Below are 57,671 nucleotides of genomic sequence, written 5' to 3'. Positions count from 1 at the left end.
CGCCCGAGGGCACGCCGGACCGTCCCTGGCAGCCGCGGCGACCCGTCGGCGGCGGGGACGACTCCGCCCCGGACGAGAACCGCCCCCCGCAGCGCCCCGCCCCCTGGGGCGGTCAGTGGAGCGACCAGCAGCCCGGCCGCTCCCCCGGCGGCTTCGGTGAGCGCCCCGGCGCCGGTCCCGAGGGTCCGGGCGGCGGTGCCCCCGGCCCCGCCATGCGGTGGGACCCGACGGACCCCGCCCAGCGCCGCGCGCGCTACGCGCTGCTGTGCGGCATGTGGGCCTTCTTCTTCGCCCTCTTCAGCTGGGCGTACGTGGCGCTGCTGCTGGGTGCGCTGGCCCTGTACTGGGGCATCAGCGCGCTGCGCGCCAAGCCGCGCACCCCGGACCCGGACCGCCCGGCGCCCGTGCAGACCGGCCGCCCGCAGACCACGGCGGCGATCAGCGGTCTGGTCACCGCGCTGCTGGCGCTCGCGGTGGTAGCCGCGACCTTCACGGCGCAGCTGGCCTACCGCGACTACTACACCTGTGTGAACGACGCCCTCACCAACGAGGCCAGACAGTCCTGCAACCACCTGCTCCCGCAGGAGCTGCGCAGCCTGCTGGGCACGAACAGCTGACCGCGGAGCGGCCGGACCACCGCTGAACCCGTCAGGTCCCGCTCACCGAACCGTCCCCAGCCGGTCGACCCATCCGGGAGCCGGTCGGGCCGACCCGGGCCCTTTGGCTCCTTCGGGTTCCTTCGGCTCCTTCGGATCCCCCTTCGGCTCCTTCGGGTGCGTCCGGTTCCGTCGGAGGCCGAGGGGCCGTTCGCGGTGCTCGCGGTCCTTGCTGCCTTCGCGGTTCTCACGGTTCTCCGCGGTGCTCGCTGTCTCCTCGATCCTCGCGGGTTTGGCGGGTTTCGCGGCTTTTCCCGACTCTCTCTCACGGGCCGTCCGGCGGTGCGGCGTCGCGCAGTGCCGCCCAGCGGGCCTCCCGGGAAGCCTCGTCAAGCCGGGTCGGCACGCCCTGCTCATGGCCCGCATCGGCCATACCACCCGCACTGGCCATATCGGCCGCACCGGCCACATCGGCCGCACTGGCCACATCAGCAGCATCGGCCACAGCGACGACCGCATCGATCACGTCGGCCACTTCAGCCGCATAGGTCGCACGAGGCGCGACCGCGGGCAGAAAGTCGTACGCCTCGGCGCCCACCGCCCCGCCGGACCGAGCCCCGCCGGAGCGCGCGGCGCCGACCGCCCCGCCGCCCCGGCCCGCGGGCTGTGCCGCCCGGACCGCCTCCGGCTTGACCGTGCCCGCACCGGTACCCCGCGTAGTCCGTTCCCGTCGCCGCCACCCGAGCAGCCGCCAGGTCCGCAACCGCCACGCCCGTACCAGCAGCGCCACCGGGATTCCCACCCCCGCGATCCAGATCCCCGCCGCGCCGCCCGACTGCCACCACACCGGCCCGAACCGGGCGAGCGCCGCGCTGCCGAGCGGGCCACCGGCCGTCTCGGCGAGCAGCGCGAACACCGCCCCGCACAACCCGCCCGCCAACGCCACCACGCCCGCGGTCCGCGCGGCCGACCACGCGGACCGTGCCGCCCGCGGTGTCCGGCCCGAAACCGCACCCGAAACCACAGCCACAGCCACAGCCGCAGCCGCACCCGCACCCGAAACGGCACCCGCGCCCGCAGCGGTGTCTCCGTGTACGGACCGTCGTCGCACGGCCGATCCCGCCGTGAACCAGGCCACCGTCAGCCCCGCCATCACGGGAACCGCCCCGGCCGCCCAGTTCAGCGGGCCGCCTGCCCCCGCGTCCGGAACCGCCGCCAGCAGGGGGAACGGCGGCAGCAGCGGCGCGGGATCGGAGGACAGCAGGGACACCAGGTGCCCCGTGCCAAGGACGAACCCGGGGCCGAGCCCGTAGGCGGCCGCCCAGACCGCCGCGTTCGGCACCAGCCCCACGCACAGCAGCAGCACCGCGCACCGCCCGGACCAGCCCTCCGTGAGCTGGAGAAATGCGCCGCGCGCCGCCCCGCCGTGCGTCACCAGGGACACCGTGAGCAGCAGCGCCCCGCCGCCCAGGAGCACCGCGGTCCCGGCCCCGGCGGCGCGCGCGGCCGTACCGAGGCCGCTGCGCGCGCCCGGCCCGGGAGCCGGTCGGCGCAGCCGCCCCGGCCACAGCGCCGACGCACCGGAGAGCCGCCCGAGCGGACGGCCGTACGCCGTCCACACCCCCACGCCCGCAGCCCCCGCCGCGACCAGCGGCAGAGACAGCGCGGCCCAGACCCAGTCGGGCCGCAGTGCACCACCGGAGGCGTACAGCGTGGCGAGGACGCCGACGATGAGGTAGCCGAGGACGACACCGGCCCACGCCGTGCGCGCGGCGACCGGCGGCCCGTTGGAGTCCTCGGGCGCGTCCACCGCGTCGCGCGCCGCCCGGTACAGCAGCCACACCGGCGGCAGGAGCAGCAGCAGCGGGGTGATGCCCATGGGGGCGGGTGTGTCTGACAGAGTGTCGGTACGGATCAGTTCGACGCCGTGCGCGAGCAGCCACAGCGATGCGGCGACGTGCAGCGCGCCATCCGGACCGCTGTCGGGATACGGCGAGCTGATCCACAGCGCCGTCACCAGCGCGGCGGCCGCGCCGAGTCCGAGACCCGCGGCGATCACACCGCCCACGAGACTCGCGCCCCACCCGGGCGCGCGGTCGCGCAGCCGGGTCAGCAGGGACGACAACGACGGTCGGCGAGCGGTCATCTGCGTCACGCCCGCCATGCTCCCAACGACACGCGCTTTCCCGCTGTAACAGGCGAACCCCCGAAGTGTCGCTCAATATATGTTTATGTTCTTTTTCGCACGAAAGGGCGTACGGTGATGCGGAGTCCTGCGAGCCCACCACCACGGTCCGACGAGGAACAGACGACGGTCCGTCACCACATTGCGGGACCGCAAGAAGTGACGGCCCCCCAGCCCGGCCTGGCACCCCTGGCGAACGAGGACGCGACGCCGCCCGGCCTGACGCCCGCTCAGGCGTTCGACGCGCTGTACGCGTTCTGTGCCCCCGCCCTCGTACGGCAGACGTACCTGCTCAGCGGGCGGCCCGAACTCGCGCGCGAATCCGTGGAGCGGGCCTTTCAACTGGCCTGGCAGAGCTGGCCGGAGGTGGCCCTGGACCGGGACCCGGCGGGCTGGGTACGGGCGGCGGCGTACGAGTACGCCCTCTCCCCCTGGCACCGTTTCCGCCCCCGATACCGGCATCCCGATCCCCCGCCCGCCGACCCGGGCGACCGCGCGCTGCTCAACGCCCTTCTCGGGCTTCCCCCCTCCTACCGTCGCGCGCTCGTGCTGTACGACGGCGTCGGGCTCGGCCTGCCCGAGACCGCGGCGGAGACGGAGGCCAGCACCCCGGCGACGGCGAGCCGTCTGACCCGCGCCCGCGCGGAGGTGGCCGCGCGGGTCCCCGAGGTGTCGGACCCCGCGGTGCTGCACCGGCGGCTGGCGGAGCTGGCCGCCGCGGAGCGGCTGCGGCCGGCGAAGCCTGAGCCGGTGCGGACCCACGGCGAGCGCCGGAACCGCTTCTGGACCCAGGCCGCCATCGCCTTCACGATCACCATCATCGGTTCGACGGCTCTCACGCTGCGCACCGCGCCGACGCACTACGAGCCCCCGCTCGCACCGGCCCAGGCGATCCGGGGCGTTCCGGCCAAGGCGGCGCTGGGTCCGTTGTCGCACGCGGAACAGCAGCTGAGGACCAAGCTGCGGACGGCGACCACGAACGGACCGGAGCGGCTGGTTCCGGTGAGCCGGTGAGCCCATGGGCCGGTGAGCCGGTGAGCCGGTGAGCCGGTGAGCCCATGGGCCGGTGAGCCGGGTGAGCCGGTGGGCCAGTGAGCCAGTGAGAAGAGGGCAGACGGAAGGGGTCCGCATCCGGATGGGATGCGGACCCCTTCGCCGACGCGCCGGTCGGCGCCGTGTGCCGTCGGCGTCATGCGCCGGCGGGCCTCATGTGCCCGCTCGGCGTGGGCGCGGGTGCGCCCGGTGGGTTCAGCTGCCGAGGATGCCGCGGGCGAGCTTGGCGGTCTCGGTCGGCGTCTTGCCGACCTTGACGCCCGCGGCCTCCAGGGCCTCCTTCTTCGCCTGCGCGGTGCCGGACGAACCGGAGACGATGGCACCGGCGTGGCCCATGGTCTTGCCCTCGGGGGCGGTGAAGCCCGCGACATAGCCGACGACCGGCTTGGTCACGTTCTCCTTGATGAAGGCCGCGGCCCGCTCCTCGGCGTCGCCGCCGATCTCACCGATCATGACGATCAGGTCGGTGTCGGGGTCGTCCTGGAAGGCGGCCAGGGCGTCGATGTGGGTGGTGCCGATGATCGGGTCGCCACCGATGCCGACGGCCGTCGAGAAGCCGATGTCCCGCAGCTCGTACATCATCTGGTAGGTCAGCGTGCCGGACTTGGAGACCAGGCCGATGCGGCCCGGCTTGGTGATGTCGCCCGGGATGATGCCGACGTTCGACTGGCCCGGGGTGATGATGCCGGGGCAGTTCGGGCCGATGATGCGGGTCTTGTTGCCCTTCTTGCCGGCGTACGCCCAGAAGGAGGCCGAGTCGTGCACGGCGATACCCTCGGTGATCACGACGGCCAGCGGGATCTCGGCCTCGATGGCCTCGACGACCGCGTCCTTGGTGAACTTCTCCGGTACGAAGATGACGGAGACGTCGGCGCCGGTCTTCTCGATGGCCTCCTTGACGGTGCCGAAGACGGGTACCTCGGTGCCGTCGAAGTCCACGGTCTGACCCGCCTTGCGCGGGTTCACGCCGCCCACGACGTTGGTGCCGTCGCCGAGCATGAGCTTGGTGTGCTTCATGCCGGTGGCGCCGGTCATGCCCTGGACGATGACCTTGCTGTCCTTGTTGAGCCAGATAGCCATGGTGTCTTGATGTCCTCGTCCTAGGTGCTTACTTGGCGGCGGCCAGCTCGGCGGCCTTGTCGGCCGCGCCGTCCATGGTGTCGACGCGCTGCACCAGCGGGTGGGCGGCGTCGGAGAGGATCTTGCGGCCCAGCTCGGCGTTGTTGCCGTCGAGGCGGACGACGAGCGGCTTGGTGACGTCCTCGCCCTTGTCCTCCAGGAGCTTCAGGGCCTGCACGATGCCGTTGGCGACCTCGTCACAGGCGGTGATGCCACCGAAGACGTTGACGAACACGGACTTGACGTCCGGGTCGCCGAGGATGATCTCCAGGCCGTTCGCCATGACCTGGGCGGAGGCACCGCCACCGATGTCGAGGAAGTTGGCGGGCTTGACGCCGCCGTGCTTCTCACCGGCGTACGCGACGACGTCCAGGGTCGACATGACCAGGCCGGCGCCGTTGCCGATGATGCCGACCTCGCCGTCGAGCTTGACGTAGTTGAGGTTCTTCTCCTTGGCGGCGGCCTCCAGCGGGTTGGCCGCGGCCTTGTCGTGGAGCTCCTCGAAGTCGGGGTGCCGGAACTCGGCGTTGTCGTCCAGGGACACCTTGCCGTCGAGGGCGATGACCTCACCGGAGGCGACCTTGGCCAGCGGGTTCACCTCGACCAGGAGGGCGTCCTCCTTGATGAAGGTGTCCCACAGCTTGACCAGGACGTTCGCGACCTTGTCGGCGACCTCGGCGGGGAACTTCGCCGCCTCGACGATCTCGCGGGCCTTCTCCGGGGTCACACCGTCGATCGCGTCGATCGGGGTCTTGGCGACCGCCTCGGGGCGGGTGGCCGCCACCTCCTCGATCTCCATGCCGCCCTCGACCGAGGCGATGGAGAGGAACGTGCGGTTGGCGCGGTCGAGGAGGAAGGAGACGTAGTACTCCTCGACGATCTCCGGGGCGGTCTCGGCGATCATGACCTTGTGGACCGTGTGGCCCTTGATGTCCATGCCGAGGATGTCCGTCGCCCGAGCGACGGCCTCGTCCGCGGAGGCGGCCAGCTTGACACCGCCGGCCTTGCCACGACCACCGACCTTCACCTGCGCCTTGACGACGGACTTGCCGCCCAGCCGCTCGGTGATCCCGCGCGCCGCCTCAGGCGTGTCGATGACTTCACCGGCCAGCACCGGTACATCGTGCTTGGCGAAGAGGTCCCTCGCCTGGTACTCGAACAGGTCCACGCGCTTCCGTCCCTATCAGTGATCTCGCGGTTCGTTGGATGCGTGGGCGTGCCGCGAAGGGCAACGTGACGTCCGCATGTGTCACTAGGGAGGCGCACACGGTGTCCGAGCGCGCGGCATGTCCGCCTCGCAGGTTATCGCTGGTTCAGGGGGGCCTCTAAATCGCGGGTCACACCTGAGCGGTGATACCTGTCACATGATGCCGAGTTTGCTGGCACGGCGTGCCAGAGCGGGCCGACGGCGCGAGGCCCCACCGGGCTGGGGTTGACCCGGTGGGGCCCCTGGTAGGGCCCGAAAGGGGGCCCGGGGCGGCTGATCCCCACCCCAATGAGGACCGACCCGCCCGCCCGCGGGATACGGACCGGACGCACCGACGGCATTCGACCGCCCGGCTCCGACCACCACGGAGTCGACGGGGGCGGCCGGCTCAGCGACCGTGGGCCCCCTCAGCGGTGGTGCCGGTGGTGCCGGTGCCAACGATTCCCGTGGGGCCGGTGATTCCCGTGCCGCCGGTGGTGCCGGTGGTGAGCCGGTGGTCGCCTCTGCCACACCCGTCACACTCATCACGCTCATCAGCCCCCTCGCGGTTGTCAGGTCACAGCTGTCGGCCTCGTCACTCTTGTCAGAGCCGTCAGCCTCGTCAGTGAGGGCGCCTGTGCCCGTCCGGACACGGGCGTCGGACCGGACCCGTCGGACCGGGCACAGACGTCAGACCCGGCACAGCCGTCGGACCGGTCCCGAGTGCCCACGTGGATCACACGGTTCACGCAGGTCATGGCGGGTCACGTGCGTCACGTGACCCGGTGCGTCACACAACCCACTCCCGTCGAGGCGGGCAGACGGGGACCCGCACGGGGGCTCTGAACGACTGCGCCGCGAGCCGCGCCGCGCCGCGCCGTAAGCGCAACGCCGCACGCCGGGATCGGTAATCACCCCCCTGGCCTCGACCTCACCCGCCGTCCGGTATCGGCAGCGGGCGCCTCTCGATCGCCGCCGCCATGATGTCGGGGAACAGGTCGGGCGTGCACGCGAAGGCCGGTGCGCCCAACGCGGCCAGCGCGGCGGCGTGTTCATGGTCGTATGCGGGCGCCCCCTCGTCCGACAGCGCGAGCAGAGTCACGAACTGCACTCCCGACGCCTTCATCGCCGCGACCCGCTTGAGCATCTCGTTCCGTATGCCGCCCTCGTACAGGTCGCTGATGAGGACGACCACCGTCTCCGTCGGCCGGGTGATCTGCGACTGGCAGTAGGCGAGCGCCCGGTTGATGTCCGTGCCACCGCCGAGTTGCGTACCGAACAGGACGTCGACCGGGTCGTCCAGTTGGTCGGTGAGGTCGACGACGGCCGTGTCGAAGACGACGAGCCGGGTGTCGATGGACCGCATGGACGCCAGCACCGCCCCGAACACGGAGGCGTAGACGACGGACGCCGCCATCGATCCCGACTGGTCGATACAGAGGACGACTTCCTTCTTCACGGACCGCGAGGCGCGCCCGTAGCCGATGAGCCGCTCCGGCACGATCGTGCGGTACTCGGGCAGGTAGTGCTTGAGGTTGGCCGCGATCGTACGGTTCCAGTCGATGTCCTGGTGGCGCGGCCGGTTGATGCGGGCGCTGCGGTCGAGGGCGCCGGTGAGCGTGGCCCGGGTACGGGTGGCGAGCCGCTTCTCCAGGTCCTCGACGACCTTGCGCACGACAGCCCTCGCGGTCTCCTTCGTGGTCTCCGGCATCGCCTTGTTGAGCGAGAGCAGTGTGCCGACGAGGTGCACATCGGCCTCCACCGCCTCCAGCATCTCCGGTTCCAGCAGCAGGGAGTCCAGTCCGAGCCGGTCGATGGCGTCGCGCTGCATGACCTGGACGACGGAGGAGGGGAAGTAGGTCCGGATGTCGCCGAGCCAGCGGGCCACGGAGGGTGCGGACGCCCCGAGCCCCGCCGTACGGTCCCGTCCCGACTGAGGTCTGTCCCCCTTCCCGTAGAGCGCGGTCAGCGCCCCGTCCATGGCCGCGTCCTGTCCGCGCAGGGTGCATCCGGTCCCGTCGGCGGACTCGCCGCCGAGCACCAGGCGCCAGCGCCGCAGCCGCTCCTGGGCGGCCTCGCCGAGGTCAGCGGGAGGCGCCGGCTCGACCGCGGCCGTCGTGGTCTCGACCGTCCCCGCCGCCGGGAACTCGGCTGAGGCCGTCTCGGCCTCGGTGACCGTCTCGGCCTCGGTAGCCGTCTCGGGCTCCGCGCCCGTCTCGGGCTCCGCGCCCGTCCCGGACGCCGCCGATGTCCCCGGCTCCTCGATCCTCCCCGCCTCCTCGATCCTCCCCGCCTCCTCGATCCTCCCCGCCTCCTCGATCCTCCCCGCCTCCTCGATCCTCCCGGGCTCCGCGGCCGTCTCGGGCTCCGCGGCCCTCTCGGGCTCCGCGGCCCTCTCGGGCACTGTGGTCTCCACGGTTTCCACGGTCTCCGTCGTCTCCGTGGCCGTCTTGGTCTCCGTGGTCGTCATGTGCCTGCCCCCACCAGGTCGTCGCCGTGGACGCCGGTGGCGTCCGCCGGGCTCTCGCCGTCGGCCCCCGTCTCCCGGGCTCCCGAAGTCCCCGGGACCCCACCGCCGTCGGTGTCCAGGCCGAGCAGCAGCCGTACCAGCGGCACTACGGCGTCCGCGCGCTCGGAGTCCGGTTCCGGCGCGAAACCGGTCGTGCCCGGCGCCCGGCCTGCGCTCGCGTCGCCCGTTGTCCCAGGGCCGCGCCGTACCAGTTCGCCGAGGGTGCGCCGCACACCCGGTTCGTACGACGAGAACGTCCGCCGCAACAGCGGCAGTACGTCGGTGAACGCCTCCGCCGGCACCCCGGTCAGCCATGCGTCGATCAGCCCCAGCAGCCGCTCGTCGTGCACGAGCAGCATGCCTCCGCCGCCGCCCACGAAGCCTTCGATCCACGCGGCGGCGTCCGGCGGCGGTGTGCCCGGGGAGAGCACGAGCCCCATCAGCCGGGCCGCCTCGTCCTGGCCGACCTCCCCCTCGTCCAGCAGGAGCCGCACGGCCCGGCCGCGGATGGTTCCGGGCACGCTGTCCCTGCCGGACAGCGACCGCAGTACGGAGCGCCAGCGGCCGCGCAGGTCGCCGTGGCCGGCGGGGGAACTCTCGGCGAGGAGCCCCACCGCGCCGTGCACCGCGTCCACCTGGCCGCGCATGTGCTCGGCAGCGTCCGCGTCGAGTGCGGTGCAGGCGGGCGGCAGTCCGACGAAGATCCGCTCGGCGAGCCCCGCCGCGACCTCGGCGAGCGACTGGGTGTCCGTGCCGCGCACGTCGCCGTAGCGCAGCGAACGGACCAGGGCGGGAAGGGCCTGCGCCAGGTGACCGACGTCGGCGTCGAGTGCCGCCCGGTCGGCGAGGACCCGCATCACCACCGGGAGCGCGTCGCGCAGTCCGGCCAGCAGGCAGTGCTCGGCCAGCGCGGTCACCTCGGCGAGTGCCTGGGCGCCCGTGGCGTCCGCCTCGGCCTTGGCGGTCGCGGCGGCGGCGACGGTCGTGCCCCACACCCCGGCCTCCGCGACCCGGACGGACAGTTCCGGTTCCCAGCGCAGCCGCCAGGTCTCCCGGAACGTACCCGTACTGCCGCGTGACGAGACCGGCTCGCCCCAGTGGATGCCCAGCAGCCGCAGCCGGTGCAGCAGCCGGCTGCGCCCGCCGTCGGTCTCCTTGCGCAGGTCCAGCTCCGCCTCCCGGTCCAGTGCCTCGGGCTTGAGCCGCAACCGTCGTTGGAGCAGGGTCAGGTCCCGCTGCAACGGCACGGCGGGCGCCGTGTCCGGCACCTCCCCGAGGACGTCGCCGACCACCAGCCGGTCGTGCACGAGCGCCAGTGGCACGTCGGAGCCGTCGCACATCACGGCGCGCACCGCGTCGGTCGTCTCGGTCAGTCCCGGCAGCGGGCGTCCGCGCATCGCGGCGAGCGTCCCGGCCAGCCGGACCGCCTCGATGACGTGCGCGGACGACACGATCCGGTCCTCCTCGCGCAGCAGCTCCGCCACCTTGGTCAGCCACCGCTCGACGGGCCGGTCCCGCGCGCCGAACAGGTGTCCGTACCAACCGGGGGAGTCGATGCCCGCGCCGTAGCCGCTGCTCCGGGACAGCCTGCGGTGCGTCCACGGCACCCAGGTCATGTCCGCCTTGACCTTGGGAAGGCCCTTCAACAGCGCCCGGTCGGCGGTGACGGCGTGCCTCCGGCGCAGCGCCGGCACGTGCCAGGCCCCGCACACGACCGCCACGCCGTCACCGAACTCACGCCGCGCTGCCCGTAGTTGCAGGCGCATATGGGCCTCCCGCACCAGGTCCCGGTCGTGGCCACCGGAGCCGTACGTCTCCCGCAGCGCCCCCATCGCCTCCTCCAGGGCGACGAACGGTGCGAGCGCGGCCTCCCGCCCCGCCGCCCCCTCCCCCGGGTCCGCGGCCCCCCGGTGCTCGACGACGTCCTCCCACCAGCGCTCGGGGTCGTCGTAACCGGCGGTCTCGGCGAGCACCGCCAGCGGGTCGAGCCGCAGGGCGTGATCGACGGGAGGGACGGAAGGAACAGCGGGGGCGGACGGGGTGGAGGAGGTGGAAGAGGAGGTGGAGGAGGTGGAAGGGGCGGGCGGGTCGGCGGGCGAGGAGGGCGAGGAGGGCGAAGGCGACTCTTCGGGGCCGCCCGCGGGCGGCGGCTGTTCTTCCTCTTCCTTCCGCCACGCCAGGGTGTGCGTGGCGGGCAGGTCGATGAAACGGGCCGGCACGTCGTGTTCCAAGGCCCATCGGAGGGCCACCCACTCCGGGGAGAACTCGGCCAGCGGCCAGAACGCCGAGTGGCCGGGCTCGTCCACGGCGTGGGCGAGGAGCGCGACCGGGGGCCGCATGTCCGGGTCGGCGGCCAGCGGGACGAGGGCGTCGGCCTCGGGCGGCCCCTCGATCAGCACGGCTCGGGGCGCGGCGGCGTCCAGCGCGGCCCGCACGGCCCGCGCCGAGCCCGGCCCGTGGTGCCGCACGCCGAGCAGCAGAGGTCCGGCGTCACTCACGCGCTCACCTCCCGGCAGGCGCGGTAGAAGTCCTTCCAGCCGTCCCGCTCGCGGACGACGGTCTCCAGGTACTCCTGCCAGACGACGCGGTCGGCCGCCGGGTCACGGACGACGGCGCCCAGGATGCCCGCGGCGACGTCGCCCGCCCGCAGCACACCGTCGCCGAAGTGGGCGGCCAGGGCGAGCCCGCTGGTGACGACGGAGATGGCCTCGGCGGTGGACAGGGTGCCGCTGGGCGACTTGAGCTTCGTACGGCCGTCGGCGGTGATGCCGTCGCGCAGTTCGCGGAAGACGGTCACGACGCGGCGGATCTCGTCGATGCCGTCGGGCGCCGTGGGCAGGTCGAGGGAGCGGCCGATCTGGTCGACACGGCGCGAGACGATGTCGACCTCGGCGTCGGTGTCGGCCGGCAGCGGCAGCACCACCGTGTTGAAGCGGCGGCGCAGGGCGCTGGAGAGGTCGTTGACCCCGCGGTCGCGGTCGTTGGCCGTGGCGATCAGGTTGAAGCCGCGGACCGCCTGCACCTCCTGGCCCAGCTCCGGTATCGGCAGCGTCTTCTCGGACAGGATGGTGATCAGCGTGTCCTGCACATCGGCCGGGATCCGGGTCAGCTCCTCCACCCGGGCGGTCATGCCCTCCGCCATGGCCCGCATCACCGGGCTGGGCACGAGGGCGTCCCGGCTCGGGCCGTGGGCGAGCAGCCGCGCGTAGTTCCAGCCGTAGCGGATGGCCTCCTCGGGGGTGCCCGCCGTGCCCTGCACCAGCAGCGTCGAGTCGCCGCTGACCGCGGCGGCCAGGTGTTCGGACACCCAGGTCTTCGCGGTGCCGGGCACGCCGAGCAGGAGCAGGGCGCGGTCGGTGGCGAGCGTGGTGACGGCCACCTCGACGATGCGGCGCGGACCCACGTACTTCGGTGTGATCACCGTGCCGTCGGGGAGTGTGCCGCCGAGCAGGTAGGTGGCGACCGCCCACGGCGACAGCTTCCAGCGGGCCGGGCGCGGGCGGTCGTCCTGCGCGGCGAGCGCCGCGAGTTCGGCGGCGAAGGCGTCCTCGGCGTGCGGGCGCAGCTCCTGCCCCGCGTTCGCGGGCGCGGAGTGGTTCTGGCTCGGTTCGACGGACGTAGGTTCCACGGACACAGACATGGCTGAGGCCCCCTCCAGCTCGGCCGGTTCGGATCTGGTGTCCACCGTGCACCACACCACTGACAATCCGTCCTGACCTGCGAAAACGCTTCGGCCGGTCCGATTGTCAGTGGTGGGATCTACCTTCGATGGCATGACTCAGCAGGGGGTGCGCTGGACCGCGGACCAGGTGCTGGCACTGGCGCCTGACGCGGCATCACGCAAAGCGGGAAGCAAACTCGGCACGGCCGGGCCGTGGACCGAGGCGGGGAGTTCCGGCGAGGGGACGGTGTGGGGACTGTGCAAGGGCACTGGCAGCAAGCCGTATCAGACGGTGGTGGACGTCGCGGACGCGTCCGGCCCCGCGTACAAGTGCAGTTGTCCGAGCCGCAAGTTCCCGTGCAAGCACGCGCTCGGACTGCTGCTGCTGTGGGCGGGCGGGGCCGCCGCGGTGCCGACGGGGCAGGCGCCGGACTGGGCGGAGCAGTGGACAACGGGGCGGAAACAGCGCGCGCAGGAGAAACGGCAGTCGGTCGCGGCCGGGTCCGCCGCCGGATCCGGTGATCCCGAGGCCGCGCGGCGCCGGGCGGAGCGCCGGGCCGAGCGGGTCACGGCGGGCGCGACGGAGCTGGAGCAGCGCCTGACCGACCTGCTGCGCGGCGGGCTGGCCTCAGCGGAGCAGGCGGGGTACGGGCTGTGGGAGGAGACCGCGGCCCGCATGGTCGACGCGCAGGCCCCCGGACTGGCCGCGCGGGTGCGGGAGTTGGGCGCCCTGCCCGGTTCCGGGCCGGGCTGGCCGGTGCGGCTGCTGGAGGAGTGCGCGCTGCTGCACCTCCTCGACCAGGGCTGGCTGCGCCGGGACCGGCTGCCGGACGGCCTCGCGGCGACGGTCCGTTCCCGGATCGGCCTGCCCGCCACGGCGGACGGCCCGGCGGTACGGGACCGCTGGCTGGTCCTCGCCCAGTACGACACGGCGGACGCGAAGCTGACGACGCGCCGGATCTGGCTGTACGGCGAAGAGTCGGCCCGCGTCTGTCTGCTCCTCTCCTACGGCGCGGCGGGCCGGGCCCCCGAGCAGGCCCTGCCGATCGGGCTGGCACTGGAGGCGGAGGTGTCCGTCCACCCCGGCGCCGGCCAGTCGCGCGCCACGCTGGGGGAGCAGTTCGCGCCACCCGCACCCGCCGCGACCCGGCCACCGGGCGAGACGACTGCGCGGGCGATCGCCCGGTACGGCGAAGCACTGAGGGACGACCCGTGGCTGGACGCGGTGCCGGTGACGTTGGACCGGGTCGTCCCCACGCCGGACGGCGGCACCTGGCAGCTGGCGGACGCCGACGGGGCGGGTGCGCTGCCGCTGACGCCGGCCGCGCGCTCCCGCTCCGGGTTGTGGCGACTGGTCGCCCTCTCCGGCGGCGCCCCGGTCAAAGTGTTCGGCGAGTGCGGCCACGGGGGCTTCACTCCGCTGACGGCCTGGCCGGAGGGCGAGGGGAAGGCGGTGGCGCTGTGCTGAACCGACCGGAGCCCGCGGGATCCCCGACCAGAAGGAGTCGTATGAACGGCGCCACCGTCCAGGAGTCCGGCACCGCCGCCCAAGATGCCGGTGCCACCGCTCAGGAGACCGGTGTCGCCGACCAGACGTCCGATGCCGCCGACCAGGAGACCGGGATCACTGCCCAGACATCCGATGCCGCCACCCAGGAGTCCGGCACCGCCGCTCCGGCAGGCGCCACGAACAGCGCGAACGCCACGAACGCCATGAACACCACGAACGCCGTGACCGCCACCACCTCCTCCACCTCCACCTCCACCGCCACCGTCACCGCCACCGCCACCAACACCGTCGGCGCCTGGGAGGATCTCGTCACCACGGCGCTGCTCGGCACCGACCGGCGTCCGCCCAGAGGCGGGGGGCAGGGCCGCGAGGCACCCGTGGCGCTGCTGGACGCGGCGGCCCTGGCGACCGTACGGCGACGGGCGGGCCTGCGCCCGGCTGCGGCGGCGCGGCGCCCGGAGCCGGCCGCCGAGGACCCGCGTCCCGCCCTGCCCGCCGCCGCGGCGAATCGGCTCGCCCTGCTGCTGGCCGACCGTCCCGGCACCGGCGGCGGTCGCCGCGGCGCCGCGCCCGACCTGATGGAGCTGCTGCCGCAGTGGCTGGCGACGGCGAACGCGCACGGCTATGCCGCGCCTCCGGAGGCCCTGCCCACGCTGCTGGACGCGGCCCGGGGGCGCACGGACCTGCGCCCCGCGGCGCTCGCGTTCGCCGGGCCGCGGGGGCTGTGGCTGGCCCGGCTCAACCCGGACTGGCGGTTCGCCCTGCGCGCGGCACCGGGCGGCGGTGCGGCGCTGCCGGACCTCGACGACGCCGCCGAGGTGCAACGGCTGTGGGAGGAGGGCCTGTTCGCCGAGCGAGTGGCCCTGCTCGCGGCGATCCGCGCGTCCAGACCCGTGATGGGCCGCGAGTTGCTGACATCGACGTGGTCGGCGGAGCGCGCCGAGGACCGGCTGATGTTCCTCGACTCACTGCGCGCGGGTCTGGACGCCCCTGACGAGCCGTTCCTGGAGCGGGCGTTGGCCGACCGCAGCCGGAATGTGCGGGCGATGGCCGCGGAGTTGCTGTCCGCGCTGCCCGATTCGGCGCTGGCGGCGCGGATGGCGGTCCGGGCCGGGGCCTGTGTCGCCATCGACCACACGCGCGGCGATCCGACGATCGCGGTCGAGGCGCCGCCCGAGTGCGACGCGGCGATGGAGCGGGACGGCGTGGTGGCCAAACCTCCCACAGGGCGAGGCGAACGGTCCTGGTGGTTGGGCCAGCTGCTGGAGGCGGCACCGCTCGGTACGTGGTCACGGCGGCTCGGCGGGCGTACGCCGCGGGAGATCGTGGCGCTGCCGGTGGCGGACGGCTGGCAGGCCGAGCTGCACGCGGCCTGGTGCCGGGCGGCGGCGCGGCAGCGGGACACGGAGTGGTCCCGGGCGCTGCTCGGGACGCCCGGCGCGCCCGAGGCGGGCGGGCCGGGCGCCGTGTCCCTCGCCGAGCGGGCGAAGCTGCTGGGCGCGCTCGGTGCCGGCGAAAGGGCCGACTGGGTGGCCGGCTTCATCGCGATGCACGGCCTGTCCGAGGCGTTCCAGCTGCTCGGGGTGTGTGCCGTGCCCTGGACGGAACCGCTCGGCCGGGCGGTGGTGGACGCGCTCGACATCGCCCGGGACGCGGGGAGCTATCCCTGGAGTTTCAGCGGGGTGATGGGGCTCGCCGAGCGGTGTCTTGATCCCGCGGAGGCGTCACGGCTGGACGGGCTGCTGGCCGTGCCGGAGGAGGGGGAGGACGCGTCACCGGGCGCCGGCGGGTACTGGGCGGAAGCGTTCCAGCGGCTCGTGACGACCTTGCGGTTGCGGGCGGACATGGCCCGTGAGCTGGGCGGTCCGCTGGGGGAGCCGGGGTAGGCCGTTGCTCGGCCGCGGGCAGGTGGTGGCTGAGCGCACCGTACCCAGCGCCCCTACGCGGACGCCCGGCCCCCACCGGGCCCGCCGCCCCAGCCGGGCCGCCCCACCCGGGAAGGAGCGGAAAACGTCGTCGCTCGCCTACGGGCAGATCGTGGCTGAGGGCGCCGTTCCCCACGGCCCTACGGGGGTACGGAGGGGTGGGTCAGCCTCCGGAAGCGGCTGGCTGCCGTACGTTCGCCCGTACCCACTCCACGATCGACGCCGTGGTCGCGCCCGGGGTGAAGATCTCCGCGACGCCCTTCTCCTTGAGCGGTGCGATGTCCGCCTCAGGGATGATCCCGCCGCCGAAGACCAGGATGTCCGCGGCGTCGCGTTCCTTGAGGAGTTCGATGACGGCCGCGAAGAGGGTGTTGTGCGCGCCGGAGAGGATGGACAGGCCGATCGCGTCGGCGTCCTCCTGGATCGCCGTGGCGACGATCTGCTCCGGTGTCTGGTGGAGCCCGGTGTAGATGACCTCCATACCGGCGTCGCGCAGCGCTCGCGCGATGACCTTGGCACCGCGGTCATGACCGTCGAGCCCCGGCTTGGCCACCACCACGCGGATCGGACCGGCTGTCACGCCCATCACTGCCTCCATGAAGCGATCGGATCCACGACAGGATCCATCCGTAACCCATCCGTACCGACAAGTACCGCACCATCCGTGTGCTCCGCCACCGGCCCGGAAGTGAACGAACGTTATCCCCAGCATCCCGCAACCGGCGGTTTTACGGTGGCGGCCGAGGGGGAAATCACACGGTGGGACATGTTCGGGAGCCGCAGCGTGGTCCACGGGAACACGAAAGGCATGCGGCGTGCACGACACGCACCTCGGTGACCCTGCGTACGGCTTCCCACAAGGGCACACGGGGACAGAGACGTCCTCCTGTGCCGACAGGAGGTCGGCCATGATGGTCACCAGGGCAGTGCAGCCGCTTCGTCCGCTCTACCAGCTCCTCCTGCCGGGCAAACTGGCGGGACTCTCCGTGACGCTGCTCAAGGCGACCGCCCTTGAGGTCACGATCCTCGCGGGACACCTCCTCCTCTATCCGACCGGCATCATCCAGGAACGCCGCTCCCAGCCCCCGTCCCCCGCGGACGGCACACCACGGCTGCCGGCCCGGCCCGAACTGCCGGTCGTCCTGCTGCACGGCTTCATCGACAACCGATCGGCCTTCGTCCTGCTCCGCCGCAATCTCGCCCAGCACGGCAGGCACCGGGTGGAGTCGCTCAACTACTCCCCGCTGACCTGCGACATTCGCATCGCCGCCGAACTACTCGGCAGGCACATCGAGGAAATCTGCCGGCGGACCGAAAGCCCGCAGGTGGACATCGTGGGGCACAGCCTCGGCGGACTGATCGCGCGCTACTACGTACAGCGCCTGGGCGGCGACCACCGGATCCGCACGCTGGTGACGCTCGGTACACCGCACTCCGGCACCCGGGCCGTCCCGCTGGCGAACGCCCACCCGATCGTGCGCCAGATGCGGCCCGGCTCGGCGGTGATCGAGGAGCTGGCCATGCCCGCACCCGGCTGCCGCACCCGGTTCGTCAGCTTCTGGAGCGACCTCGATTCGGTGATGGATCCGCTGGACACCGCCAGCCTCGACCATCCGGACCTGCTGGTGGAGAACGTGCCGGTCACCGGGATCGGACACCTCGCCCTGCCCGTGCACCCCGCGGTCGCGGCCCGGATACGTCAGGCGCTCGGCGCCGAGCCCGCGGAGGCGGCAACGGAGACGGGAGCCGAAACGGGAGCCGTCCCGGGCCAGGCCGGGCTGACCGTGGCCTGAGAACCATGGCCTGAGCGGAGGCCGAACAGAACCGGAGCCGAGGCCGAGGCCGGGCTGATCATCCTCGTGAAGGCCGAACGGAACCCGAGCTGGGCCGATCATCCGCACGGAAGCCGAATGGAAGCCGCACGGAACCGAGCCGGAACCGAGCCGGAGCCGAGGCAGATCATCTGCACGGAGGCAAGGCTGATCACCTGTGCGGAGACGGGGGGATCACCCGAATGGCCGTACCGGACGAACGGCACGGGGCCCCGGGCGGACGGCCGACCGGTACGAGACCGGTTCACCCGATCGCCACGGCGCCCGTTCGTCCCGCCCGACGGACGGGACACGAGCCCGGTCGTCGGCCTGCCCCTGCCCCGACCGTCGAACACCCTTCGAACACAAAGCCAAACCCGCGCCCACGCTCCCCGAAACACGGCCGAATGCCCGTTTCCTGCGGACGCGAAACCAGCCGAAGATTGTCGCGCCCGCATACCGCCGGGTACAGTCGCCGCACTGCTCTGGCAGCCCCTGTTGTCGAGGCGAAAGAGAAGTTGGTGAACGACCGTCACCCGTCGGGGACTCTGACCACCCCGGCTCCGGCTTCCGAAGCCACCTCGGCGCACTACGCGTCGTACGGCGGACAGGAAGCCCAGTACGGCGACTTCACCACGCACGGAGGCTACGACGTCGGCGGCGCACCGCAGGGCGCGCACACCGCCGCCTTCGAGGCCGACCCTCTCTTCGGCAGTCTCCCGGGCGATTCCGGGGCCACCGGTGCGTACGACACCACGCACTGGTCGACCGGCACGCACCACACCCTGAACTACGACCCGTACGCGGCGCAGCACCATGCCGCCTACGACAGCGGCGCCTACGACGTCACGGCGTGGTCGATGCCGCAGCAGCAGGGCTCGGGGACCGACACGAGCGGCCAGTGGGACGCCGGTGCCTGGTTGCAGACCGATCAACTCGGCGGTGCCGACCCGACCCAGCAGTGGGAGTGGGGCACCCAGGCATTCGACACCGGCGCGTACGACGCCACGCAGTGGAACTCCGACGGCGCCCGGTCCGAGCATCCGGCCGAGCCCTTCGAGCACCAGCCGACCGGCGCGTTCGAGCAGCCCTCGTACGAAGCGGCCGCTTACGGGGAGAGCCCATACGCCCCCTCCTACGGGGACTCCGCCTACGAGGACTCCACCTACGCGGCTGTCGTGGCTGAGGAACCCGCCCCCGGCGGGGGCGAGTTGACGGCCACGGGTGAGCTGCCCGCGGTGGCGTCGCTGCTCGACGGCCAGGAAGAGGTCGCGCCGGTACCCGTCCCGCGCGCGGGTTCGCGGTCCGCGTCCCGCTCGCGGCGCCGTCCGCCCGCCAAGCGCTCCGCGCTGCTGACCATCGCCGTGCCCTCGGCCTGCGTGATGGGGGTTGCCGGGATCGCCGCCGCGTCCGTGGGCGGCCTGACCGACGACGGTACGGACACGACCGCCTCCGCCCCGGACCCGCAGGCGGTGAAACCATCCGCCGCCAACAACAAGCTGGACACCCAGCTCGAAAGCCTCTCCGCGGGCGCCGACGACTTCGCGGACCGGGCCAGCCGCACCCAGGAACGCATCGATCTCAAGGCCGAGCAGGACGCCGAGAAGAAGAAGGCGTTGGCCGAGGCGGCGCTCAAGGAACGGCTGCGGCCCAAGTTCGCGCTCCCGGTCGCCCAGCACGGGCTCAGCGCCTATTTCGGCCAGGCCGGTGTGAACTGGATGTCCGTGCACACCGGGATCGACTTCCCCGTTTCGTACGGCACGACGGTGATGGCCGCGACCGACGGCACCGTCCGCACGGAGTGGAACAGCGCCTACGGCAACATGATGATCGTGACGGCGAAGGACGGCACGGAGACCTGGTACTGCCATCTCTCCAGCTACCAGGTCGTCTCCGGTACGAGCGTCAAGGCCGGGCAGCCGATCGCCTACTCCGGGAACTCGGGCAACTCCACCGGCCCGCATCTGCACTTCGAGGTGCGCCCGGCGGGCGGTTCGGCCATAGACCCGCTGCCGTGGCTGCGCAGCCACGGACTCGACCCGACGTAAGGGCCCCGCCCACGGGCGTGAGGTCCGCCCCACAGGAGTAGGGCCAGCCCTGCGGGCGTGAGGCCCGTCCTGGGGGCATGAAGGGCGGCCCGCGCTACGGACGTACGGCTCCCGTCCCACGGACCTACCGCTCCCGCCCCGCAAACGACACGACGCGCGGCGGGGCGGGCTCCGTCTCAAGGAGCTACGGCTTCTGCACGGCGCTACAGCTTCTCCACCGGCGCGTACCGCAGCAGCAGTCGCTTGGGCTTCGCGTCGCCGAAGTCGATCGTCGCCTGGGCCTTGTCCCCCGTGCCGGCCACCGCGACGACCGTGCCGAGACCGAACTGGTCGTGGGTGACCCGGTCGCCGACGGCAAGGGACACCACCCGTTTCTCCGACGCCCTGCGCGTGGCGAACCCGGACGCGCCCGCCCCGGACGAGCGGGAGCGGGACGAGGACAGCGAGGACGCGACACCGGACGCGGGCCCGGAGGAGACAGGCGCCGGGGCTCCTGTCCGCTTCCACTCCACATGGGCGCCCGGGATCTCCTCCAGGAAGCGTGAGGGCGGGTTGTACGACGGCTGGCCCCAGGCGCTGCGCAACGTCGACCGGGTGAGGTACAGCCGCTCCCGCGCGCGCGTGATGCCGACATACGCCAGGCGCCGCTCCTCCTCCAGTTCCTTGGTCTGGCCGAGGGCACGCATGTGCGGGAAGACGCCGTCCTCCATACCGGTCAGGAAGACCACCGGGAACTCCAGGCCCTTGGCGGTGTGCAGGGTCATCAGGGTGATGACGCCGTCGCCCTCCTCCTCGTCCGGGATCTGGTCGGAGTCGGCGACCAGCGCGACCTGTTCCAGGAAGTCGGCGAGCGTGCCGCCCGGGGCCGCGGCGCCCGCAGCCCCCTCGGCCGCCGCACCCTCGCCCCGCTCCTGCTCGAACTCCAGGGCCACGGAGGCGAGTTCCTGAAGGTTCTCGATCCGGGTCTCGTCCTGGGGGTCGGTCGAGTTCTGCAACTCGGCGAGGTAGCCGGTGCGTTCCAGCACCGCCTCCAGGACGGTCGCCGGGCCCGCTCCGGACTCGACGATCGTCCGCAACTCCTCCATCAGCACGTTGAACCGCTTGATGGCGTTGGTCGACCGCGCGGCCATGCCGTACGCCTCGTCCACGCGGCGCAGCGCCTGCGAGAAGCTGATCTTCTCGCGCTGGGCGAGCGCGTCGACCATCGCCTCGGCGCGGTCGCCGATGCCGCGCTTGGGCACGTTCAGGATGCGGCGCAGCGGGACCGAGTCCTCCGGGTTGGCCAGTACCCGCAGGTAGGCGAGGACGTCCCGGACCTCCTTGCGTTCGTAGAAGCGGACGCCGCCGACGACCTTGTAGGGCAGGCCGACGCGGATGAAGACCTCTTCGAAGACACGGGACTGGGCGTTGGTGCGGTAGAAGACGGCGACGTCGCCGGACTTGGCCTCACCCGCGTCGGTCAGCCGGTCTATCTCGTCGGCGACGAACTGCGCCTCGTCGTGTTCGGTGTCCGCGACGTACCCGGTGATGGTGGCGCCCGCGCCCGCGTTGGTCCACAGGTTCTTGGGGCGGCGGGACTCGTTGCGCTCGATGACGGCGTTGGCGGCGGACAGGATCGTCTGCGTGGAGCGGTAGTTCTGCTCCAGGAGGATCGTCGTCGCGTCCGGGTAGTCCTCCTCGAACTGGAGGATGTTGCGGATGGTCGCGCCGCGGAAGGCGTAGATCGACTGGTCGGCGTCGCCCACCACGCACAGTTCGGCGGGCGGCAGGTCGTGCTCCTGCGCGGGCACGTCCACCGGGCGCTCGGCCGTCCCGACGAGTTCGCGCACGAGCGCGTACTGGGCGTGGTTGGTGTCCTGGTACTCGTCCACGAGGACGTGGCGGAAGCGGCGCCGGTAGTGCTCGGCGACGTCCGGGAACGCGCGCAGCAGGTTGACCGTCGTCATGATCAGGTCGTCGAAGTCGAGCGCGTTCGCCTCGCGCAGCCGCGACTGGTAGAGGGCGTACGCCTGGGCGAGGGTCTTCTCGAAGCTTCCGCCGGAGTCCGACTGGGACGCGCCCCCGGCCGCCTCGGCGGCGTAGTCCTCCTCGTCGATCAGCTCGTTCTTCAGGTTGCTGATCTTGGCGCTGAACGCCTTCGGCGGGAAACGCTTGGGGTCGAGGTCCAGGTCGCGGCAGACCAGGGCCATCAGGCGCTTGGAGTCGGCGGCGTCGTAGATCGAGAAGGACGAGGTGAAGCCGAGGCGCTTGCTCTCACGGCGCAGGATGCGCACGCACGCGCTGTGGAAGGTCATCACCCACATCGCGTTCGCGCGCGGGCCGACGAGCTGTTCCACGCGCTCCTTCATCTCGCCCGCGGCCTTGTTGGTGAAGGTGATCGCGAGGATCTGCCCGGGATGCACCTTGCGCTCCGCGAGCAGGTGGGCGATGCGGTGCGTGAGCACGCGGGTCTTGCCGGAGCCGGCGCCGGCCACGATGAGCAGCGGGGAGCCGGAGTGCACGACGGCAGCGCGCTGGTTGTCGTTCAGCCCGTGCAGGAGCGCGGCCGGGTCGATGACCGGCCGGGGGGCACCGTCCCCGTAGTAGGAGTCCGGGTCCGGGGGCACGTCGAACTTCCCGCCGAACAGATCGTCCGGAACCGGCTCCGGAGCGTGCTCGTCCTCGGGCGGTGGGGGCTCCCCCTCCTGCCCGCGGGGGGCCTGGAGGTCCGCCAGGAAGCTGTCGTCAAAGAGGCTGCTCATCGCTCTCCGAGTCTAGGGCGCCCCACTGACAACCCGCTGCCGCCCCGAGAACATGACCGGTGCCGTTCGCAGAACTTCACCGGTACCGCTCCGCCGTCCCAGTGAAGTCCCAGGCCGATCCCAGGTCGATCCGAGGCCGGCCGCAGACCGCCGCAGGTCGACCACGATCCCGGGTCGCTCGCAGGTCGCTCGCAGGTCGATCCCAGGTCGCCCCCGAAGCGTGACCCGTTCCGTCCGGCCGGGATCCACCCGGTCGCATCCGCGCCGGTTCCGCTCACCGTGCGGAACCGCCCGATGACCCTGGAGGAAACTCACCATCAGGTCACGAAAATGTATCGGGCATATCACCCACCAACCTTCACAGGGGCCACACGAGTTGGCTAGCGTGCCGGGCGGGCCGTACGACCCCCACCGGCGAACCTCGCCGGGCCGTGCGGCCTCCGCCGAGTCCGGCGTGTCCCCGTGGCACGCGGGAGCCGGGGACCCCCACCGACTTTGGGGTGGATCGGCCCAATCCCTCTCAGGGGAAACGGCCGTAGGGCAACCTTCCGAACCACCCGCCCGAACCCTCCCCAGAGCCCGAACGACCTGGGGGTACCCCCACCGCTGACTCGGCAGGCGGAACACGGAAGGAGTCGCCTCTCTTGGCGTCGCACCGCAAGCCGCGCTCCGCGGGTACGCGTGTAGCAGGCATACGCACCCCCGCCCTGGCCACCGTCGCCCTCACCTCCGTAGCCCTCACCTCCGTAGCCCTGCTCTCCCAGACGGCCGTCGCCGCCCCCACCGACGGCAAGCCGAGCGTGGAGGAGGTGCAGAAGAAGGTCGACGCCCTGTACCGGCAGGCCGAATCGGCAACCGACCACTACAACGCGGCCAAGGAGCAGACCGGCCGGCAGCGCAAGCGCGTCGACACCCTCCTGGACGACGTCGCCCGCGGTACGGACCGGCTCAACAAGGCACGTGACGAGCTCGGCTCGTTCGCCGCCGCGCAGTACCGGACCGGAGCCTCCGTTCCCGACGCCACCTCCCTCCTGCTCGCCGACAACCCGCAGGACTACTTCGACCAGAGCCAGCTGATGAACCGGCTGACCGCCCGACAGAAGACCGTGGTCGACGACTACGTCACCGAGCAGTCGGCGACGATGAAGAAGCGGCGGGAGGCCACGCAGAGCCTCGAAACGCTCACCAAGTCGCAGGACGAACTCCAGACCGCCAAGGCCACCGTCCAGAAGAATCTCTCCTCCGCGCGCGAGTTGCTGGCCAAGCTGACGGCGGAGGAGAAGAAGCGGCTCGCCGAGATCGAGAAGCGCCGGCAGGAGGAGGCCGCGCGCAAGGCGGCGGAGCTGGCCAAGGAGCAGCAGGCCGCGCAGCAGAAGAAGGACGCGTCGTCCGCCACGGACTCATCGTCCTCGTCGTCTTCCTCCTCGTCTTCTTCGTCCTCTTCTTCCTCGTCGGCCGCCAAGGCCCAGAAGGCGATCGACTTCGCCCGCGCGCAGATCGGCAAGCCCTACGTCTGGGGTGCCACCGGTCCGGGCTCCTACGACTGCTCGGGGCTCACCCAGGCCGCCTGGAAGGCCGCCGGTGTCACCCTGCCGCGCACCACCTACAGCCAGGTCGACGCCGGAACCACGGTCTCCCTCGCCGATGCCCAACCCGGTGACCTGGTCTTCTTCTACGACGACGTCAGCCACGTAGGCATCTACATCGGCAACGGGATGATGATCCACGCCCCGAAGCCCGGCGCCTACGTCCGCGAGGAGTCGATCTACTACGGCGGCGATTCGATCATCCACAGCGTGGTGCGACCCGCCTGACGCCGTGCGGGCCCGCGTCGAACCGACCCGCGCGGGCCGCGTCGACCGAACCGCGCGGGCCTGCCTCTTTCTGCTCCCGCGCGGGCCCCGTATCGCGCTGCACCCGCGCGGGGAGCGGGGGCTGCCGCCGGGGGCGTCGTTGAGAAGAAGCTGAGAGTTTCATGTGCCACGCTGGCGCCCCCTATCCCGCTCAGGAGCGCCTCGATGACCCTGATCAACGGCCTGCCCGCCCATGTCCTGCTGGTCCACGTAGTCGTCGTACTGGTACCTCTCGCGGCGCTGGCGCTGGTGGCGGCGGCGCTGTGGCCGCGCGCCGCCCGGCGACTGGGGCCGCTGCTGCCGGTCCTGGCGCTCCTCGCCCTGGTCAGCGTGCCGTTGACGACGCAGGCGGGCGAGTGGCTGGAGCGGCACGTGGAGAGCGACGCGCTGGTACGTCGGCACACCGAGCTGGGTGACGGGCTGCTGCCGTGGGCCGCCGGGCTGTTCGTGCTCGCCGCGGTCGTGTGGTGGGCGGGGCGGTCCGCGTCGAGCGGGGAGCCGGGCGGGGCCCGCGGCATACGCTGGTCCGCCCTGCCCGTACGGATCGTCGTGGGAGTGCTCTCGGTGGCCGTCGCGGTGGGAGCCGTGGTGGACGTCTACCGGATCGGCGACTCCGGAGCGAAGGCCGCCTGGCACGACTCCTATTCCAAGACGGCGACGGGATCGAAGGACTAGTCCTGATCGAGGGCCACGTCTGTGGATGCGCCCTCACGCGCGCGTGCCGCAACGTACGTGACCGAGTGTCCGTACCTGAGCGCCACGCGCGCGTGAGGGCGTTCTTGTCCCGCACCCGCGCGTTTTTGCGGCGTACGCACGCGTGCCACGCCGCCGCCGCGCCCGGCGCTCCCTAGCATCGGGCGCATGCCCGGCACCTCTCCCCTCCGCGCCTGGTGGGCGCAGCGACCGCCGGCGGCCGGTGCCGCCGTGATGGCGACCGGCATCGTCTCGGTGGCCCTGCGGCTGACCGGCTACGAGATCCTCTCACTGATCGCGCTCGCACTGGGCTGTGTCGCCTGGCTGGCGCTCACCGCCGACTTCGTCGCGGGCCTGCTGCACGACCGGGAGCGGTGGCTGGCCGAGGCGAAGACGCCCGGCGCCCTCACCGCGGTGGCCGCGACGACGGTGCTCGGCACCCGATTCGCCCTGCTCGGCTGGTCCACCCTCGCGGAGGCGCTGCTCGCGCTGGCGGCCGTGCTCTGGCCGGTGCTGCTGTTCCTCGTCGTACGGAACCGGAAGCGGCGCATGCCCGGGGCGGTGTTCCTGATCTGCGTGGCCACCGAGGGGCTCGCCGTGCTCGGCGCCACCCTGGCCGCCACGGAGGCGACGGCGTGGCTCGCGCACACCGCGCTGGTGCTGTTCTGGCTCGGTCTGGTGCTCTATCTGGTCGCGCTGGCCCGGTTCGACCCCGGGCAGGTGCTGAAGGGGGCCGGGGACCACTGGGTCGCGGCCGGCGCGCTCGCCATCTCGGCGCTGGCCGGAGCGAAACTGCTCTCCGCCGACAGCCCCGCCCTGTACCTGTGGAACAAGGACGACCGGGGCGTCCTGCACACCGTGACCATCGGGCTGCTCGTCCTCGACCTGGCCTGCTACGCCGTACTGCTGATCGCCGAGGTGCTCAGGCCCCGCCTCCGCTACGACGTGCGTCGCTGGTCCACGGTGTTCCCCTTGGGGATGACCGCGGCGGCCTCGCTGTCCGTGTCGGCCGCCGCCGGGATCTCATGGCTGCGGGGCCTCGGGCAGGTGCTGCTGTGGGTCGCGGTCGCGGCCTGGCTCGCCGTCGGCGCGGGCGCGGTCGTGGCGGCCCGCGCGGGGATCAGGGCCGCGGGCCGGGCGGAACGTCCCCGGGCGCACCATCGCCGGGCCTGACGTCCCCAGGAGTTCCTCGACATCCTGGCCGTCGTGAACACCCAAGACGTTCAAGACGCCCAAGACGTTCAAGACGTTCAAGACGTTCACATTCAAGATGTTCAAGACGTCCGTCGGGATCTCCGGGAACCCCGGGTGTCCCCGATGTCATATTCCGGGCGTCACGTCCACAGCACGGCGATGAAGATGTTCACCGCGGTCAGCAGACCCACCACGCCGAACATGTTCTTGTCCACGCGCTCCTCGTCCCGCTTCACATAGACGAGACCGAGGATCACGATCAGCACGAGCAGCTTCACGCCGATCTTGATGTTGTTGACGTGGTGGTGGTCGGCCTCGTTGAGACCGACCAGGATCGCGCCGGTGACCAGCATGGTCAGCGCGCCGTGCAGCATGGCGGGGACGAAGCGCGCGGTGCCCTGCCCCATCGCCTTCATCTGGGTGAGGAAGCCGCCCAGGAGGGCGGCGATGCCGATGATGTGCAGCGCGACGAAGAGATGGATGAGTACGTCCATGCCCGGAGCCTAATGAGGGGCGGAAAGGCGGCCGGGCACCGGCCCCCGCCTTCGGGCATCGCACGGCATATGCCTGTCTCATAGCACCAGGCGGACCGCGTGCGCCCCGGAAGCGCCGCTTCGGTCAGCGCGTCACGTGAACTCGGCGGTTCCACATCGCCCTCACGGTCACATACGGTCACCGTTGGCACCCTCGGCACCAGTTCCGTACATTCCGTTACCGACTCGTCACAGTCGGGCCTAGCGTCCTCCACCAGCGGCCGGCACTCCTCCGCCGGCCGCACCGACCACTCGTAGGACAGCAGGAAAGGACGTGACGGTCCAGGTGGCAGCCCACCGCAAGCCCCGGAACCGCCCGCTCGGCGGCAGTACGGCCCGGACGGCCGCCACCCTCGCCCTGGCGGGCGCGGCGACCGCGACGGCCTTCGACGGCACCGGACACGCCGAGCCGCAGCGGACACCGGACCAGGTCAGGGCCGAGGTGGACGAGCTGTACCAGGAGGCGGAGGCCGCCACCGAGAAGTACAACGGGGCGAAGGAGAAGGCGGACGCGGCGCAGCGGCGGCTGAGGTCCTTGCAGGACGAAGCGGCCCGCAGGGAGGACCGGCTCGACTCGGCACGGGACGCGCTCGGCACGGTCGCGGCGGCGCAGTACCGCAACGGCGGTCTCGACCCCGCCCTCCAGCTGGCGCTGTCCGCGGATCCCGACCAGTACCTGGAGGGGGCCGAGTTCGCCGAGCGGGCGGGCGACCGTCAGTCGGCGGCGGTGACGCGGGTACGGAACCAGTTACGGGAGATCGAGCGACTGCGCGGCGCCGCGCGGATCGAAGTGGCCTCGCTGCGATCCCGGCAGGCCGAGCTGGAGCGGAGCAAGCGGACGATCAACGAGAAGCTGGGCACGGCCCGGCAGCTCCTGGACCGCCTGTCGCCACCGGAACGGGCCGGCGTGACCGCCGAGGGGAGCGGGGGCGACCGTGCCTCGCGTGCGGATCCCGGGGACGGGCGCACCGCCCTGCCGGTCGCGGGGCCGGTCGCGGCGCCCGGTCCCCGCGCGGCGGCGGCCGTGGCGTACGCCTACCAGAAGATCGGCAGCCCGTACGTGTGGGGCGCGACGGGCCCGAACGCCTTCGACTGCTCCGGTCTCGTCCAGGCCGCCTACCGATCGGCCGGCGTGGCCCTGCCCCGTACGACCTACGCCCAGATCAGCGCGGGCCGACGCGTCTCCCGTTCCGAACTGCTCCCCGGTGACCTGGTGTTCTTCTACTCCGGCGTCAGTCATGTCGGCATCTACGTGGGCAACGGCCAGATGATCCACGCCCCGAACCCGTCGGCTCCGGTGCGGCTGGCCCCGGTCGGCCAGATGCCGTTCGCGGGGGCGACCCGGGTGGTGTGAGGCTCCTCGGCCGACCGCGCCGCCACGCCACGTCCGACTTCGGGCAGGAGTCCGTACGACGGCTAGAGCTGGAGGCTCCCTGCCAGACGGGACTGGGCCGGTTCTCGGCGCTCTCGGGAGCGGGTTGCGAGGGCGTCACGGGCAAAGGCGACGGCGGTCCGGCGGTTCATTTCCGCACCGGGTGCCATCACTTGCACAACGGCTGTGGCGGGAGGGTGTGCGTCGGAGGTGGCGGTACGGCGACGGCAACCCCGGCACAGGCCGCCGTTGAAGGCCGAGGGACGCCCTGGAACGCCGCAGTCGGTGCACTCCGGCATGAAGAGGCGGTTGTCCGGTACGGATCCGGAGACAGGTACAGCTACGGGTACGGGTACGGGTGGCAACTTGTCACGGAGCCGGCGGGCGACGAACCCACGCGGAGAGTGGACGACATCGGGCAAACCGCCGGTCAGGGCATGGGTGACGGTGAGAGCGCTCGCGCCGCACTCCAGCCAGGGGATGACCAGGTCTGCCAGGGCCTGGCAGTCGGCGGCGGACAGGGCGAGCCGGGGTTCACGGCTGCCGAGTCGGGCGAGGACGTGGTAGGCGGTGGTGGCGTGCGACCCGACGGGCAGGGACTCGACTGGCTGGGGCACGTCCGGCGCGTCGATGGATGGGGCGGTGAGGCCGGTCGTCGGATTGACAGGGTTGCCGGGCGTGGGGGCGGAGCCGTCCGGGGCCTCACCGGCATCCAGGAAGGCCGCCCACCAGGCGTCGTCCCGTGCGGTACGGGACCAGTACGTACGGAAGACCCAGCGGGTGCCGACCTCGCCGACGGCGGCCAGTCCCCGGGCGCGGTGCAGGTGACCGGCGCGGGACAGGCTGGTGAGCGCGCTGCGGACCGCCTGCTGGCCGTACAGGGGCACGACCTTGGCGAGGCTCTTGATGTCCATCGCAGCACCGTCGGGCAGCCCCTCGATGAACCCGGCGATGTACGCCTCACGGGCCGGGAGATGCGAGAAGTCGGTGGGGACGCGGGCGGCGGTACCGGGTTCGGCCGGGACAGTTCGCTTCCCGTAGCCGGGGCTGGCCATGGGCTGTGCGGGGACGGGCAGGTCAGCGCTAGAGTTTTCGCAAGCCACAGGATCGCTCTCACGTTTCGATCTTGGGGTGAGACCCCGGCGGGTGCGCTAACACCCGACCGGGGTTGTTTGTTGTCGCGAACGCTAGAGGGTGACGACGGCGGGTTGCAAGCCGGTCACGAAAAGTCATGTTCCCTGGCAGCCAGGCAAGTTGAGCACTGGACGACTCAGGCCCTCGGGCGCGGGAGGGTGGGTGGTGGGTTCAAACCCACCACCCATTCCTTGCAAACGCGGCTCGACTCCCGGCTCTTGTCTCTCGAAGCTCAAGCGCCGGTACGGGCGTACCCGACGAACGCGGCCCAGGCCGCCCCGGCGACGGCGAAGCGGGGGCTTGGGGGGCCGAGCTTCGAGTCTCGGATGTGGATGGTGTGGGGGCATGTGGCTACTTCGAAGCAGGCGCCGCCCTCGCTGTCGCTGTAGGTGGACTTGCGCCAGTCCAGGGCAACTTCGAGGCAGGCACCGCCTTCGGTACCGCTGTAGCTGGACTTGAACCACCGTAGGTCGTTGTTCATGGCCCCTCCGCCACCTTGCCGATGAATCGCGCAGACTCCGAAAGACTCAGCGCCTGCCTCAGGATCATTGCATGGCGCTGTGTGGCGATACTGACCCGATCCGGATCCGAGTAGAGCACCCCAGTCGTCTGCCCTTCCTCATACCCAAGGTGCTCGTGCTCTGCTGTCTCCAGCAAGACAAGCGGTCCGTTGAGGCCCGGATGTGCCCCGAGGATCGGCAACACCTGCATGGTCACGTTCCGCTGCTCAGCAAGAGCAAGCAGATGACGCAATTGACGCGCGTGCGCGTCGGCCCCTCCTACCTGGTTCCGCAGTGCTGATTCCCCGATGACGAAGCTGAAGGTTCTGGTCTGCCTCGCCAGAAGGTTCTGCCGTTTGAGACGAGCGGTCACACGCTCCTCGACCGTTTCGTCATCCAAGGGCGGCCAGTGGGCTTTGAGCAGCGAGCGGGTGGTCTCTTCTGTCTGCAAGAGGCCGGGGATGAGCAACGGCTCGTACCAACTCAAGGAAATGGCCTCGGACTCGTACCGGATGAAGTCCTGCGAGAACGTTGGGAACGGCTCCGGCTTCAAATACTCCTGAGCCGCGACGAGTTTCCCGCCCGCCCCGCAGACCTGATCGGCGATCTGGAGAAACCGCAGGGTGGGCCTTCGGCGGCCGTTCTCCATGGACTTGACGTACTCGTAGTCGTAACCGGCCTCCTTGGCCAGCGCATCGCGGCCGACACCGGCGTCCGTGCGCCACATCTTGATCTGGCTGCCGCAGTACCGCCAGGCGATCGGCGGCTGGGAGTTCACCTCGTTCGTCATACACACCTCCGCCGGATCCACGCGAGGTACGGCTACTGGCTGTACCTGCGCCGTTACTCGTGAGGCTACGCGCGGGCCGGGACCGTGATCTCGCCAAACGTCAAAACATCGACGCAAGGAATGAACAGCGCATGCAGACCCAGCGGCTCCCGCTGCCCAGGACGGCCCCGAAGGACATCGAGTTGCGCCTGCCGCGTCACGCGCGAAGCGTGGGCAGAGCGCGTGCGCTGTTCCGCGAACAGGCTGCGTCCTGGGGGCTGCAGCAGGACGTGACGGACACGGCGGAACTGCTCCTGAGCGAACTGATGACGAACGCGTACCGCCACGCGAACGCCCCGGACGGCGCGGAGATCCGCGCCCGCTGCGTGGTGACGGAGGACCGGGTCCAGGTGACGGTGTCCGACGCGAACGACACCCTCCCGACGCCGGGCACGGCCTCACTGGAGGACGAGTCGGGCCGGGGGCTCGCGTTGGTAGCTGTGCTGGCGGACGACTGGGGTGCGGTGAGGAGGGAGTGCGGTGTCGGTAAGGAAGTGTGGTTCGAGCTCGTCACACAGCTTTCAAACCCCACGTAGCAGGTCACTGGTGAGCGCTGCCGTCAAGCCGTCGTCGATGCGCCCACCGGGCGTTCACACCAGCCGGCGTGCCGTGGCCCATCGCGTCAGCTCGTGCCGGTTGGACAGCTGGAGCTTGCGCAGGACCGCGGAGACATGGGACTCGACCGTCTTCACCGAGATGAACAGCTGCTTGGCGATCTCCTTGTACGCATAGCCGCGAGCGATGAGGCGCAGCACTTCGCGCTCACGCTGGGTGAGCCGGTCCAGGTCCTCGTCGACGGGCGGGGCGTCGGTGGAGGCGAAGGCGTCGAGGACGAAGCCGGCCAGCCGCGGGGAGAAGACGGCGTCGCCCTCCTGGACGCGGAAGACGGAGTCGACGAGGTCCGTACCGGTGATCGTCTTGGTGACGTAGCCGCGGGCGCCACCGCGGATCACCCCGATCACGTCCTCCGCCGCGTCCGACACGGACAGCGCGAGGAACCGCACGGGCCGCTCGGCGTCGGCCATCAACGCGGCGCAGCGGCGCAGCACTTCGACGCCGCCGCCGCCCGGCAGGTGCACGTCGAGGAGGACGACCTCGGGCCGGGTCGCGGTGATCACCGTGACCGCCTGGTCGACGTCGGCGGCCTCACCGACGACCTCGACACCGGTCTGCTCGGTCCGGCCGATCTCGGCCTGGACGCCCGTGCGGAACATCCGGTGGTCGTCGACGAGGACCACGCGTACGCGGCGCTCGTCCACGCCGTCGGAGGGCTGCCCGTCGGCCTGCCCGGCCGGGTCCGCCGCTGCCGCCGTGCCGTTCGCCTCGGTCGGGTCGCTCATGACGTCTTCTCCGCCCTCTCCATCTCCAGCTCGACCTCCGTGCCGCCGTCCGGCACCGCGCGCAGCCGCGCCGTGCCGCCGTTGCGCTCCATACGGCCGATGATCGATTCTCTGACGCCCATGCGGTCGGCGGGTATCGAATCGAGGTCGAAGCCCGGACCGCGGTCGCGGACGGACACGAAGACCGTCCTGCCCTCCACTTCGGCGTAGACCTGAACGGCGCCGCCCTCGCCACCGTACTTGGCCGCGTTGACCATCGCCTCACGCGCGGCCTGCATCTGGGCCGCGGTCTTCTCGTCGAGCGGGCAGTCGCCGACCACGACGACCTCTATGGGCACGCCGTGCTTGTCCTCCACCTCCGCCGCGTTGCGCCGGACCGCGTCGGCGAGGGTGGTCGGCTCGTCGTCCTCGTCCTTGCCGGTGCCCTCGGGTTTGTACAGCCAGGTGCGCAGGTCGCGTTCCTGGGCGCGGGCCAGGCGACGGACCTCGCCGGCGTTCTCCGCGTTGCGCTGGATCAGGGTGAGGGTGTGCAGCACCGAGTCGTGGACGTGCGCCGCGACCTCGGCGCGCTCCTGGGCGCGGATGCGCATCAGCCGTTCCTCGGACAGGTCCTGGGTCATACGGACCAGATAGGGACCGGCGAGCAGGGCGATGCCGACGATGACGGCGAGCGCGGCCTGGAGGACCGAGCCTAGGTGGGCGGCGGAGCCCTGGAGCACGAAGATCGCCGAGACCCCGGCGGTGACGAGCAGGACGCCCGCGCCCGCGCGCAGCAGCGTGAGGGTGCGGCGGCGACCGCCGACCTCGACCCAGCGGGCCCGGCGGGCGTTGTCCGCCTGGCGCCAGACGAGGGCGACGCCCGCGGCGACCAGGACGGCGGGTACGAGGTACGCCTTGGCCCCGCCACCGAGCTTGACGTTGCTCACGAAGACCATCGCGACGACGACCATGAGGAGCAGCGCGAGGATCTGGCCCCGGTCCGGTTTGCGGGTGACGAGCCTGCGGCGGCCGTCCGGCGCGGTCTCGGCACCGACCAGGGACGGCGGCCTCTGGTCGCCGACGCCGCCGACGCCGAGCGGGACGAAGAACCAGAACGCGGCGTACAGCAGCCCGCCGAGGCCGTCGGCCATGAACAGGCCGACGAAGACGAGCCGCACCCAGATCACAGGCAGCCCGAGGTGCCCGGCGAGCCCTCGCGCGACGCCGCCGAGCCAGCGGCCGTCGCTGCTGCGGTAGAGCTTGCGCGGTGCCCGCGGTTCGACGAGTGGCGCTGTTGCGGCTTCCGGCATGCCATCGATGGTCACACGGCGGCAGGGGCAGGGCATCAGGGTCTACCCCAATACGCCCCTGATCTTCGCGGTACGGCCCCGGGTCCGATGCGAAACGGGGGCGGGGCGGGGTCCGGGACCGGCACAGAACGGAGGGGCACCGCGGGGTCCGGGACCGGCGTGGAACCGGCCACAGCAGGGGTCCTCCACCAATGCGACCTCGGCCGAGGACTCAGGTCCGCGGACCGGCGCGACCGGCCGCGGAACGCGCCCCTGGCATCGTCTCAGGGCGATTTCAGGGTTCGGCCAGGGTCGCCGTGACTGCCGTCGCGGCGGCCGGGCCGTCACCATGGAGACATGACCGATCACGACCACGCCGCGACGGGTCCGGGACCCGGCCCCGGCCCGCGCCCCGCCCCGGGCAGCGGGCCGTCGGGTGCCGCACCCGCCGCGGCCGACACGAGCGGGACGCGCGGCGACACGGGCGCGCCCGGCACCGACGGGACGACGGGCGACGGCGCCGGGCCCCTCGTCGGGGGCGGTGTGCCGCCGCTCCGGGCGTTCCGGCGCGATCGGCGGCACAGGGTACTGGCCGGGATCTGCTCGGGCCTCGGGCGGCACACCGACATGGATCCCGTGATCTTCCGGATCACCCTGGCGGTGCTGGCCGCGAGCGGGGGCGTCGGGCTCATCTTCTACGGGTTCGCCTGGCTTTTCGTGTCGTACGACGACGAGGAGGAGAACGAGGTCCGCAAGCTGCTGACCGGCCGGGTCGACGGGCAGGCCCTGGCGGCCGTGCTGTTCGCCCTGGTCGGCTGCGGGGTGTTCCTGGCCATGCTGAGGAACGGCGGCGTGCTCACGTTCGCCGTCGTCGTCTCCTTGCTGCTGGCCGGTGCCGGGTACTGGTCGCAGCGGCGCGGCGTCCCCGCCCCGGACCCTTCGCCAAGCTCTCGGCAGAGCTCGGGCCGGGGCGGTCCCGTCGCCGCCCCGGTGTTCCCGGACGCCCCGCCGGAGGCCCAGGCGCCGCCCGCGCCGCCCGCGTACCCGTCCTGGTGGCGCGACCCCATCGTGAAGGACGGCACACACGTGGGCGGCACCGGATATCTGTGGGGTCCGGGCGACGCGTTGGGGGCGGACCCGTTCCGGCCCGTCGGCCCCGGCGTCTTCCGGGATGCCCGCGGCAGCGGACGTGCCCCGCGCCCCGCGGTGCCCAGCCCGCGCGGCCCGCGCTGGATCGGCGGCTGGATCTTCCTGCTCGCGCTGCTGGCCGGCGCCCTCGGCGCGGGTGCGATGTGGGACGGGCACCCGCTGGGCACCAGCCTGCAGACCGGGCTGGCCTGCGCGCTCGCCGTCTTCGGTCTCGGCATCGCGGTCAGCGCCTTCCTGGGGCGCACGGGAGCCGGTTCGGTGTTCCTCGCGCTCGTCACGGCGGCGCTGCTCGCGGGTTCGGCGGCACTGCCCAAGGACATCACCACGCACTGGCGGACCACCTCTTGGCAGCCGGCCGCGGTGGCGGAGGTGCGGCCCAAGTACGACCTCGGGACCGGGGTCGGCACGCTGGACCTGACGAAGGTCCGGCTCAGCGAGGGGCAGTCCCTGTCGACCAGAGCCCAGGTGGGTGTGGGCCGGCTGCGGGTCGTCGTGCCGCCCGACGCGACCGTGCGGCTGAGCGTGGATGTGGGGGTGGGCGACATCCAGTTGCCCGGGGACGGCAAGGAGGACGTGGACGTGGCGCCCGGCAAGCACAAGGAGGTGACGCTGTCGCCGACGACGCCGCCCGGTAAGAACGGCAAGAGCGGCGGCACCCTCGACGTCGACCTCCAGGTCGGTGTGGGACAGGCGGAGGTGAGTCGTGCAGGGTCATGAGTTCCAGCCGGGCAAGCTGGTCATCGGTGTCTTCCTGAGCGGCGCGGCCGTGGCGTACGCCGGTGACGCGGGCGGCCTGTGGGACACCCCCTGGTTCGCGATGGTCCCCCTCGTCGTGTGCGGCCTGTGCCTCGCGGGCGCGGCAGCCGTGCTGGCACGGCTCATACGCAGACGACGCACGGCGACCCGGACAGTGCCGCGAAGAGACACGGGCAACTGAGCGACACCGGCGGCCACCGGGCCCCGGACGGCCGACGGGCCGACGGGCCGACACCGCAACCACGGCCCGTACGGCGACGCCCCTTGGCAGGGGACCACTCGGCGGCGAAGCCCTCGGCAGGAGAGCGCTCGGCGGCGAAGCGCTCTGCTGAGTGATCAGCCGAGCACCGCGCCGGGATGGTCAGTGGAAGGTTCCCGACTGTCGCCTTGTGCGCAGGACCGAGTCCAAGGAGAGATAGGGCGCCCCGGCCAGGACGAGGGGCAGCCAGGCCATGAGATAGGCGAGGTCGTTGCCGTAGTAGTAGGGGGTCGAGGCCCAGCTGACGGTTAGCCACAGGCTGAGCGAGATCAGCGCACCGCCCAGTGCTGCCAGCCGGGAGAACAGGCCGATCAGGATGCCGACGCCGACGGCGAGTTCGCCGAAGGCCATGGCGTAGCCGAAGCCGACGGGGTTCTTCAGGGCCAGGTCGACCAGGGCCGGGACGGCCGAGGAGTCGCGGACCGCTCGCATGGTGTCGCCGATGGAGCCGGAACCACCGGACTTCAGGAAGGCCCTGTCGGTCAGCTTGTCCAGGCCGGCGTAGATGAAGGTGATACCGAGGAAGACACGCAAAGGAAGGAGGGCGTAATGGGTGGCGTTCTCCCGCCAGTCATGGCGACCGTCGACATAGGACGTATGCATTTCGGAACGAATACCATGAGTCATTGCAAACTGCCGCCTCTCACCCGCGTGTCAGGCCCTCGCCAGACCATACGTATGACAAACGGCGTCTGCTCAATCCTCCCCCGGGACGTTTTTCCGATATCGGAGGACGGATGTACGCCGGTCGGACCGTACCCCTCGCACGCGCTCACCGGCCGGTCGGACCGTGCCCCCCGCACCCGTTCACCGGCCGCTCACTCCGTGACCTCGACGACACAGCGGTTGGTCACCACGCCCGCCGCGGTGACCACCTGCACCTCCACCGATCCGGGTTCCACCTCAGCCGGGACCGGGACCGTCAGCACACCGTCCGTCGGATTGCTGAAACCGCCCGCTACGGGGATCAACGGGACGTGTACGTTGACCGCGCCTATGCGGACGACCATGCGGGAGAGGCGGTCGGCGCTCTGGGCGCCGGGCGGGACGAAACCGGCGCCGCGGATCTCGATGTCGTCGCCCGTACGGATCGGCCCGTCCAGGTCGCCGGCCTCGCGGGCGCGGACCACGGAGAGGATCACCGGACGCCCGCCCTCCGCGTACTTCCCGGCCAGATAGGTGGCGGCGGACACCAGGACCAGTACGGCCAGTCCCCAGGGCAGGTCGGGGAGCTGGTCGGGGCGGCGGGCGAGCCGTACCGCGGCGAAGACCAGGGCCACCGCGCCGATCACGACGTACTGGATGTCGGTGAACGTGCCCCGGCCCGCGTCGTCGGTCAGCAGGTCGGCCGCGCGCGGCCGGTGCGCTCGTGCCTTCTGCAAGCGCTGGCCGAGGATGCGCAGGCCCACCACCCGCCGGACGAGTACGGCGATCCCGCAGACCACCGCGAGGACGGTCACCACGCCGGCCCCGCGGGCCAGGTCGAGACCGGAGATCAGCGCGTCGCGCTCGGCCGGGTCGGAGGCGGCGGCGAGCCGGCCCGCCAGGACCAGGACCGCGTACGCCACGAACAGCACCCAGGCCGCCGCGACGGTCCGGGAGGTGGAGAGCCGGTTGTCCTCGCCGATGACCGGAGCCAGCGCCCCGCCCCGGGCCCGGTGGAACCAGGAGGCGGCACTGAGCGCGCAGACCACCACCAGCGCGGCGAGCAGCCCGGCGGTGCGGGCGCCGGTCCAGCCCGCGCCGACCGCCGTCAGCGCCTGGACGAGCAGCAGCAGGACGACGGCCGCCCACAGCACGTAGAGCGTGCGCAGCCACAGTCGTGCCAGCCAGGCCGTGCCCTCCGCCCGGCCGCGCTCGGCGACCGCCACGGCCGACTGCGTCAACTCCTCGGAGACCCACTGGCGGGAGGCGGAGGCCGAGTAGGCCACCGCCGCCGGCAGGCCCCGTCCGGCCGCGAACTCGTCGCGTCTGGCGACGAATTCGGCGACCGCCCGGCGGTGCCCCTCGCGCGCCCCGTGCGGGCAGTCCCCGCAGGTGCAGCCACCCCCGTGGGCGGCCGTCCCCGCACCCTGCCCCGCCTCCTGCACCGCCACGCCCGACGCCCGCCTTCCCCACGACCCGCGGCGCGACCGGCGGGCCCTCTCGGGGCTCGACCGCCGTCACGCAACTCCCTTGTGCTGACTGCGAATTGTGCCCTATGCCGAGGAACCGGCGTCCGGCAGGTACGGTCACCGCGGGTGAGGCACGGCCCGCCGTGTTGACCCGGCTCGGGGAGATCGCCGTACCACGCGGGGGGCCCGTCCGCGGCCCAGGCCCCGGGCGGCCGACTGCCGCACCTCTCCGCCCGGACCGGCGTCGGGCGCCACCGGCCGACGGCGGCCCGCGGTGCGGCCGCCTGGTCCACGTACGCCGCACATCCGCCGTACGTCCGCCACACGTCCGCCGCACGTCTGCCGCACGTCTGCCGCATGTCTGCCGCATGTCCGCCGCACGTGGACCAGGCGGCCGCCATACGCGCGCCATGCGGCCCCCACGAGCCCACGCCCGTACCTACGCGGGCGTCCACGCCCGTACCTACGCCCGTACCCACACCGGTCGGCCACCACCACGGCGCACAGCTGCTGCGGGCACCACGGCGCGCCGTTGCTGCGGGCACCACGGCGTACCGCTGCTGTGGCGGGGCCGCGCGAGTTCCGAGGGCTTCGGCCGGGACGACGCGGGCTAACTGAGCAGATCCGGCTCGCTGCGGCTGATGTCCTGCCACAGGGGCTGATAGTTGATCCAGGCCACCAGGTCGCCGCCCAGTTGCTCGCGGGTCGCCACCGCCAGTCTGTGGTCGATCAGGACCGGCCGGCCGGCCGCCTTCGCCGTCAGCTGCACCTGGCAGGACCGCTCCATCGACAGGAACCACCAGGACGCCGCGTCCACCGAGTCGCCGACCGTGAGCAGCCCGTGGTTGCGCAGGACGAGCGCCTTGCGGCTGCCGAGCGCGGCCGCTATCCGGCGGCCCTCCTCGGCGTCGACGGCGACACCCGTGTAGGCGTCGTAGAGGGCGTGGTCCTCGTAGAAGGCGCAGCTCTCCTGGGTGATGGGGTCGAGCAGGTCGCCGAGCGCGGCCAGCGCCCGGCCGTGCACGGAGTGGCAGTGCGCGACCGCCGCGACGTCCGGGCGGGCGGCGTGCACCTGGGCGTGCACGGTGAACGCGGCCTGGTTGACGTGGTAGCGGCCCTCGATGACCTGCCCATCCTGGTTGGCCAGGACGAGATCGCTGACGGTGACGTGCTTGAACGGCATCCCGAACGGGTTGACCCAGAAGCAGTCGGAGTACTCCGGGTCGCGCGCGGTGATGTGCCCCGACACCCCGTCCTCGAATCCGGCCCGCCCGAAGATCCGCAGCGCGCCCGCGAGCCGTTCCTTGCGGTGCCGTCGTTCGGCGTCGAGCGAGTCGTGCATGGGCGGCATCGCGAACTGCAACTGGTCGGTGGGCAGTGGCAGCGGCGGGGTGGGGGTCGGCCCGTGCATAGGTCCTCCAGCACTGGGTTGCGTTACGGGGCGGAAGTTACCGTCGGTCAGCGCAGGAGAACAGAGAAGTTGCGCAAAGATGACGTCCGCAAGGGAAACCCGACAGGAGATGTCCGGTATGGCAGCGAGGGTGGGGGCATGAACTGGGCAGCCTTCAGCACCACCGCACCGGAACTCGCGAGCCGCGCCGAGCGGCGCTTCGGCGCGTTCCGTCACCACGTCCTCGCCACCCTGCGCCGCGACGGCTCACCGCGCACCAGCGGCCTGGAGGTCCGCTTCCTGGACGGCGAACTCTGGCTCGGCATGATGCCGCACTCGCTCAAGGCGCTCGACCTGCGCCGCGACCCGCGCTTCGCGCTCCAGTCGAACCCCGGCGACGGCACGGACCTCGGCGAGGGCACGGACCTCGGTGACGGCGACTTCCGGGTCGGCGGACGCGCGGTCGAGGTGGAGGATCCGGGCGTGAAGGAGGCGTACGTGAAAGAGGTGGAACCGCCGCAGCCGTTCCACCTCTTCCGTGCCGAGCTGACGGAGGTCGTGCGGACCTACATCGCGGACGGCACCTTTCTGGTCACCGAGATCTGGCAACCGGGCCGGCCGCTGCGCACGCTCAGGCGCCGCTAGGGCCCCGGCGGTACCCGGGGCTCACTCCCACTCGATGGTGCCCGGCGGCTTCGACGTCACGTCGAGCACGACGCGGTTGACGTCGGCGACCTCGTTGGTGATCCGGGTCGAGATGCGCGCGAGGACGTCGTACGGCAGCCGGGACCAGTCGGCGGTCATGGCGTCCTCGGAGGAGACGGGCCGCAGCACGATCGGGTGGCCGTAGGTGCGGCCGTCGCCCTGGACACCGACGCTGCGGACGTCCGCGAGCAGCACCACCGGGCACTGCCAGATGTCGCGGTCCAGGCCGGCCGCGGTCAGCTCCTCGCGGGCGATGGCGTCGGCCTCGCGGAGCAGGTCGAGCCGCTCCTTGGTGACCTCGCCGACGATACGGATGCCGAGGCCGGGGCCCGGGAAGGGCTGGCGCTGGACGATCTCCGCGGGCAGCCCCAGCTCCTGGCCGACCATCCGGACCTCGTCCTTGAACAGCTTGCGCAGCGGTTCGACGAGCTGGAACTCCAGGTCCTCCGGGAGCCCGCCCACGTTGTGGTGGGACTTGATGTTGGCGGTGCCGGTGCCGCCGCCGGACTCGACCACGTCCGGGTAGAGAGTGCCCTGCACCAGGAACTCCACCGCGGGGCCCTCGTCGGCGATGATCTCGGCCTGGGCCTGCTCGAAGACCCGGATGAACTCCCGCCCGATGATCTTCCGCTTCTCCTCGGGGTCGGCGACCCCCTTGAGGGCCGCGAGGAAGCGCTCCTCGGCGTCGACGACCTTCAGCTGGACGCCGGTGGCGGCCACGAAGTCCTTCTCGACCTGCTCGGTCTCGCCCTTGCGCATCAGGCCGTGGTCGACGTAGACGCAGGTCAGCTGGGAGCCGATGGCCCGCTGGACGAGTGCGGCGGCCACCGCGGAGTCCACGCCGCCGGACAGGCCGCAGATCGCGCGCTTGTCGCCGACCCGCTCGCGGATCGCGGCGACCTGCTCCTCGATCACGCTGCCGGTGGTCCAGGACGGGGTCAGGCCCGCGCCGCGGTACAGGAAGTGCTCAAGCACCTGCTGGCCGTAGGTGGAGTGCATCACCTCGGGGTGGTGCTGGACGCCGTAAAGCCGCTTCTCGTCGTCCTCGAAGGCGGCGACCGGTACGACGGCGGTGGAGGCCGTGACCGTGAAGCCCGCCGGGGCGGCGGAGCAGGCGTCGCCGTGCGACATCCACACGGACTGCTCGGCCGGGGTGCCCTCGAACAGGGTGGAGGACGGCTTGGAGACGTGCAGATCGGTGCGGCCGTACTCGCGGGCGCCGGTGTTGTCCACCGTGCCGCCGAGGGCCCGAGCCATCAGCTGGAAGCCGTAGCACATGCCGAAGACGGGGACGCCCGCCTCGAACAGTGCGCGGTCCACGGTCGGGGCGCCCGCCTCGTACACGGAGGAGGGGCCGCCGGAGAGGATGATCGCCGCGGGGTTCTTGGCGAGCATCTCGACGACCGGCATGGTGCTCGGCACGATCTCGCTGTAGACCCGCGCCTCGCGGACACGACGGGCGATGAGCTGGGCGTACTGCGCGCCGAAGTCGACGACCAGAACGGTGTCGGGGGTGGCGGCAGCGGGAGTCGCTGATGACACGGGGTGCCTTCCGGCGGGTTTGGGCGGGGGTTGCTGGTTCCCGATTCTAACGGCGCGGGCGTGACGGCCTCGCCGCGCCGGCCACGGCCCGCTCCGGAGCCCGGCCGGACTCCCGGCCCCGCCGCCGAAACCCGTGTCATGGCATACTGGACCCATGCTCACGCATGCGACCTTCCTGTTTACCTATGGCAACCGGCCCACCGGCTGCCATGGTCGTGCTGCTTGAGCAACTGACAAGCGACTTCCCCAGGCGCCCCGGGCCGACAAGGCCCGGGGCGCCTGGCGTTTGCGGAGCCTGCCGGGCCGGGGTCCACCGACAAGGAGCCCCGAGATGACCACCAGCACCGAGAAGACCGGCGCCCGTACCGCCGAGGCCGCCGGCACGATCAGCGAAGCCCGAGAACGCGTCGACGCGCTGGACGACCGGATCATCGGCCTCGTCCAGGAACGGATGGCCGTGTCCTCCGTGATCCAGGAGGCACGGATCGCGTCCGGCGGACGGCGCGTGAACCTCTCCAGGGAGATGGAGATCCTCGGCCGCTACCGGGAGGAACTGGGCAAGCCCGGCACCGCCCTCGCCATGACCCTCCTCGAACTGTGCCGTGGTCGCATCTGAGTTCGGTCCCCCTCTCACTCGTACGGCGCGTGACCGCCCCGCGCACCGCTTCGTTGGTCCCGGTGTCCGTGCCAGCCAGGGGCGGGCCCGAAGAACCACGCGTGGCTCGCTGGAGCGATGAGGCGTGCGGATCAGCCGTACGTCGTGGGACCTCGCTCCAGGCAAGCGACCGGACCGCAGGGGACAGCAGCCCGGTCGCCCAAGAGAACCGATCGGCTCCGGGGACGCCCGGAGCCGATCGGCGGAAAGTGCAAAAATGCGCAAGGGCTGGGTCAAACGGTTGCGGATGCCGCGTCCATCCAGCACGATGCGGAGAAACCCCCAAGTCCCCGGAACAGACAACCGCATGGCAATGCACCGCCCGTCTGCCAGAGGTCGAGACCATGCGCACACCCCGGGTGCGCCGGGGCGCCGACCGAGGGCACGAGGGGCGCAGGGCTGACGGAAGGACGAGCGGCGCAACCCCCCGGCGCCGCTTCCGGGCACCGACGCTGCCCTGACGTCGGTGCTGAGGAGAAGGGCCCCGCGGATTCCGTCCCGCGGGGCCCTTCGACATGGGGCGCTTCGACAGACATGCGGCGCTTCGACAGACGTGGGGCCCTTCGACTGACGTGGGGCCCTTCGACATGGGGCCCACGGTACGTACGCCCGCCCCCTCCGGCAGGCACACCCGAGGCACCCCACAGCCACGCGAAAATGTGATCCAGCCCACATAAGAATTCCGTGAGGAAGCACGCAACCGTAGCCCGGTCTCGCTGATCAAACCTGCTGGATCCAAGAGATCGACAAGCTCTCCGGGATCCAGCCGTGAGCATGACCGAGACAGAGGCGAGGCAGCTGCGCTCGGAGGGGGGCGCAGCTCCCTCTCCTCTGTTCTCGGGCTCACGGTCGGTGGTCGGCGCACGTCTCCGGCCTACTGTTGGGGCGGCACCGCCGGTATCCCCAGGAACGGCAGGCGCAGGGCACCGAAGGCGTCCGCCGGGACCGCCGGACTGCGCGGCTCCACCGGCTCCAGGCGCTCGTAGCCGGCCCCCTGGACCGGTCGGGGGTCCGCCTCACCCTTGTTGGGCCAGTACGACATCGCCCGTTCGGCCTGCGCGGTGATGGTGAGGGACGGGTTGACGCCCAGGTTCGCCGACACCGACGCCCCGTCCACCACGGAGATGCCGGGGTGGCCGTACAGCCGGTGGTACGGGTCTATGACGCCCGTCTCGCGCGAGTCGCCGATCGGACAGCCGCCGAGGAAGTGGGCGGTGAGGGGGGTGCCCATCAGCTCGCCGACGTTGCTGCCCGGGAAGCCGTTGATCTCCTCCGCGAGCGCGGACGCCGCCTGCGAAGCCGCCTTGATCTGCTTGGGGTTGGGCGCGCCATGGCCCTGCCGGGCGGTGAGCAGCCCCTTGCCCACGCCGTCCGGTTTCAGATACGTCGTCAGGGAGTTGTCCAGGGACTGCATCACCAGGCCGATGATGGTCCGCTCCGACCAGCGGCGGTTGGACAGGGAACGGACCACCAGCCATGGGTGCCGGGCCGCGCTGCCCAGCCAGGCCAGGACGCGCGAGGAGCCCTCGGCGTAGGGGACCTGGAGGATCGAGAGCCCGCCCATCGAGTTCGAGCCCTTGCCGTAGCGGACCGGCTCGATGTGGGTGTCGGCGTCCGGGTGGATGGACGACGTGATCGCCACGCCCCGGGTGAAGTCGGCCCGCGCGGTGCCGTGCGCCTTCCGGTAGCGCCGGTCGTCGGTCTGCGCGCCCACCAGGGCCTCGGAGTTGGTGCGGGTGAGTTCACCCAACCGGCGGGAGAGATACGGCAGTTGTCCGCTCGCCTTCATGCGGTGCAGCAGGGTCTGGGTGCCGTAGGTACCGGCGGCCAGCACCACCCGGTGGGCCGTGAAGGTCCGGCCCTCACCCTTCTTGCGGTCGTCGGTCGGCAGGGTCGCCACCGCGTAGCCGCCCCGCGAGTCGTCGGTGACCGACACGACCGTCGTCATGGGGTGCACCACCGCGCCCGCCTGCTCGGCGAGGTGAAGGTAGTTCTCGTTGAGGGTGTTCTTCGCCCCGTGCCGGCAGCCCGTCATGCACTCGCCGCACTCGGTGCAGGCGCTGCGGGCCGGGCCGGCACCGCCGAAGTAGGGATCGGCCACCTGCTCCCCCGGCCGCGCCTCCGCCCTGCCGTCGGCGTCCTCGCCGTCGCCGAAGAACACGCCGACCGGGGCCAGATGGAAGGTGTCGCCCACGCCCATCCGCTGCGCCGCGGCCTTGAGGTGCACGTCGGAGGGGGTCATGGTCGGGTTGAGTCGTACGCCGAGCATGCGCCGCGCCTGGTCGTAGTACGGCTTCAGCTCCTCCTGCCAGTCCGTGATGTCCTTCCACTGCGGGTCGTCGAAGAACGCCTTCGGCGGTACGTAGAGGGTGTTGGCGTAGTTCAGCGAGCCGCCGCCCACACCCGCGCCCGCGAGGACCATGACATTGCCGAGCAGATGGATGCGCTGGATGCCGTACATGCCGAGTTTGGGCGCCCAGAGGTAGTTCTTGAGGTCCCAGGAGTTCCTGGGGAGGGTTTCGCGGGTGAAGCGGCGACCCGCTTCGAGGACGCCGACGCGGTAGCCCTTCTCGGTCAGCCGCAGGGCCGTCACGGAGCCGCCGAAGCCGGAGCCGACGACGATGACGTCGTAGTCATAGTCGTAGTCATAGTCGTCGGCGTGGACGTAGGCATGGTCAGGCGCAGGTGCAGGTGCAGGCGCAGGCGCAGGCGTAGGGGCCGGGGCCGGGTCGTGTGGGTCGTGATCGCGCGCGTCGTGGTCCTGTGCGGCCCGATCCGGCGCGGTGTGGTCCCGCGCCTCGTGGTCCTGGGCCTCGTGGTCCTGCACCTCGTGGTCCTGCGCGGAAGCGTCCTCAGGCACGTGCCTTCTCCCCTTTGAGTGTGCAGTGCTTGGAGCGAATGGGCCGTGCGCGCGGCCGTCCGTGGCCGTACACGCGGTCTGCCGCGCCCGCGGCGCGCGACCCCTTACTTGAGCCGCAGTGCCTTCATGACCCGCAGACTCGTGCTCATGAACGCCGCGTACTTCTCGTCGTCCATGCCCAGCGAGGGCGCCAGCGGCAGCAGGCGCTGCTGCGCGACGGTCTGGGACTCGGTGTACTTGAGGATGCCCTCCAAGCCGTGCCTGCGGCCCAGGCCGGACTCCTTCATGCCGCCCATCGGGGACTGCACGCTGCCGTACGCGGACGCGTAGCCCTCGTTGATGTTGACCGTCCCCGTGCGCAGCCGCGCGGCGACGGCCCGGCCCCGGCCGGCGTCCTTCGTCCACACCGACGAATTCAGCCCGTACAGCGTGGAGTTGGCGTGCTCGACCGCCTGGTCGTCGGTCGTGAACCGGTAGACCGACACGACCGGGCCGAAGGTCTCCTCGGCACACACCGCCATCGGCGCCTCGACGCCGTCGAGGATGGTGGGCTCGAAGAAGTACGGCCCGAGGTCCGGGCGGGCCACCCCGCCGGCGACCACCTTCGCGCCCTTCGCCACGGCCTCCGTGACATGTCGCCGCACGGTCGCCAACTGGCGTTCCCCGACGAGCGAGCCCATGTCGGCGCCGTAGGCCAGGGAGCTGCCGAGCCGCATGGCCTTCGTACGGGCCGCGAACCGCTCCAGGAAGGCGTCGGCGACCGACTCGTGGACGTACAACCGCTCGATGGAGATGCAGAGTTGCCCGGCGGAGGAGAAGCAGGCGCGGACGGCGCCCGCGGCGGCCTTCTCGATGTCGGCGTCCGCCAGCACCAGCATGGCGTTCTTGCCGCCGAGTTCGAGGGAGACGCCGACCAGCCGGGCGGCGGCGCCCTGGGCCACCTCGCGCCCGGTGCGGGTGGAACCGGTGAAGGAGACGTAGTCCGCGTGCCTGACCACCTCCGGGCCGACCACCGGGCCGTCGCCGAGGACCACCTGGAAGACGCCGGCCGGGAGCCCGGCCTCGATCAGCAGGTCACGGGCCCACAGCGCGGTGAGGCAGGTCTCGGTGTCCGGTTTCATCACGACCGCGTTGCCGGCGACGAAGGCCGGGAGCGCGTCGCCGACCGACAGCTCCAGGGGGTAGTTCCAGGGGACGATCTGGCCCACGACCCCGCGCGGGTGGCGCAGTTCGGTGACCTTGGTGAGGGTGGGCACCGCACCGGTGTGCCGCTTGGGCCTGAGGTAGGCGGGCGCCTTGCGGCCGTAGTGCCGGGAGGCGATGGCGACGGCCTGGACCTCTTCGTGGGCGTGCAGCCGCGCCTTGCCGGTCTCCAGCTGGATCAGGTCGAGGACCTCGGCCTGCCGCTCGAACAGCAGGTCGTGGAAGCGGAGCAGCACGGCGGCCCGCTGCCGTACCGGGGTCCGTGCCCATACGGCCTGGGCGACGCGGGCCGCCTCGAACGCCTTGAGTACGTCCTCGGGCGTGGACTCGGGCAGGTCGGCCAGCTTCTCACCGGTGAACGGCGTGTGGTTGGCGGTCCGGCCGGAACCGATGACGCCCTTGGTGAGCTGGGCGACCAGCTCCGGCGTGACCACGTCCGCGGCGGTCCGCACGCCTTCCGGGGCGGGAGCCAGGGGATTGGTGCCGGCCGCGGTCGGCGCCGGCGCCTGTTCCCGGGTCTGCGAATCGTCCTGGGCCGGAGAACCGTCCTGGACCTGCGAGTCGTCCTGGGCCTGCGAGTCGGTCATGAGCGGCAGGGTATTCCGGAGCGGAAACTTTGGGTACCCGTCGGTAACGGCCATTCACGGAGTGCTCACATGCCGCCAGTGATCACTGGCAACAAATAGCCTGATCAGGGCGTTGTACGTAGGTGGTGGGCCGGTGGCGGGGCCTAGAGGCGACACGCACGAAGGAGCGCGCCGTCACTCGGGTCGCGCCCGCGCCTCAGTGCACGCCCGCGCTCTCACGTTCATCCGCGTTCTCACGTTCGCCCGCGCGGTCACGTTCATCCGCGCGCTCACGCTCACCCGCGTTCTCCCGTTCGCCCGCACGCTCGCGTTCATCCGCGCGCTCACGCTCACCTGCACGCTCCGCCGTGGCGACGGCGCGCAGTGCGGCAGCGACCTCGTCCGGCTCCGGCCGGTCGGCCGGTTCACGCGCCAGGAGCCGGGTGAGCAACGGACCGAGCGGACCGGCGCGTTCGTAGCCGGGAGGCCGGGGGTCGGCGGCCGTGGCCTCGGACAGGCGGGACAAGGGCACGCCGGACGGAAGCACACCGGACGCGGAGGCTACGGACGCGGAAGCTACAGAGCCAGAAGCTACGGAGGCAGAGGTTCCGGAGGCAGAGGTTCCGGAGACAGAGCCTGCGGAGGCAGAGGCTACGGAGACGGAGGCTGCGGAGGCAGAGGTTCCGGAGACGGAGGCTACGGAGACAGAGGTTCCGGAGACGGAGGCTACGGAGACAGAGGCTGCGGAGGCTGAAGGTCCGGGCCCGGAACCGGCGGTCGTCCGGGGAAAGGGCGCACGGCCCTCGACGGTCACGTACAGCAGCGCGCCCAGGGACCAGAGGTCGGAGGCGGGTCCGGCGCCCGGCCGGGACATCCGCTCGGGGGCGAGGAAGTCACGGGGGCGGCCGAGGGGGCCGAGCGGGTCGACGGCGTCGGAGGGTTCCGTGGGACTGCCGTACCAGGTGCCGAAGTCGGTGAGGACGATGCGGTCCGTTCCGGACTCGATCAGGACGTTGGCCGGTTTGACGTCCCGGTGCACGATGCCGACGGCGTGCGCCGCGCGCAACGCGCCGAGAACGGCGAGGCCGATGCGCGCGGTTTCGGCGGGCGGCAGCGGACCGCGGCGCAGCACCGTGTCGAGCGACTCGCCATGGATCAACTCCATGACGATCCACGGGAGCCCGTCGTCGAGGACGACGTCCAGGATGGAGACGGCGGACGGGTGATCCACCCGGGCGGCGGCGCGTGCCTCATGCTGGAGCCGATTGGCGACGCGCGGGTCCGGTGGGTCCGACGGGCTCGGCGGGCTCGGCGGGCTCGGCGGGTACGACGCGTCCGGCGGGCTCGGCAGGTCCGGCGGGCTCGGCGGGTCCGGCCGGTACGACAGCGGCGACAGCGGCGACAGCGGCTGCTTGACGGCGACTTCGCGGTCGGCCGCCTCGTCGACGGCCCGCCAGACCCTGCCGGTGGCGGCGCCGTCGGGTGCTCCGCCGGAGCCGACGCGCTCCAACAGCCGGTACCGGCCGCCTATCAGACGCCCGTCGGCCACAGGTGCATCCGCACCGTCATCACTCATGCCCCATCAGTACCGTGCGCGGCGCGCCCTTGTCGACGCGGGCGGCCACCGCCCGCGCGTGTCGTCGGCCTTCGTCCCACGGTGGCCGATCCGGTGCCCCTCGTACCGCGTGACCGTGGCGTCGCAGAGCGAGTGGTGCGTGGTCGCCTCGTGGGTGCGGCGTCATTCCCGGACGAAGGTGTCGAGTGCCACGTCGAAGTACTCCCGGGCCTCGCGGGCCTTCCCCACCGGAGCCGACACCCACACGTCGTACAGCCGGCCGTTCTCCTCCCAGCAGAGGTCGTAGGTGTGCCGCGGGCCTTCCACCACGTTGAAGCCGCCCCAGCTGAACTCCCAGAGCGCGGCCGGGAGTCCGTCGTGCGTCGTACGGATGACCCGGCCGTCGCGGTAACCGGGGTTCGTGCGCGGGCCTTGGTCCGCCGCCCGGCGCATCACCCCGAGCGGGCCGCCCGGTCCGGGGGCGGTGACCTTGACGCCGAGCCGGAAGGTCTCCCCCGGGGACAGGTAGAAGACGCGCTCGCCCTGGCGTTCGCGGGTGAAGTCCTCGGGTACGGCGAAGGAGAAACCGGCCGGGTCCTGCGCGGTGCGATAGCCCGCGGGTGCCGGGCGGATGCCGGAGGTGGTGACGGGGTGGTCGGCCGCCGCGGTGGGCGAGGGCGGCCCGTTCGACGGCCCGGACGCGGTCGCCGACCCGGACGCGGTCACCGTTGTGGACGCCGTTGCCGACGTGGACGCGGTTGCGGAGGTGGACGCGCTCGCCGACGTGCCCGGCGCCGGCCCCGGCGTGCCGCCACCCTCTCCGCTGCGGTCGAGCAGCAGCACCGCCGCCGACACACCCGCCCCGGTCATCGCCGCGACCAGCAGCGCCGCCACCAGCACGGCCCGCGGGGACGGCCGTACCGGCTGCCGGTCGGGGAGCGCGGGCCTCGGCACGTCCCGCTGGGTCGGCGTGTACAGGCTGGCCGGCCGGGACACGCCGGTCGGCCGCGGTGTGCGGCCGGTCTCCCGGAACACGCGCAGCATCCGCTCCGCCTCCGCCGCGTCCAGCCGCCGCTCCGGGTCGCGTTCCAACAGGCCCCGGACGACCGGCAGCAGCGGCTCGGCCTGCGCGGGCGGCCGGATCTCGTCGGACACGACGGCGTGCAGGATGCCGCCGAGCGAGTCGCGCCGGAACGGCGACTCGCCGCTGAGCGCCGCACACAGCAACGCGCCCAGCGACCACAGGTCGGACTCGGGCCCGGTCCGGGTCCCCGCCATCCGTTCGGGCGCGGTGTACTCGGGCGAGCCCACGAAGGAGCCGGTCTCGGTGAGCGTGGTGGCGCCCGCGACCTGGGCGATCCCGAAGTCGGTGAGGACGACCCGGTCGGTGTCGGACTCAATCAGGACGTTCGCGGGCTTGATGTCGCGGTGCAGGACACCGGCGGCGTGCGCGGTGCGCAACGCGCTGAGCAGGCCGATGCCGATGCGTGCGGCCTCGTCGGCGTCGACCGGTCCGTGCGCCGCGATCCGGTCGGCGAGCGACACGCCGTCGATCAGCTCCATGACGATGTAGGAGCGTTCGTCGTGTTCGACGACGTCGTGCACGACGATGATGTGCGGATGGTGCAGCTGGGCCACCGCGCGGGCCTCACGCAGGGTGCGGTCGCGGTAGAGCCGGGCGTCGTCGTCCGCGAGGGAGGCGTCCTGGGTGAGTTCCTTGACCGCCACCAGTCGCCCCAGCAACTGGTCGGCCGCGCGCCACACGACGCCCATCCCGCCACGCCCGAGTCTGGCCTCCAGGCGGTAACGGTCCGCGATCACGCGGAAGTCGTCCCCGTCGGTCCCCATGAGGCCATCATGCCGCACCGGACGCTCCCCTTCCGGGGCGTCGACCGGCCAAGCGTGTCAGTCTTCGGCCGGTTGCCGACTCTGCGGCACTCAGGGGGAACTGTTTGCTCGTCGTCGCCCTGAGTCATTCCCGAGGTCGTTCCTCGGCTCATTCCGCAGGTCGTCCCTCGACTCTTTCCTCAGGTCGCTCCTCGGGTCGTTCCTCGGGTCGTTCCTCGGGTCGTTCCTCGGGTCGTTCCTCGGGTCGCCAGGTCGTTTCCCTGGGTCATGCCTCAAGTCAGTCCTTCGGTGACCGGCTCGTGGTCGCCCTCGGCCCCGCCCCACTGATCGCGGCCCGCGGACGAGAAACCGGACATCGACGTGGCCGGCGGTGATGAGGCAGGGGGCGGTGAAATCCGGGGTGGTGAAGCCCAGGGAGCCCGGGGCGGTGAAGCCCGAGGTGGGGCGGCTGCGGACGGTGAGGCCGAGGGCGGTGAGGCCGGGCCCTGTCATGGCCGTTCGAACCGGGCAGGATCCGAACCCCGGTCCCCCAGGCCGACGGCCCGGGGACCAGGATGTTCGTCCGACCGGACGCCGCTACGGCTGTTGCCAGCTCTGCAGAACCGTCTTGAACTGCTCGTTCGTCGTCGCCCAATCCGACTCGGGCGACGACATGTAGATCGCGTACTCGATGCCGTCCCGGGACATGTACGCCTCGTCGATGGCGTGCCGCGGCCCCGGGAATTGCGTGTCCTTCGCCTGCGCGTTCCAGGTGTACTCCCACAGCGACCCCGGGCGGTCGCGGTAGGTGTTCTGCTCCAGGGACACCTGCTGGTAGTCGACCAGCCCCGACAACTGCTGTTGCAGGTCCATCTGGTGCTGGTAGGGGTCAGCGAAGTCCGGCGAGCCGTCGACGGAGATGCGGATGAAGTGCTCGCCGCCGTCGGGTGTGTAGTCGATCTGCTTCAGGTCGCCCTTGATGCTGTACACCTCCCGCTCCCAGGTCTTCGGCAGCGCCAGGCTGAAGCCCAGCGGATCGTTGACGGTCTTCCAGTCGGCCGGGACGGAGCCGGCGGGGTCGGACGCGCCGTCCGAGGGGGCGGGGGTGGAGCCGCCGCCGGCGGGTGCCGCGGTGCCCGTGCTGTCCGGCGTGGTCAGGGCCGCGCCGTCGTCCTTGTTCGCGGAGCCGAACTGGTGCAGCGCCGCCGCGGTGCCCCCGCCCAGGATGGCGGCCAGGGCGACCACGAGGGCGAAGGTGCGCAGACGGCGGCGCCGGGGCCGAGGTCCGGCCGGTGCCGCCGTGTCGTCCGGTACCGCGGCGTGGTCCTGTGCCGTCGCCACCGTGCCGGGGCCGGGGCCGGGCGGTATCGCCGAGTTGGACCAGCCGGTCCCGGTGGCCGAGCGGTACTCGATGTACTCCGCCGGGTGGACCGACACGTTCTGCGTCGGCACGTACGCCTGTGCGGCGCCGGGCCGCCGGCCCTCCGCCGCCTCCGCGAGCATCTGCTCCGCTTCCCCCATGTCCGGCCGGTCGGCGGGGTCCTTGCTCAGCAGAGCGGTGATGACGGGCCCGAGCGGACCGGCGTGGACCGGGTCCCCGGCCTCCTCCTCGACGACCGCCTGCATGGTGGACAGCGGTGAGGTACGGCGGAACGGCGACCTGCCTTCCACCGCCGTGTACAGCGTCGCGCCCAGCGCCCACAGGTCGGAGGAGGGGCCCGGGTCGTGGCCGCGTACCCGCTCCGGGGCGAGGTAGTCGACCGAGCCGACGACCTCGCCGGTGCGGGTGATGGTGGAGTCGCCCTCTATCTGGGCGATGCCGAAGTCGGTGAGCAGGACACGGCCGTCCCGTCCGAGCAGTACGTTGCCCGGCTTGACGTCCCGGTGCAGCACACCGGCGGCGTGCGCGGCGCGCAGCGCCCGCAGCACCCATATCCCGATGCGCGCGGCCTCCGTCGGCTCGACCCGCCCCCGCTCCTTGACCTCGTCGGCCAGCGAGTTGCCCTCGACCAACTCCATCACGATCCACGGACGGCCGTCGTGTTCGAGTACGTCGTGCACGGTGACGACGGCCGAGTGGTTGATGCGGGCCGCCGCGCGGGCCTCCGCCCGGGTACGGGCGAGCAGCACGGCCTGGTCGCTGTCGGAGACATAGAGGGCGGCGGTCAACTCCTTGATGGCGACCGCCCGGTGCAGCACCTCGTCGTGTGCACGCCATACCCGGCCCATGCCCCCGCTGCCGATGGATTCGGCGATCCGGTAGCGGCCCGCGATGAGCAGGCCCTGCATCTGATTCACGTTGCCCCGCAATGCTCTTGACAGGCTCAGACTAAGGACCGGCTGACGTTCATGGAACATCCGGGGCACCACGGAGACCGCACTGTGACGGTTTTCGCTTCCGCAAGCCCGCGGGAACCGATCCGGGATGGGCGTCAGCGGGTGAACTTGTACGACTGCGACGCCTGCTCATACAGCCTCGTCACCTCGTCCCGCTGGGCCTCCGGACCGCGCACCTGCACCACGTGGTAACGGCCGTTCAAGAGGATCGCGATGTTGCGGACGAACAGGTCGCGCCCCTGCTCGTCGGTCCAGGTGAACTGCCCCTCCGCCATGGTCCGGCCGCCCACCTCGATGGTCCTGAGGCCGGAGGCGGTGGCCCAGCTGGAGGCACGGTAGGGCTGCAGCTCGCTCTCCTTGTCCCGCTGGTAGACCATGGGGTCGCTGCCGTACTCGGCCGTGCTGTCCCGGCCCGGTACGACGATGAGCTGGAAGTCACCATGGCTGTAGACCACCTGGGCGCGGCCGTTGCGGGGCGTGCGGTCCCAGCCGTCGGCGACGGCGATCTGGAAGCCGTCGGGGTCGTCGCGCAGGGTGAAACCGCCCGCGACGGAGGCGCCGGAGGTGGTCTGCGTCTCGGGGGAAGGCGCCGACGAGGACTCCTCGGACGCGCCCGCCGAGGGGCCGGTGCCCGGCTCGTCCGAGGGCGTGGCCGTCCGGCCCATCTGTCCGGTGGTGCCGGTCCGGTTGCCGTCGGAGGCGCCGGTGCTGCCCGCCTTCGGCAGGAACAGCATCGCGTACGCGACCCCGCCCACCATCAGGAGCAGGACCAGCAGGAGCAGGTTGCGGCCCAGGCGGCGCGGGGAACCGGTCTGTTCCCGGGCCCGCTTGTGCCGTCCGTGCGGGCTGTCGGCGGGCAGCCGGGCCCGCCGTCTGCGGACCAGTTCGCCGCGGCGGCGCAGTATCGGCAGCCGCTTCGGGTCGGCGGGCGGCGCGGGGACGACGTGCGTACCCGCGTCCGGCTCGGGCGCGGACCGCACCAGCGAACGCAGCCAGCCGCTCAGCTCCTCGAAATCGGGGCGCTCGGTGGGGTCCTGGCGCAGCAGTGACTCGACGACCGGGCGCAGCGGCCCGCACTCCTCCGCGAAGGCGGGCGGCTCCGCGCACACCAGCTGGACCAGCTCGGCCGTCGACTCCTCCGGGTACGGCGCGTGGCCCTGGACGGCTCTGAACAGCAGCGCGCCGAGCGCCCACAGGTCGGTGACGGGACCGATCGGGGCGGCCAACTGCCAGTTCTCGTGCACCGGTCCGGCCTGCTCGGGCGCCCAGCGCTCGGTCACCGGGCCCACCACGGTCATCCGCACCTGACGCGCCCGTTCCGCGGCGAGCGCGGTGGCGGGGCCCCGCCCGGCGGGGACGGCCGGTCCGCCCCAGTGGGCGCGCGCCGGTGCGGAGTCGGCGGCGGGCCGGGGCGGCTGGGCCGTGCCGGGGGGCACCGGCGGGTGGCCGCCCTGCGGGGGCACGCCGACGGCCGGGAGCGGCCGTCCGTCCGCGGCGGGCGGCAGCGCGGGGGCCTGGCCGTCTTCGGTACCGGACGGGTAGGGCGTGCCGAGGGTGGCGCTGCCCGGTGGGAGTGCCGTCCGCTGCGGGTCCCCGCCCTGGGTGCCACGCGGGGACGCCCCGTGCCAGGGCGTGGCGCGCACGCCATAGGGGTCGGCTATCTGTCCGGAGGGCATGTCACCGGTCCGGCGGTCCGTGTCCTGGCCGGGGGGATACGGCGCCGGGGCGAGGCCCCCTGCCCGGTACGCGGCGCCGGTGTCGCCGTCGGCGGGCGGCCGGGCTCCGGGCAGCGCGGGGCGCCCGTTCTGCTGTGCCTCCTGTACGCGGGCGGCGGCCCGTGCGCCTGCCCGGTACGCGGCGATCGCCCCGGCACGGGCGGCCCTGATGTCCTCGCCGCTCTCCGGCGCGGGACGGCCCTGCGCCCCCGGGGTCCCGGTCCCGTCGGTGCCCTCCGCACCGGGCGCCGGACGCCCGCCCACGGCTCGCGCCTGGATCGCGGCACGCCGGGCGGCCTCGGGATCGGCGCCCTCCGACGTCCCGCCGCCGCCTCCGCCGGTCCGGCCGACATCGTCCCCGCTCCCGCCGGGCACCGCGGAACCGCCCCGCCCGACGACACCACCGGGCCCGTCGGGACCACCGGACCCGAACGCCCCACCAGGTCCGGCCAGCCCACGGACGCCACCCGTACGACCAGCCCCACCCGCCCCAAGCTCACTGCCGGAACCACCGGAACCACCGGGACCACCGGGACCACCGGGACCACCGGGACCACCGGGACCACCGGGACCACCCGGCCCAAGCGCACCACCGGGTCTGGTCGACAAGCCAGGCCCCACCGCGCCGCCAGGCCCGAGCGCACCGCGGGGTGCCGGAGTCTGCCCGGCCTGGTCGCTCCGGCCGACGGGCCCACCGGGGCCGCGAGGGCCGACAAGGCCGCCGGACCCGACAAGTCCGCCGGGCCCGGAAAAGCCCTGCGGGTCGGTGTCCTCCGGCTCCTCCGGAGGCGGTACCGGGTCGTAGCCGGACAGCGCCTCCTCAGCCGCGCCGACCGCGAGACCGGTCAGCATCACCCGGCCGTCGTCGCAGACCAGGACCGTACGGGCGGTGATGTTGCGGTGCACCCAGCCGTGCGCGTGCAGCACCCGAAGCGCCATCAGGACGTCGGAGGCGACCTCGGCCGCCCGATACGGCGTCAGCGGGTGCTCGACCAGCAGCGCGGACAGCGGGCGCGCCGCGACCCATTCACTGACGATCCACAGCGAACCGCCCTCGGCGAACACGTCGAAGACCTGGTCGAGCCGTGGATGGTCGGGGATACGGGCGGCGGACTGCGCCGCCTCGACGGCGCGCCGCACCGCCGGGTCCAAGGGCCGCCGGGTCGCCGCGCGGGCCTCCGGGGGCCGCCGCGAGCCGTGGTCACGGGCGGTGAAACCGTCGGGCAGCCCGTCCGCGTCGAGCACTTCCGCCTCGACGACCTCCGGCAACGGCACCTGCCGGATCAGCACTTCCTGCCCGCTGTAGGTGTCGAAGGCGCGGGTCTCGGTGAGTTCGTACTCGTCGGAGGGCGGCAGGGGCAGGCGGTAGCGGTCGGCGAGCACCCGACCCGCGTAGTCGTCCACGTTGCCTCCCCCGGCTGCCCTGTCTCTCAATGCCGTTCGCCGTACGGCCCGTTCGGTAGGGATTCCTGGATGCGTACGGTCCGCAACCACTCACGATACGTGCCGGAGGCAACCCGCATTGAGGGCTTGACCGGATTGTCACTCCCCGAAACCGGAGCGGCCCGTCTCAGACCTTCGGTTCGAAGGACGCCGTCAGCGTCTTCCAGGTGCCCGTGCGCAATTCGCTGTTCCACTGCGTGGACTTCGCGGTGTACATCAGCGCGTATCCGGCGCGCCCGTCGACCACGAAACCCCGGTCGACGGTGCGGTACTTCGTGCCGCCGTCCACGTAGGTGAACTCCCAGTCGGCCGTGTTCCAGCCGCGGTAGTCCACCTTCGCTATGCGGATCCGCTGGTACTGGGAACGTCTCATGTCGCGTTCCTGGTTCTTCCAGTCCGCCACCGGGTCGTCCTTGGGGGTGCTGGTCCAGCCGACGAGGAGCTTCTGTCCGTCGGGTCCGGTGAACCGGTCCCCGGCGGCGTCCGAGGACTGGTACTTCCAGCCCGCGGGCAGCCCGATGGAGTACTGCTTCCCCTGGTGCGTCGACACCACGGGCGCTCCGCCGTTGCCACTGGAGTTCGATGCGCCGGAAGTGGCGTCGTGGTCCGCGCTCTTGCTCGGGTCGGCGCCCGCTCCGGACGCGGAGCCCGTCGCGGTGTCCGCCGTGCCCGTGGCCGAGGAGTCCGCGGTCTCGCCGTCGGCGCCGGTGCCACCGGCCTTCTTGTCGTCCTTGCTGTCCGCGCTGACGCCCGCACTCGCCACCGGTTTGGCGTCCCCGCCGCCCTTCGCGTTCTTGGAGCCGTTGTCGTCACCGAGGGTGAGGGCGAGCACCGTGCCGAGCACCACGAGTGCCACCACCACGGCGATGATCACCAACGTGCGCTTGGGCACCACGTCCGTGAGCGGTGCCCGGGGCACCGACCGCGGCGGCAGATCCGGCGGCGGCACCACGGGCCATCCGGAACTCGGTTTCGCCGCCGCGGGCTTCGCGTCCGCGCCCGATGCCGCCGGGCCGACCGAGGCGGACGGGGAGGCCGTGCTGCCGGCCGCATCCGACGCACCGGAAGCCGGGGCGCCCGCGTCCGGCGCGGCCTTGTCCGCGTCCGCCGCCGTGACCTCGCCGCTGCCCGCCGTGCGGCTCGCGGCCGCTGCCGTGGCCGCCCCCGCGGCCTTGCGCACCGAACGCAGCGCGCCGCGCAGCCTCTCCGCGGCCTCCTCGCTCCGCTTGCCGCCGCTCGACGGGGTCTTGTCCGCGGCCCCGTCGGGCTGCGCCGGCAGCGGAACGACCCGCGTGGCGTCGAGCGGCTCCGGCTCGGGCTCCGGCTCGGGCGCGTGGATCACCGCGTTGAGCATGGCTCGGGCGCCCGCGTCGTCCAGCCGCTTGGCCGCGTCCTTGGTGAGCAGCCCGCGGATCACGTCCTTGAGCGGGCCCGCGTTCTTGGGCTCCTCCAGGGGCTCCGTCATCACCGCGGTCAGCGTCGCGATCGCCGACCCCCTGTCGTACGGCGGGACGCCTTCCACCGCCGCGTACAGCAGGCCGCCGAGGGACCACAGGTCGGCCGCCGGTCCCGGTTTGTGCCCGCGGGCCCGCTCCGGGGAGATGTAGGAGGGCGCGCCGACGAGCATGCCGGTGGAGGTGATGGACGGGTCACCCTCGACCTGGGCGATGCCGAAGTCGGTGAGCACGACCCGGCCGTCCTCGGCGATCAGCACGTTGGACGGCTTCACGTCGCGGTGCAGGATGCCCTCGCGGTGGGCCGAGCGCAGCACGTCGAGGATCGCGAGCCCGACCTCGGCCGCGCGCTTCGGCGTGAGCAGGCCGTCCTCGCGGATGGCCTCGGCGAGGGATTTTCCCTCCACCAGTTCCATCACGATCCACGGCCGGTCGTCCTCGTCGACCACATCGAAGACGGTGACGGCGCTGTTGTTGCGGATCCGCGCGATCGCCTTGGCCTCGCGCAGGGTCCGCGTGATCAGGCGCCGCTTCTCGTCCTCGTCGATGTTGGACGGGAACCGCAGCTCCTTGACGGCGACGGTCCGGCCCAGGGTCTCGTCCTCGGCCCGCCACACCGTGCCCATGCCGCCGCGGCCGAGCACTTCTCCCAGCCGGTACCGCCCGGCGAGGAGACGTCCGCTCTTGTCCTGACGGGATGTCCCCGCCCGCTCCGCGTCCGACATGCGTCCCCTCATGCAACCCGCCCTGACAGAGCCACCATTGTCTCTCACCCGACAAGTGGCCGACGCCCAGGGTGCCCGTCGTCCTGCCCCCGTCCGTCCGCCACCGCCTGCTCCCGGCCCGCCGCACGCGGCCCGGGTGCGACGGCGGAAGCGGGCCGCGGGCCCTCCCCGCTCCTGGCCGAATCCCGCCCCCACATCTCTTGAAACGGGCGGGCCGCGAACAAAGATCCCGGTTCACGGCACCCGTTCGAGTGATGCAGGGCCGCGCCGCACGGAAGCGGAGCGACGAGGTCCGGCCGGGGGGGCCCCCCCCGCCCCCCCCCCCCCCCCCGCGCGCCCCCCCCCCCCGCACCCGG

Annotated in this window: 41 protein-coding genes (1 of these 41 running past the window's edge); 16 read left to right on the top strand and 25 right to left on the bottom strand. The window is 72.2% G+C overall.

Annotated elements, in window-relative coordinates; genetic code table 11:
- Positions 1-617, top strand: partial view of a hypothetical protein gene (locus ACFC09_RS05435; RefSeq protein ID WP_376524164.1) — the 3' portion only. 202 nt of this gene lie to the left of the window's left edge; only the last 617 of its 819 coding nucleotides appear in the window; the start codon falls outside the window, past its left edge; the stop codon is at positions 615-617.
- Between the two features lie 304 nt (positions 618-921).
- Here ACFC09_RS05435 and ACFC09_RS05430 read toward each other — a convergent pair whose 3' ends face one another.
- The gene (locus ACFC09_RS05430) at positions 922-2,760 is read right to left on the bottom strand and encodes a DUF6350 family protein (RefSeq protein ID WP_376524163.1); all 1,839 of its coding nucleotides are present in this window, start codon (positions 2,758-2,760) and stop codon (positions 922-924) included.
- 99 nt (positions 2,761-2,859) lie between these two features.
- Between ACFC09_RS05430 and ACFC09_RS05425 the strand changes: the two genes are divergently transcribed.
- The gene (locus tag ACFC09_RS05425) at positions 2,860-3,795 is read left to right on the top strand and encodes a sigma factor-like helix-turn-helix DNA-binding protein (protein WP_376524162.1); all 936 of its coding nucleotides are present in this window, start codon (positions 2,860-2,862) and stop codon (positions 3,793-3,795) included.
- Between the two features lie 234 nt (positions 3,796-4,029).
- On the opposite strand, the gene sucD is transcribed toward ACFC09_RS05425, so the two are convergent.
- The 5 genes from sucD to ACFC09_RS05400 form a co-directional block, all read right to left on the bottom strand.
- The gene (gene sucD, locus ACFC09_RS05420) at positions 4,030-4,914 is read right to left on the bottom strand and encodes a succinate--CoA ligase subunit alpha (protein WP_376524161.1); all 885 of its coding nucleotides are present in this window, start codon (positions 4,912-4,914) and stop codon (positions 4,030-4,032) included.
- A 28-nt stretch (positions 4,915-4,942) separates the two neighbouring features.
- The gene (sucC, locus tag ACFC09_RS05415) at positions 4,943-6,121 is read right to left on the bottom strand and encodes an ADP-forming succinate--CoA ligase subunit beta (RefSeq protein WP_376524160.1); all 1,179 of its coding nucleotides are present in this window, start codon (positions 6,119-6,121) and stop codon (positions 4,943-4,945) included.
- A gap of 949 nt (positions 6,122-7,070) precedes the next feature.
- A complete protein-coding gene (locus ACFC09_RS05410; protein WP_376524395.1) occupies positions 7,071-8,198 on the bottom strand; it encodes a VWA domain-containing protein in 1,128 nt (375 codons plus the stop codon).
- Positions 8,199-8,605: 407 nt separating this feature from the next.
- Positions 8,606-11,146 carry a DUF5682 family protein gene (locus tag ACFC09_RS05405; protein WP_376524159.1) on the bottom strand — a complete coding sequence of 847 codons (2,541 nt, stop codon included), beginning with the start codon at positions 11,144-11,146 and terminating at the stop codon, positions 8,606-8,608.
- Positions 11,143-12,288, bottom strand: a complete 1,146-nt coding sequence (locus tag ACFC09_RS05400; RefSeq protein WP_376524158.1) for an AAA family ATPase — start codon at positions 12,286-12,288, stop codon at positions 11,143-11,145. The genes ACFC09_RS05405 and ACFC09_RS05400 overlap by 4 nt, the downstream gene beginning before the upstream one ends.
- A gap of 133 nt (positions 12,289-12,421) precedes the next feature.
- Here ACFC09_RS05400 and ACFC09_RS05395 point away from each other — a divergent pair, with 133 nt between their 5' ends.
- Positions 12,422-13,777, top strand: a complete 1,356-nt coding sequence (locus tag ACFC09_RS05395) for an SWIM zinc finger family protein (RefSeq protein ID WP_376524157.1) — start codon at positions 12,422-12,424, stop codon at positions 13,775-13,777.
- A 245-nt stretch (positions 13,778-14,022) separates the two neighbouring features.
- Positions 14,023-15,705, top strand: coding sequence for a DUF5691 domain-containing protein (locus ACFC09_RS05390; RefSeq protein WP_376524393.1), 1,683 nt, complete (start codon positions 14,023-14,025; stop codon positions 15,703-15,705).
- Between the two features lie 202 nt (positions 15,706-15,907).
- Here the strand turns inward: ACFC09_RS05390 and ACFC09_RS05385 are convergent, their stop codons facing one another.
- The gene (locus ACFC09_RS05385; protein ID WP_376524156.1) at positions 15,908-16,330 is read right to left on the bottom strand and encodes a cobalamin B12-binding domain-containing protein; all 423 of its coding nucleotides are present in this window, start codon (positions 16,328-16,330) and stop codon (positions 15,908-15,910) included.
- Between the two features lie 322 nt (positions 16,331-16,652).
- On the opposite strand from ACFC09_RS05385, the gene ACFC09_RS05380 reads away from it, so the two are divergent.
- Positions 16,653-17,537: an esterase/lipase family protein gene (locus tag ACFC09_RS05380; protein ID WP_376524155.1), complete on the top strand. Its 885-nt coding sequence runs from the start codon at positions 16,653-16,655 to the stop codon at positions 17,535-17,537.
- Positions 17,538-18,076: 539 nt separating this feature from the next.
- Positions 18,077-19,603, top strand: coding sequence for a M23 family metallopeptidase (locus tag ACFC09_RS05375; RefSeq protein ID WP_376524154.1), 1,527 nt, complete (start codon positions 18,077-18,079; stop codon positions 19,601-19,603).
- A gap of 203 nt (positions 19,604-19,806) precedes the next feature.
- Here the strand turns inward: ACFC09_RS05375 and pcrA are convergent, their stop codons facing one another.
- On the bottom strand, positions 19,807-22,344 hold the full coding sequence (gene pcrA / locus ACFC09_RS05370) for a DNA helicase PcrA (RefSeq protein ID WP_376524153.1): 2,538 nt from the start codon (positions 22,342-22,344) through the stop codon (positions 19,807-19,809).
- A 644-nt stretch (positions 22,345-22,988) separates the two neighbouring features.
- On the opposite strand from pcrA, the gene ACFC09_RS05365 reads away from it, so the two are divergent.
- The 3 genes from ACFC09_RS05365 to ACFC09_RS05355 all read left to right on the top strand — a co-directional run bounded on the left by ACFC09_RS05365 (position 22,989) and on the right by ACFC09_RS05355 (position 26,063).
- Complete coding sequence (locus tag ACFC09_RS05365; protein WP_376524152.1) at positions 22,989-24,158, top strand: NlpC/P60 family protein; 1,170 nt, start codon at positions 22,989-22,991, stop codon at positions 24,156-24,158.
- A 204-nt stretch (positions 24,159-24,362) separates the two neighbouring features.
- A complete protein-coding gene (locus tag ACFC09_RS05360; protein WP_376524151.1) occupies positions 24,363-24,872 on the top strand; it encodes a DUF2231 domain-containing protein in 510 nt (169 codons plus the stop codon).
- 186 nt (positions 24,873-25,058) lie between these two features.
- Entirely contained in the window at positions 25,059-26,063 is a 1,005-nt protein-coding gene (locus tag ACFC09_RS05355; protein WP_376524150.1) for a tellurite resistance/C4-dicarboxylate transporter family protein, read from the top strand.
- Between the two features lie 161 nt (positions 26,064-26,224).
- Here ACFC09_RS05355 and ACFC09_RS05350 read toward each other — a convergent pair whose 3' ends face one another.
- Positions 26,225-26,578, bottom strand: a complete 354-nt coding sequence (locus tag ACFC09_RS05350) for a hypothetical protein (RefSeq protein WP_376524149.1) — start codon at positions 26,576-26,578, stop codon at positions 26,225-26,227.
- Positions 26,579-26,903: 325 nt separating this feature from the next.
- Here ACFC09_RS05350 and ACFC09_RS05345 point away from each other — a divergent pair, with 325 nt between their 5' ends.
- The gene (locus ACFC09_RS05345) at positions 26,904-27,971 is read left to right on the top strand and encodes an NlpC/P60 family protein (protein WP_376524391.1); all 1,068 of its coding nucleotides are present in this window, start codon (positions 26,904-26,906) and stop codon (positions 27,969-27,971) included.
- Between the two features lie 62 nt (positions 27,972-28,033).
- Here the strand turns inward: ACFC09_RS05345 and ACFC09_RS05340 are convergent, their stop codons facing one another.
- The 3 genes from ACFC09_RS05340 to ACFC09_RS05330 form a co-directional block, all read right to left on the bottom strand.
- On the bottom strand, positions 28,034-29,044 hold the full coding sequence (locus tag ACFC09_RS05340; RefSeq protein ID WP_376524148.1) for a MarR family transcriptional regulator: 1,011 nt from the start codon (positions 29,042-29,044) through the stop codon (positions 28,034-28,036).
- 311 nt (positions 29,045-29,355) lie between these two features.
- Entirely contained in the window at positions 29,356-29,604 is a 249-nt protein-coding gene (locus tag ACFC09_RS05335; protein WP_376524147.1) for a DUF397 domain-containing protein, read from the bottom strand.
- Positions 29,601-30,413, bottom strand: coding sequence for a helix-turn-helix domain-containing protein (locus tag ACFC09_RS05330; protein ID WP_376524146.1), 813 nt, complete (start codon positions 30,411-30,413; stop codon positions 29,601-29,603). Before ACFC09_RS05330 ends, ACFC09_RS05335 begins: the two co-directional genes overlap by 4 nt.
- A gap of 131 nt (positions 30,414-30,544) precedes the next feature.
- Here ACFC09_RS05330 and ACFC09_RS05325 point away from each other — a divergent pair, with 131 nt between their 5' ends.
- Positions 30,545-30,988, top strand: a complete 444-nt coding sequence (locus ACFC09_RS05325; protein ID WP_376524145.1) for an ATP-binding protein — start codon at positions 30,545-30,547, stop codon at positions 30,986-30,988.
- Positions 30,989-31,042: 54 nt separating this feature from the next.
- On the opposite strand, the gene ACFC09_RS05320 is transcribed toward ACFC09_RS05325, so the two are convergent.
- Positions 31,043-31,792 (bottom strand): LuxR C-terminal-related transcriptional regulator, encoded by a 750-nt coding sequence (locus ACFC09_RS05320; RefSeq protein ID WP_376524144.1) that lies wholly within the window; start codon positions 31,790-31,792, stop codon positions 31,043-31,045.
- Positions 31,789-33,081 (bottom strand): PspC domain-containing protein, encoded by a 1,293-nt coding sequence (locus ACFC09_RS05315; protein ID WP_376524143.1) that lies wholly within the window; start codon positions 33,079-33,081, stop codon positions 31,789-31,791. Before ACFC09_RS05315 ends, ACFC09_RS05320 begins: the two co-directional genes overlap by 4 nt.
- A gap of 336 nt (positions 33,082-33,417) precedes the next feature.
- Between ACFC09_RS05315 and ACFC09_RS05310 the strand changes: the two genes are divergently transcribed.
- Together ACFC09_RS05310 and ACFC09_RS05305 are read left to right on the top strand one after the other, a co-directional pair.
- A complete protein-coding gene (locus ACFC09_RS05310) occupies positions 33,418-34,926 on the top strand; it encodes a PspC domain-containing protein (RefSeq protein WP_376524142.1) in 1,509 nt (502 codons plus the stop codon).
- On the top strand, positions 34,913-35,146 hold the full coding sequence (locus ACFC09_RS05305) for a hypothetical protein (RefSeq protein ID WP_376524141.1): 234 nt from the start codon (positions 34,913-34,915) through the stop codon (positions 35,144-35,146). The genes ACFC09_RS05310 and ACFC09_RS05305 overlap by 14 nt, the downstream gene beginning before the upstream one ends.
- 180 nt (positions 35,147-35,326) lie before the next feature.
- Here the strand turns inward: ACFC09_RS05305 and ACFC09_RS05300 are convergent, their stop codons facing one another.
- Complete coding sequence (locus tag ACFC09_RS05300) at positions 35,327-35,851, bottom strand: DoxX family protein (protein ID WP_376524140.1); 525 nt, start codon at positions 35,849-35,851, stop codon at positions 35,327-35,329.
- Between the two features lie 191 nt (positions 35,852-36,042).
- Positions 36,043-37,320 carry a hypothetical protein gene (locus ACFC09_RS05295; protein WP_376524139.1) on the bottom strand — a complete coding sequence of 426 codons (1,278 nt, stop codon included), beginning with the start codon at positions 37,318-37,320 and terminating at the stop codon, positions 36,043-36,045.
- A gap of 428 nt (positions 37,321-37,748) precedes the next feature.
- On the opposite strand from ACFC09_RS05295, the gene ACFC09_RS05290 reads away from it, so the two are divergent.
- Positions 37,749-37,952, top strand: coding sequence for a hypothetical protein (locus ACFC09_RS05290; RefSeq protein WP_376524138.1), 204 nt, complete (start codon positions 37,749-37,751; stop codon positions 37,950-37,952).
- Here ACFC09_RS05290 and ACFC09_RS05285 read toward each other — a convergent pair.
- A complete protein-coding gene (locus ACFC09_RS05285; RefSeq protein ID WP_376524137.1) occupies positions 37,949-38,749 on the bottom strand; it encodes a class II aldolase/adducin family protein in 801 nt (266 codons plus the stop codon). The genes ACFC09_RS05290 and ACFC09_RS05285 overlap by 4 nt on opposite strands.
- A gap of 138 nt (positions 38,750-38,887) precedes the next feature.
- Here ACFC09_RS05285 and ACFC09_RS05280 point away from each other — a divergent pair, with 138 nt between their 5' ends.
- Entirely contained in the window at positions 38,888-39,373 is a 486-nt protein-coding gene (locus ACFC09_RS05280) for a pyridoxamine 5'-phosphate oxidase family protein (protein WP_376524136.1), read from the top strand.
- A gap of 21 nt (positions 39,374-39,394) precedes the next feature.
- On the opposite strand, the gene guaA is transcribed toward ACFC09_RS05280, so the two are convergent.
- Complete coding sequence (guaA, locus tag ACFC09_RS05275) at positions 39,395-40,975, bottom strand: glutamine-hydrolyzing GMP synthase (protein ID WP_376524135.1); 1,581 nt, start codon at positions 40,973-40,975, stop codon at positions 39,395-39,397.
- Between the two features lie 295 nt (positions 40,976-41,270).
- Here guaA and ACFC09_RS05270 point away from each other — a divergent pair, with 295 nt between their 5' ends.
- A complete protein-coding gene (locus ACFC09_RS05270) occupies positions 41,271-41,591 on the top strand; it encodes a chorismate mutase (RefSeq protein ID WP_376524389.1) in 321 nt (106 codons plus the stop codon).
- Positions 41,592-42,504: 913 nt separating this feature from the next.
- Here the strand turns inward: ACFC09_RS05270 and ACFC09_RS05265 are convergent.
- The 7 genes from ACFC09_RS05265 to ACFC09_RS05235 all read right to left on the bottom strand — a co-directional run bounded on the left by ACFC09_RS05265 (position 42,505) and on the right by ACFC09_RS05235 (position 57,315).
- Positions 42,505-44,253: a GMC family oxidoreductase N-terminal domain-containing protein gene (locus ACFC09_RS05265; protein ID WP_376524387.1), complete on the bottom strand. Its 1,749-nt coding sequence runs from the start codon at positions 44,251-44,253 to the stop codon at positions 42,505-42,507.
- Positions 44,254-44,594: 341 nt separating this feature from the next.
- Positions 44,595-46,280, bottom strand: a complete 1,686-nt coding sequence (locus tag ACFC09_RS05260; protein WP_376524134.1) for a succinic semialdehyde dehydrogenase — start codon at positions 46,278-46,280, stop codon at positions 44,595-44,597.
- Positions 46,281-46,476: 196 nt separating this feature from the next.
- Entirely contained in the window at positions 46,477-47,835 is a 1,359-nt protein-coding gene (locus ACFC09_RS05255) for a serine/threonine-protein kinase (RefSeq protein WP_376524133.1), read from the bottom strand.
- Between the two features lie 162 nt (positions 47,836-47,997).
- Positions 47,998-49,662 carry a serine/threonine-protein kinase gene (locus ACFC09_RS05250; protein ID WP_376524132.1) on the bottom strand — a complete coding sequence of 555 codons (1,665 nt, stop codon included), beginning with the start codon at positions 49,660-49,662 and terminating at the stop codon, positions 47,998-48,000.
- Between the two features lie 576 nt (positions 49,663-50,238).
- Complete coding sequence (locus tag ACFC09_RS05245) at positions 50,239-51,930, bottom strand: serine/threonine-protein kinase (RefSeq protein ID WP_376524385.1); 1,692 nt, start codon at positions 51,928-51,930, stop codon at positions 50,239-50,241.
- 143 nt (positions 51,931-52,073) lie between these two features.
- Positions 52,074-55,097, bottom strand: coding sequence for a protein kinase (locus tag ACFC09_RS05240; RefSeq protein ID WP_376524131.1), 3,024 nt, complete (start codon positions 55,095-55,097; stop codon positions 52,074-52,076).
- A gap of 166 nt (positions 55,098-55,263) precedes the next feature.
- Positions 55,264-57,315 (bottom strand): serine/threonine-protein kinase, encoded by a 2,052-nt coding sequence (locus ACFC09_RS05235; RefSeq protein ID WP_376524129.1) that lies wholly within the window; start codon positions 57,313-57,315, stop codon positions 55,264-55,266.
- Positions 57,316-57,671 lie beyond the last annotated feature (356 nt).

Source organism: Streptomyces sp. NPDC056161, from assembly GCF_042268025.1.
Classification (GTDB): Bacteria; Actinomycetota; Actinomycetes; order Streptomycetales; family Streptomycetaceae; genus Streptomyces.
This window is presented reverse-complemented; position numbering and strand designations above follow the sequence as displayed.

What these genes read in the sequence shown, in the direction of transcription:
- ACFC09_RS05430 (WP_376524163.1), bottom strand. Translation starts at nt 2,760, where the DNA reads ATGGCGGGCGTGACGCAGATGACCGCTCGCCGACCGTCGTTGTCGTCC.
- ACFC09_RS05425 (WP_376524162.1), top strand. Translation starts at nt 2,860, where the DNA reads ATGCGGAGTCCTGCGAGCCCACCACCACGGTCCGACGAGGAACAGACG.
- sucD (WP_376524161.1), bottom strand. Translation starts at nt 4,914, where the DNA reads ATGGCTATCTGGCTCAACAAGGACAGCAAGGTCATCGTCCAGGGCATG.
- ACFC09_RS05400 (WP_376524158.1), bottom strand. Translation starts at nt 12,288, where the DNA reads ATGTCTGTGTCCGTGGAACCTACGTCCGTCGAACCGAGCCAGAACCAC.
- ACFC09_RS05395 (WP_376524157.1), top strand. Translation starts at nt 12,422, where the DNA reads ATGACTCAGCAGGGGGTGCGCTGGACCGCGGACCAGGTGCTGGCACTG.
- ACFC09_RS05390 (WP_376524393.1), top strand. Translation starts at nt 14,023, where the DNA reads ATGAACACCACGAACGCCGTGACCGCCACCACCTCCTCCACCTCCACC.
- ACFC09_RS05385 (WP_376524156.1), bottom strand. Translation starts at nt 16,330, where the DNA reads ATGGGCGTGACAGCCGGTCCGATCCGCGTGGTGGTGGCCAAGCCGGGG.
- ACFC09_RS05380 (WP_376524155.1), top strand. Translation starts at nt 16,653, where the DNA reads ATGATGGTCACCAGGGCAGTGCAGCCGCTTCGTCCGCTCTACCAGCTC.
- pcrA (WP_376524153.1), bottom strand. Translation starts at nt 22,344, where the DNA reads ATGAGCAGCCTCTTTGACGACAGCTTCCTGGCGGACCTCCAGGCCCCC.
- ACFC09_RS05360 (WP_376524151.1), top strand. Translation starts at nt 24,363, where the DNA reads ATGACCCTGATCAACGGCCTGCCCGCCCATGTCCTGCTGGTCCACGTA.
- ACFC09_RS05355 (WP_376524150.1), top strand. Translation starts at nt 25,059, where the DNA reads ATGCCCGGCACCTCTCCCCTCCGCGCCTGGTGGGCGCAGCGACCGCCG.
- ACFC09_RS05350 (WP_376524149.1), bottom strand. Translation starts at nt 26,578, where the DNA reads ATGGACGTACTCATCCATCTCTTCGTCGCGCTGCACATCATCGGCATC.
- ACFC09_RS05340 (WP_376524148.1), bottom strand. Translation starts at nt 29,044, where the DNA reads ATGGCCAGCCCCGGCTACGGGAAGCGAACTGTCCCGGCCGAACCCGGT.
- ACFC09_RS05335 (WP_376524147.1), bottom strand. Translation starts at nt 29,604, where the DNA reads ATGAACAACGACCTACGGTGGTTCAAGTCCAGCTACAGCGGTACCGAA.
- ACFC09_RS05330 (WP_376524146.1), bottom strand. Translation starts at nt 30,413, where the DNA reads ATGACGAACGAGGTGAACTCCCAGCCGCCGATCGCCTGGCGGTACTGC.
- ACFC09_RS05325 (WP_376524145.1), top strand. Translation starts at nt 30,545, where the DNA reads ATGCAGACCCAGCGGCTCCCGCTGCCCAGGACGGCCCCGAAGGACATC.
- ACFC09_RS05320 (WP_376524144.1), bottom strand. Translation starts at nt 31,792, where the DNA reads ATGAGCGACCCGACCGAGGCGAACGGCACGGCGGCAGCGGCGGACCCG.
- ACFC09_RS05315 (WP_376524143.1), bottom strand. Translation starts at nt 33,081, where the DNA reads ATGCCGGAAGCCGCAACAGCGCCACTCGTCGAACCGCGGGCACCGCGC.
- ACFC09_RS05310 (WP_376524142.1), top strand. Translation starts at nt 33,418, where the DNA reads ATGACCGATCACGACCACGCCGCGACGGGTCCGGGACCCGGCCCCGGC.
- ACFC09_RS05300 (WP_376524140.1), bottom strand. Translation starts at nt 35,851, where the DNA reads ATGACTCATGGTATTCGTTCCGAAATGCATACGTCCTATGTCGACGGT.
- ACFC09_RS05290 (WP_376524138.1), top strand. Translation starts at nt 37,749, where the DNA reads ATGCGGCCCCCACGAGCCCACGCCCGTACCTACGCGGGCGTCCACGCC.
- ACFC09_RS05285 (WP_376524137.1), bottom strand. Translation starts at nt 38,749, where the DNA reads ATGCACGGGCCGACCCCCACCCCGCCGCTGCCACTGCCCACCGACCAG.
- ACFC09_RS05280 (WP_376524136.1), top strand. Translation starts at nt 38,888, where the DNA reads ATGAACTGGGCAGCCTTCAGCACCACCGCACCGGAACTCGCGAGCCGC.
- ACFC09_RS05260 (WP_376524134.1), bottom strand. Translation starts at nt 46,280, where the DNA reads ATGACCGACTCGCAGGCCCAGGACGACTCGCAGGTCCAGGACGGTTCT.
- ACFC09_RS05255 (WP_376524133.1), bottom strand. Translation starts at nt 47,835, where the DNA reads ATGAGTGATGACGGTGCGGATGCACCTGTGGCCGACGGGCGTCTGATA.
- ACFC09_RS05250 (WP_376524132.1), bottom strand. Translation starts at nt 49,662, where the DNA reads ATGGGGACCGACGGGGACGACTTCCGCGTGATCGCGGACCGTTACCGC.
- ACFC09_RS05245 (WP_376524385.1), bottom strand. Translation starts at nt 51,930, where the DNA reads ATGCAGGGCCTGCTCATCGCGGGCCGCTACCGGATCGCCGAATCCATC.
- ACFC09_RS05235 (WP_376524129.1), bottom strand. Translation starts at nt 57,315, where the DNA reads ATGTCGGACGCGGAGCGGGCGGGGACATCCCGTCAGGACAAGAGCGGA.